The 41,335-nt window shown below is 48.9% G+C and carries 39 protein-coding genes, 1 riboswitch and 1 other annotated feature (1 of these 41 only partly in view); of the genes, 31 read left to right on the top strand and 8 right to left on the bottom strand.

Annotation, left to right across the window (positions count from 1 at the left end):
* Positions 1–900: 900 nt before the first annotated feature.
* Positions 901–1,917, bottom strand: a complete 1,017-nt coding sequence (locus G358_RS0117000) for an aminoglycoside phosphotransferase family protein (RefSeq protein ID WP_019638447.1) — start codon at positions 1,915–1,917, stop codon at positions 901–903.
* Positions 1,914–2,987, bottom strand: coding sequence for a ribosome small subunit-dependent GTPase A (gene rsgA, locus G358_RS0116995; RefSeq protein ID WP_019638446.1), 1,074 nt, complete (start codon positions 2,985–2,987; stop codon positions 1,914–1,916). The genes G358_RS0117000 and rsgA overlap by 4 nt, the downstream gene beginning before the upstream one ends.
* 871 nt (positions 2,988–3,858) lie before the next feature.
* Between rsgA and G358_RS30330 the strand changes: the two genes are divergently transcribed.
* Positions 3,859–4,593 carry a general stress protein gene (locus tag G358_RS30330; protein ID WP_019638445.1) on the top strand — a complete coding sequence of 245 codons (735 nt, stop codon included), beginning with the start codon at positions 3,859–3,861 and terminating at the stop codon, positions 4,591–4,593.
* A 121-nt stretch (positions 4,594–4,714) separates the two neighbouring features.
* Here G358_RS30330 and G358_RS0116985 read toward each other — a convergent pair whose 3' ends face one another.
* Complete coding sequence (locus G358_RS0116985) at positions 4,715–4,927, bottom strand: YwbE family protein (protein ID WP_019638444.1); 213 nt, start codon at positions 4,925–4,927, stop codon at positions 4,715–4,717.
* A 314-nt stretch (positions 4,928–5,241) separates the two neighbouring features.
* Positions 5,242–5,547 (top strand) — a binding site (T-box leader).
* A gap of 44 nt (positions 5,548–5,591) precedes the next feature.
* On the opposite strand from G358_RS0116985, the gene pheS reads away from it, so the two are divergent.
* From pheS to G358_RS0116970, 3 genes are all read left to right on the top strand, one after another.
* Positions 5,592–6,626: a phenylalanine--tRNA ligase subunit alpha gene (gene pheS, locus G358_RS0116980; protein ID WP_019638443.1), complete on the top strand. Its 1,035-nt coding sequence runs from the start codon at positions 5,592–5,594 to the stop codon at positions 6,624–6,626.
* Positions 6,627–6,653: 27 nt separating this feature from the next.
* Complete coding sequence (pheT, locus tag G358_RS0116975) at positions 6,654–9,107, top strand: phenylalanine--tRNA ligase subunit beta (protein WP_019638442.1); 2,454 nt, start codon at positions 6,654–6,656, stop codon at positions 9,105–9,107.
* A 110-nt stretch (positions 9,108–9,217) separates the two neighbouring features.
* Entirely contained in the window at positions 9,218–10,768 is a 1,551-nt protein-coding gene (locus tag G358_RS0116970; RefSeq protein ID WP_019638441.1) for a cell division protein ZapA, read from the top strand.
* A gap of 91 nt (positions 10,769–10,859) precedes the next feature.
* On the opposite strand, the gene G358_RS0116965 is transcribed toward G358_RS0116970, so the two are convergent.
* Positions 10,860–11,234, bottom strand: coding sequence for a cupredoxin domain-containing protein (locus G358_RS0116965; protein WP_019638440.1), 375 nt, complete (start codon positions 11,232–11,234; stop codon positions 10,860–10,862).
* Positions 11,235–11,453: 219 nt separating this feature from the next.
* On the bottom strand, positions 11,454–11,816 hold the full coding sequence (locus G358_RS0116960) for a phage holin family protein (RefSeq protein WP_019638439.1): 363 nt from the start codon (positions 11,814–11,816) through the stop codon (positions 11,454–11,456).
* 195 nt (positions 11,817–12,011) lie between these two features.
* On the opposite strand from G358_RS0116960, the gene G358_RS0116955 reads away from it, so the two are divergent.
* The 4 genes from G358_RS0116955 to G358_RS0116935 all read left to right on the top strand — a co-directional run bounded on the left by G358_RS0116955 (position 12,012) and on the right by G358_RS0116935 (position 16,905).
* The gene (locus G358_RS0116955; RefSeq protein WP_019638438.1) at positions 12,012–14,375 is read left to right on the top strand and encodes an endonuclease MutS2; all 2,364 of its coding nucleotides are present in this window, start codon (positions 12,012–12,014) and stop codon (positions 14,373–14,375) included.
* Between the two features lie 159 nt (positions 14,376–14,534).
* Complete coding sequence (locus tag G358_RS0116950) at positions 14,535–14,906, top strand: DUF350 domain-containing protein (RefSeq protein ID WP_051107698.1); 372 nt, start codon at positions 14,535–14,537, stop codon at positions 14,904–14,906.
* A gap of 131 nt (positions 14,907–15,037) precedes the next feature.
* Entirely contained in the window at positions 15,038–15,580 is a 543-nt protein-coding gene (locus tag G358_RS0116940) for a hypothetical protein (protein ID WP_019638435.1), read from the top strand.
* A gap of 137 nt (positions 15,581–15,717) precedes the next feature.
* Positions 15,718–16,905 carry an MFS transporter gene (locus tag G358_RS0116935; protein WP_019638434.1) on the top strand — a complete coding sequence of 396 codons (1,188 nt, stop codon included), beginning with the start codon at positions 15,718–15,720 and terminating at the stop codon, positions 16,903–16,905.
* A gap of 51 nt (positions 16,906–16,956) precedes the next feature.
* On the opposite strand, the gene G358_RS0116930 is transcribed toward G358_RS0116935, so the two are convergent.
* A complete protein-coding gene (locus G358_RS0116930; protein ID WP_019638433.1) occupies positions 16,957–18,201 on the bottom strand; it encodes an NAD(P)/FAD-dependent oxidoreductase in 1,245 nt (414 codons plus the stop codon).
* A gap of 165 nt (positions 18,202–18,366) precedes the next feature.
* Between G358_RS0116930 and G358_RS0116925 the strand changes: the two genes are divergently transcribed.
* The 10 genes from G358_RS0116925 (at position 18,367) to G358_RS0116880 (ending at position 26,150) form a co-directional block, all read left to right on the top strand.
* Positions 18,367–18,600 carry a hypothetical protein gene (locus G358_RS0116925; RefSeq protein WP_019638432.1) on the top strand — a complete coding sequence of 78 codons (234 nt, stop codon included), beginning with the start codon at positions 18,367–18,369 and terminating at the stop codon, positions 18,598–18,600.
* A gap of 28 nt (positions 18,601–18,628) precedes the next feature.
* A complete protein-coding gene (locus tag G358_RS0116920) occupies positions 18,629–19,012 on the top strand; it encodes a spore coat protein (protein ID WP_019638431.1) in 384 nt (127 codons plus the stop codon).
* A 198-nt stretch (positions 19,013–19,210) separates the two neighbouring features.
* On the top strand, positions 19,211–19,711 hold the full coding sequence (locus G358_RS0116915; RefSeq protein ID WP_019638430.1) for an Lrp/AsnC family transcriptional regulator: 501 nt from the start codon (positions 19,211–19,213) through the stop codon (positions 19,709–19,711).
* Between the two features lie 13 nt (positions 19,712–19,724).
* A complete protein-coding gene (locus G358_RS0116910; protein WP_019638429.1) occupies positions 19,725–20,936 on the top strand; it encodes an aminotransferase class I/II-fold pyridoxal phosphate-dependent enzyme in 1,212 nt (403 codons plus the stop codon).
* A 128-nt stretch (positions 20,937–21,064) separates the two neighbouring features.
* Positions 21,065–21,328 carry an aspartyl-phosphate phosphatase Spo0E family protein gene (locus G358_RS0116905; protein ID WP_019638428.1) on the top strand — a complete coding sequence of 88 codons (264 nt, stop codon included), beginning with the start codon at positions 21,065–21,067 and terminating at the stop codon, positions 21,326–21,328.
* A 287-nt stretch (positions 21,329–21,615) separates the two neighbouring features.
* Positions 21,616–22,185 (top strand): cob(I)yrinic acid a,c-diamide adenosyltransferase, encoded by a 570-nt coding sequence (locus tag G358_RS0116900; RefSeq protein WP_019638427.1) that lies wholly within the window; start codon positions 21,616–21,618, stop codon positions 22,183–22,185.
* Positions 22,182–23,117 (top strand): RluA family pseudouridine synthase, encoded by a 936-nt coding sequence (locus G358_RS0116895; RefSeq protein WP_019638426.1) that lies wholly within the window; start codon positions 22,182–22,184, stop codon positions 23,115–23,117. The genes G358_RS0116900 and G358_RS0116895 overlap by 4 nt, the downstream gene beginning before the upstream one ends.
* A gap of 92 nt (positions 23,118–23,209) precedes the next feature.
* Positions 23,210–23,572 carry an arsenate reductase family protein gene (locus G358_RS0116890; protein WP_019638425.1) on the top strand — a complete coding sequence of 121 codons (363 nt, stop codon included), beginning with the start codon at positions 23,210–23,212 and terminating at the stop codon, positions 23,570–23,572.
* A 34-nt stretch (positions 23,573–23,606) separates the two neighbouring features.
* Complete coding sequence (locus G358_RS0116885) at positions 23,607–24,470, top strand: 5'-3' exonuclease (protein WP_033404168.1); 864 nt, start codon at positions 23,607–23,609, stop codon at positions 24,468–24,470.
* A gap of 528 nt (positions 24,471–24,998) precedes the next feature.
* Positions 24,999–26,150 carry a phosphodiester glycosidase family protein gene (locus G358_RS0116880; RefSeq protein ID WP_033404150.1) on the top strand — a complete coding sequence of 384 codons (1,152 nt, stop codon included), beginning with the start codon at positions 24,999–25,001 and terminating at the stop codon, positions 26,148–26,150.
* Positions 26,151–26,184: 34 nt separating this feature from the next.
* Here G358_RS0116880 and G358_RS0116875 read toward each other — a convergent pair whose 3' ends face one another.
* Complete coding sequence (locus G358_RS0116875) at positions 26,185–26,487, bottom strand: DUF3055 domain-containing protein (RefSeq protein WP_019638422.1); 303 nt, start codon at positions 26,485–26,487, stop codon at positions 26,185–26,187.
* A 244-nt stretch (positions 26,488–26,731) separates the two neighbouring features.
* On the opposite strand from G358_RS0116875, the gene G358_RS0116870 reads away from it, so the two are divergent.
* Complete coding sequence (locus G358_RS0116870) at positions 26,732–27,736, top strand: HRDC domain-containing protein (protein ID WP_019638421.1); 1,005 nt, start codon at positions 26,732–26,734, stop codon at positions 27,734–27,736.
* Between the two features lie 101 nt (positions 27,737–27,837).
* Here the strand turns inward: G358_RS0116870 and corA are convergent, their stop codons facing one another.
* On the bottom strand, positions 27,838–28,779 hold the full coding sequence (gene corA / locus G358_RS0116865; RefSeq protein ID WP_019638420.1) for a magnesium/cobalt transporter CorA: 942 nt from the start codon (positions 28,777–28,779) through the stop codon (positions 27,838–27,840).
* Positions 28,780–29,239: 460 nt separating this feature from the next.
* Positions 29,240–29,367: riboswitch (SAM riboswitch) on the top strand.
* A gap of 129 nt (positions 29,368–29,496) precedes the next feature.
* Between corA and metA the strand changes: the two genes are divergently transcribed.
* The 12 genes from metA to G358_RS0116805 all read left to right on the top strand — a co-directional run.
* A complete protein-coding gene (gene metA, locus G358_RS0116860) occupies positions 29,497–30,432 on the top strand; it encodes a homoserine O-acetyltransferase MetA (protein WP_026342314.1) in 936 nt (311 codons plus the stop codon).
* Positions 30,433–30,450: 18 nt separating this feature from the next.
* Positions 30,451–31,629, top strand: coding sequence for an aminotransferase class I/II-fold pyridoxal phosphate-dependent enzyme (locus G358_RS0116855; protein WP_019638418.1), 1,179 nt, complete (start codon positions 30,451–30,453; stop codon positions 31,627–31,629).
* A gap of 2 nt (positions 31,630–31,631) precedes the next feature.
* Positions 31,632–32,822 carry a trans-sulfuration enzyme family protein gene (locus G358_RS0116850; RefSeq protein ID WP_019638417.1) on the top strand — a complete coding sequence of 397 codons (1,191 nt, stop codon included), beginning with the start codon at positions 31,632–31,634 and terminating at the stop codon, positions 32,820–32,822.
* Positions 32,823–33,009: 187 nt separating this feature from the next.
* Positions 33,010–34,146, top strand: coding sequence for a cyclic dehypoxanthinyl futalosine synthase (mqnC, locus tag G358_RS0116845; RefSeq protein ID WP_019638416.1), 1,137 nt, complete (start codon positions 33,010–33,012; stop codon positions 34,144–34,146).
* Between the two features lie 246 nt (positions 34,147–34,392).
* A complete protein-coding gene (locus G358_RS30325) occupies positions 34,393–35,301 on the top strand; it encodes a putative sporulation protein YtxC (RefSeq protein WP_019638415.1) in 909 nt (302 codons plus the stop codon).
* Positions 35,302–35,463: 162 nt separating this feature from the next.
* Complete coding sequence (locus G358_RS0116835) at positions 35,464–35,700, top strand: hypothetical protein (RefSeq protein WP_019638414.1); 237 nt, start codon at positions 35,464–35,466, stop codon at positions 35,698–35,700.
* Positions 35,701–35,857: 157 nt separating this feature from the next.
* Entirely contained in the window at positions 35,858–37,795 is a 1,938-nt protein-coding gene (gene thrS, locus G358_RS0116830; protein ID WP_019638413.1) for a threonine--tRNA ligase, read from the top strand.
* 118 nt (positions 37,796–37,913) lie between these two features.
* On the top strand, positions 37,914–38,639 hold the full coding sequence (locus G358_RS32410; RefSeq protein ID WP_019638412.1) for a 3D domain-containing protein: 726 nt from the start codon (positions 37,914–37,916) through the stop codon (positions 38,637–38,639).
* A gap of 106 nt (positions 38,640–38,745) precedes the next feature.
* Entirely contained in the window at positions 38,746–38,901 is a 156-nt protein-coding gene (locus G358_RS33500; protein ID WP_019638411.1) for a hypothetical protein, read from the top strand.
* 242 nt (positions 38,902–39,143) lie between these two features.
* Positions 39,144–40,091, top strand: a complete 948-nt coding sequence (gene liaF / locus G358_RS0116815) for a cell wall-active antibiotics response protein LiaF (RefSeq protein WP_019638410.1) — start codon at positions 39,144–39,146, stop codon at positions 40,089–40,091.
* A gap of 2 nt (positions 40,092–40,093) precedes the next feature.
* Complete coding sequence (locus tag G358_RS0116810; RefSeq protein ID WP_019638409.1) at positions 40,094–41,143, top strand: sensor histidine kinase; 1,050 nt, start codon at positions 40,094–40,096, stop codon at positions 41,141–41,143.
* Positions 41,133–41,335, top strand: partial view of a response regulator gene (locus G358_RS0116805; RefSeq protein ID WP_019638408.1) — the start only. Its footprint extends 457 nt past the window's final position; only the first 203 of its 660 coding nucleotides appear in the window; it begins with the start codon at positions 41,133–41,135; the stop codon falls past the right edge of the window. The genes G358_RS0116810 and G358_RS0116805 overlap by 11 nt, the downstream gene beginning before the upstream one ends.

Here is a 41,335-nt window from a genome sequence, read left to right as displayed (position 1 = left end):
GAGGCCCGGGAGCAAACGAAGGTTCGGGAGAGAATATGCGTGATTCGTTTGCACTAGGTTTGCCAAGAACTGAACGTGCGTTTCTAGCTTGCAAAAGCTCTCCTTGACGAAGGCATAACATGTGGTACCCAACCCACGGATAGCAGCGTGCCGACCGTCGCTCGCATTTTTGCTCTCGCGCCACGTGCTCAGGCAGAAAAAATAGAGGGTTTGACAAAAACGTTCATAGCAACGAATCTCAGACACTCTATTTGCGGTTTATCCTCTGATTGGAGCAGTAAAGACTGAAATAACGTTACCCAGCTTCGTTACATTTTGGGAAGGGCTATTTTTACACAAATAGCGATCATCAGCTTCGTTATAAAATTTCGTTCATCTCCTGAGTCACATTGTTCACGTTCTGAGTCACATTTTCGATCTAAGCCCTGGGAAAGGAATGGTCTTGGATGGCAAGCAAGAGCTAAAGTTTAGCTCACACAAAGTGGATGTGCAAATACCACCTTGACCGCCATGGAAATACATATTCTTTGTCTGCGCCTAACCATTTCTTAGCGTTAAATCTTTCTTCGAGCCATTCTAGTGCAGCCATGAGCTGTCATCTACATCAGAGTGAGCACTAAGGAGCAAGCATTGCAGGGGTACAGTCTTGAAGCTTCTAGTAGAATAAGTTAAGGCAAAATGCGGTAGGCATCCAGGAAGTGTTCAGCAACGAAAACGTACATCGGAGCTTCGAGTGTGACGTTGTAAACGTATGTCAATTCCACTGTCGATTCACCGACTGGAGTGCCTGCGGCGTCTACGACATCACGGGCAAGCTGCCAACGACGATCGAATAGGAGTGATGCAAGAAACTCCGAAAACCCACTACATTCAAGGGTTTTCGGAGTTCTTTTTTTAGAGTCAACCCAGCGCAGGGCTGGTCTTCATTTCATAGATTTTTTGAAGCGTATGGACATGCTTCGTCTTCTCGTCATCCACCTCTGTGTGGAGGTACCATTCCACTAGCCTGTACCCGAATACGAGAAGGATCAGCTCGTAGACGCAATGATCGGCGATAGGGGATACATCCGCATACTCCGAAAAGCCTTTGTAATATGCGGGGACACATCGCTGGTAGTATTCGACCATGTGATCGATATCCGCTTCATCCGCAATCAGGCTTGCGAGATCCTCGCCCAGGTAGCCCCATCCGGATGTATCCCAGTCGATGAGCACGATTTTCCCGTCGGCATAGATCAGGTTGGTCACCCAGAAGTCCCGGTGGCATAGCACGAGGGGCAATTTTTCGATGCGGGCGAGTATCTCGTCTGCGTGCTCATCGATGTCGATGAGCATTTGCCGCACGTGCTGCGGGAATTCGCAGTCCTCCGAGCGTATATAATCATAGACGACCGGCCAAGACCGGTAATGCAGATACGTATTCTTCATGAGATCCGCATGGCTCAGGTTGGTCAGGCTCTGCAGCACAGCGGACTTCTCTGCATACAGCTTGCCTTGATAGCGTCCTAATTCCAGTGCGGCCTGTTCATACATGTCACCGGTCAAGTGTAAACCGGATACGCCATCGATATATTCCAGCCACAGCTGAAATTCATTTTCTTCAGCGTTGATCTCGGCGTGATAACATGTAGGCCAACGGAAGGCGTCCGAAAACGTCGCTCCGAGGTCAGACGCATAGAGGTCATATTCCCGGCGCCATGAACCCGGGTCCCCGTAACGCTCCCATTGCTTCTGGATTTTCAGCACGATACGGTATGGCAATTGTTCGCCACCTGCAATTTCGGCAATGCCCGTTACCAGGTACACATTCCCCACCGTTCCGCCCTGTAATGACATAGTTTGGAAGTCGGCCGAGATGATATCCTTATTGAACAGTCGGCTCAAGGCATAGTTCAGTGTCTCGATTTTTATATTCATTTCTTCCCTCCTCCGTTTTTCTTCGTTTGCTTGCTCCACATGGCGATCGATTTGTTTCGAGCCCTCTTGTCGATGAGGTAGCTCGTCTTATCCTGGACATACTTGTTCTCATGCTGCTGGACAACATATTGCTCCCACCGTTCACGCGACAGCGACCCATCGGCAAGTGCGGCGAGAACGGCACAGCCCGGCTCGGCCTGATGGCGGCAATCCGTAAATCGGCATTGCGTGAACCATTCCTCCACATCCGTGAAGCTTGCGCGTATGCCTTCGTCGGCATCAAAAAGCCCAAGCTCACGCATACCCGGCGTATCGATCACCATCGCACCGGAGGGGAGCATAAACAGCTGACGGTGCGTTGTCGTATGCCGCCCCCGGCTATCAACCTCCCGGATCTCCTGAACCTTCATTACTTCCTGCTCGATCAACGCATTCAGCAAAGACGATTTACCGACGCCGGACATGCCGAGAAAGACGACTGTTTTACCAGGCATTAAGTAGGGATTGAGTTCGTTCAGCCCCAGGCCTGTATGACTGCAGATCGCATGAACCGGCACATCAGGGATGCTTTGTGTTATCTCTCCTAGCGCATGATTATAGTCTTCAACGAGGTCCGCCTTGGTCAGAATGACGACCGGCTGGCCGCCGCTCTGCCTGGCTTGTGTCATGTACCGCATGATGCGGGCAACGTTGAAATCCCAATTCAGAGACGAAAGGATAAACACATAATCAAAATTGGTTGCAACGACCTGTTCCAGCACGGTTTTGGCGTAGCCTGCGGCATGCCCTGAGTAATCCGCACGTGAGAACTTGGAGCGGCGGGGCAGTACCGTAACGATGAGAGAGTCTCCGCTCTCGTTGTAGTGCAGCAAGACAAAATCACCGACGCACGGAAATTCTACGCGCGTTTCCGCGCTGTGATAGAACGTGCCTTTGAGCACCGCCGTTACTTCGCCGCGCTCGGTTATGACTGTGAAGCGTTCGCGCCGAAGCTCCGTCACCCTGCCGGGCAATAATCCATCGGGAACTGCTTCTATTTCTGTGTAGCCATAGGTTTTCAAATCCATCATGTTTTTTTGTTAGCTCCTTTTAATGTTGTTTTTGGACGCAAAAATGCCACGGACAAGCAGCCTCTAAAGAAGCTGCTGTCGCGCGGCATCAGAACGCAAAAAAGATACGACCTTCATCGTATCCTGCAAACAGCAATATTCACGAAAGGTTACTTTGGATGGCATAGCAAATAATATGGGCGTTTCCCCGCCTTTTTCGCATATGCCTGCTATTCAGTTTTAAGATCGAACCACCGTATAAGTAGCAGCCATCAAAACACATCTCCCTTCGTGTAAGGAACTTGCTTATCACTAAGCTGTTTCTAAAATATCCTATTTTGGGAAAAAGATCAATACCTGACAGCGCTGATCTTGTCCTTGAAGTAAGAAGAATTTGTCACAATCCAACTTGAAGAAGTTTTCACTTGCCCTGGAGATCAAACAAGAGAGGAAAAAATCCCCTTTATAGGACAAGCCTGCTCACTTATATATGGTCGGCGGGATTTTTTTGATTTAAATGTGGTTGTGCAACTAATTGAGTATGTTAATGAAAAGACCATCGAAGCTTAACGACAAGTAGTTATCTTTTCATCCTTTTTTTATCCTTAAACAATGTAGAAAATTAACTTTTGAAGAACTCTCTTCGTAAATTGAAAGTGGGGTGAAAAATGGCTGCCTCAAAAATGGGCAGAAATCACTTAGTAATTTGTGAACTAGAGTTCCTTCGAATAAAATCCTAGTTTGTTATACACGTCTTCCCCTATTGTTTATTTCTTTTCACAGAGCTACAGAGCCACAGAAACGCTCTTCTTCCGTTTAAATATTTCCGTAATGGTTAATTAACCAGTGTAGTGTCGTTTGATAAGACATTCCTGAGGAGGTATTAGCCATAATGAAGAAAATTGTCGGCGTATTTGCTTCGGAACAGGATGCGTCAAATGCAATAGAAGATTTAAAACGGTACGGATATTCTATGAATGATATTTCGATAGTTGGCAGGAACACAGATGACGTAGCTTCCATTGAAGCAGATACGGGAACGAAAGCACCGGAGGGGATTGCATCTGGGGCAGCAACAGGAGGCTTGGTCGGCGGGATTACGGGGCTGCTGGCCGGACTGGGTGCACTTGCGATTCCCGGTATAGGCCCAATTGTTGCTGCAGGACCGATTGCGGCTGCGCTAACAGGAGCGGTAGTAGGTGCTGGAGCCGGGGGATTAGTTGGCGGATTGATTGGTCTAGGAATCCCTGAAAATGAGGCTGAAGAGTATGGAAGTTTTGTGGAACAAGGCAGAATATTGGTACTGGTAGATGGGAACGAATCGCAGCAAAATGAAATCTATCGCGTATTTCAAAATAACCGGGCGCTGAACTCTCATCAATTCGGATTAACGGATGCAAATCGCGCTAATGCAGCGGTTCATAGAGAAACAGGAACTAACTCCAGGATAGAGAAGAGGGAGACGGCGGGAACATTTTATCAAGAAATACCCCCACCTAGCGATAAAGAGAAGTTTAACTCTAGTCAAATGGGAAATGAATCATCAGGGAATGAACAAGATGAGCATACGGATATAAACAATTATCGAAGACAGCGGGATGCGCGGACGAATCGCCGATCCTGGTAGCCGCAGCTGATCCTGGTAACTATACTAGTCTATTAATTATGCTAGTAACCGTAGAAGAGAACGGGCAGACATGAAGCTGCTCGTTCTTTATTTACAGGAAAAGAAACCGGATTAGCCGCAGTTATGATCCGCTTCTAGTGTCCGGCACAATCCCCTTGACCCGGCCGACTTGCCCGTCCAGCAGCCGAACTTTAATTCCATGCGGATGGCTTGGCGAATTGGTAAGGATGTCTTTGACGATGCCACGGGTCAATCGTCCGGAGGCCTGATCTTTTTTGAGAACAATATCAACGGTTATGCCTGGCGTAATATTACTGCGTAAAGTACCGCTCATAAATTCCAGCTCCTTATTTTTGTTAATTTATTGTACTGATTCAAATTCCATAGCTTTTTAATGCAGTAATAATAATTTATCATATTGTTACGTCAATAATAAAGAAACTAAGAAACTAATGAACTAAGAGGTTAATGGGCTAATAAGCTAAGAAAATAATAAGCTAAGAGGCTAAGAGCGTTTACCGTGCTGGCGGCGTAGTATGATCCAAACAGCCTGCTCCTTGCCATCGCCGGCGACTTTGCCTATAATAACAGGTAAGCCATCGCTGATTGGCTTTGAATATGATTTTTAGGGAAACAGTAAATCTAAATGTAAATGCGATGATGGAGAAGAGTAAGCAGAAGCCTCCTTACAGGGAAGAGCCGCCACAGACTGAGAGCGTCTCTATGGAAACAGACTGCCGAATTTCGCTCCGGAGCAGTTCCTTGAACCCGCGTGCCACGCTGTTTTTACATGCGATAAGTAGAGGATACCGGCTACGATCCGTTATATCGTTCGAGTGAGAGTTCATTGGCAGGCTAGCCTTATGTTTGCAACTGCACGTTCCTGCACAGTTGTATTGCAGTTCCTGTTATAGGCTCTAACAAGGGTGGTACCACGGTCTTTTCGTCCCTTTTCGGGAGAAAGGCCTTTTTTTTATTCAACCTAAGGAGGATTATCCATGAAAGAACGTTTGGAAGCACTCAAGCACGAAGCTGTAGCTCAATTGAATGCAGTAGCCGATGCAGCTCAATTAAACGACCTTCGGGTTAAATATTTGGGCAAGAAGGGCGCATTAACTGAAATTTTGCGGGGCATGGGCGCATTGAGCGCAGAGGAGCGTCCGGTTATAGGTCAGGTAGCCAATGAGGTCCGTGGGGCGATTGAAGCTTTAATTGAAGAGAAGCAGCTGCATTTTCAGCGGCAGGAGACGGAAAAGCGTCTCGCTGCGGAAAAAGTAGATGTCACCTTGCCAGGGCGTCCATTGAAGCAGGGCAGCGTACATCCGCTCAACCAGGTTATTCAGGACATTGAGGATATTTTCATCGGGATGGGCTACCGTATTGCCGAGGGGCCGGAGGTTGAGACCGATTACTATAACTTTGAAGCACTTAATTTGCCTAAAAACCACCCCGCCCGCGATATGCAGGACTCCTTCTATCTGACGGAAGATTTGCTTATGCGTACGCAAACCTCTCCGGTACAGGTTAGAACGATGGAAGCGATGAAAGGCGAGGTGCCTGTCAAAGTCATTTGTCCGGGCCGTGTTTACCGCCGAGATGACGACGACGCTACGCATTCGTTCCAATTTCACCAAATTGAAGGGCTTGTCATTGGCAAAAATATCCGTATGAGCGACCTCAAGGGCACTCTGCTGCAATTTACACGGGAGATGTTCGGACCGAACACGCAAATCCGCCTGCGGCCAAGCTTCTTTCCATTTACTGAACCTAGTGTCGAGGTGGACGTGACCTGCGTAAAATGCGCCGGGAGCGGCTGCCGGGTATGCAAAAATACCGGATGGCTGGAAATACTCGGAAGCGGTATGGTTCATCCCCGCGTTCTGGAGATGAGCGGCTACGATCCAGAGCAATATAGCGGTTTTGCTTTCGGGATGGGCGTAGAGCGAATTGCGATGCTGAAGTACGGCGTAGATGACATTCGCCATTTCTTTAATAATGATTTGCGTTTCTTGGGGCAGTTTGCCCGAATTTAATTCTGTGAAGAAGGAAGGGAATTTGGCATGAAGGTTTCAACCGAGTGGTTGTCGGAATATGTATCACTGGATCAAGTGAATATCGAGGAGTTAGCGGAGCAAATTACCCGTTCGGGCATCGAGATCGATGCCATCGAGGAGCGGAATAAGGGTGTAACTAAAGTAGTTGCCGGTTATGTAAAGAGCAAGGAAAAGCATCCTGATGCGGATAAGCTGAACGTATGCATCGTCGATGCCGGGCTGGAGGAAGAACTGCAAATTGTATGCGGCGCAAAAAATGTGGATGCCGGCCAAACTGTGCCTGTCGCACTCGTTGGAGCGAAGCTTCCTGGTGGGCTGGACATTAAGAAGGCCAAGCTGCGCGGCGTGCTCTCCCAAGGGATGATCTGTTCGGCCAAAGAGCTGGGCCTCAATGACAAGCTGCTTCCGAAGGAGCAGCAGGAAGGCATCCTCGTGCTGCCGGCAGGGACAGAAATCGGCACGCCGATCACGCAGCTGCTTGGATTGGATGACAAGGTGCTTGATTTCGATCTTACGCCAAACAGATCTGACTGCTTGAGCATGCTGGGAGCGGCTTATGAAGTAGCCGCTATTTTGGATAGAGAGATCAAGCTGCCAGAGCCGGATAAAAGGCTGATCGAGGCTGCGCAGCCTGCCAGTGAACGCATTGCTGTCAAAATAGAAGCCGACGATTTGTGCAGCCGTTATTCGGTCAGATATATTTCGGACGTCACGATCGGCGCTTCGCCGCAATGGATGCAAAACCGCTTGATGGCCGCGGGCATTCGTCCGATCAACAACATTGTAGATATAACGAACTATGTCATGCTGGAATATGGACAACCGCTGCATGCTTTTGATGCGGATACGATTAAGGGTGGCGTCATCGGAGTACGTGAAGCCAGAGCAGGCGAGAAGCTGGTCACACTGGACGGTCAAGATAGAGAGCTCGAGCCGGGCGCCTTGCTGATCGTAGACGGAGAGGATCAGCCGGTTGGCCTTGCTGGAGTTATGGGCGGGCTGAACTCGGAGGTGACTGGGAAGACCGTCAATATCGTTCTCGAATCGGCTAAATTTGACGGCGGTTCAGTACGCAAAACATCGCGTCACTTAGGACTGCGCTCCGAGGCATCCTTGCGCTTTGAGAAGGAGGTTGACCCTGCTGCGGTTATCCCAGCACTGAATCGGGCGGCTGAGCTAATGACGCTGTATGCGGGAGGCAAAGTGCTTCAAGGTGTTGTTGAAGCTGTGGTTTCTAAGGCGGAGGACAAAGTCATCGCCCTCTCATTGACGAAATTAAACGCTTATTTGGGGACGGAGATTTCTGCGCAGGAGACGAAAGCGATTATGGCCCGTTTGCATTTTGAGTGTGGCGATTTGGCTGACCATGCGCTTGAAGTTCGCGTGCCAACCCGGCGGGGGGATATTACGCGGGATGTCGATCTGATTGAAGAGGTGGCCAGGCTGTATGGCTATGACAATATCCCGACCACAGCCATCGAAGGACCGACTACGGCCGGCGGATATACGAAGCCGCAAGCACTTCGCCGTGCTTTAAGAGGGCTGCTGGTGCATGGGGGCTGGCAGGAAGTGATGGGGTACTCCTTTATCCATGAAGGCTATGGTCCGTTGTTTCCTGAGCTTGGCATAGCCGGTGCACGCGAAGTAAAGCTGGCCATGCCGATGAGCGAGGACCGCAGCGTGCTGCGAATGAGCTTAATTCCGGGACTGATGAACATTGCTGCTTATAACCGCAATCGGAAACACGATAACCTAGCCCTGTTTGAACTGGGCAGCGTATTTCAGACCGAAGAGGAGCAGTTGACAAAACAGCCAAATGAAATAACTGTGCTCGGTTTGCTGCTTGCTGGAGATCGTGAAGAGAAACGCTGGAATGCTAACCCTGTAAAGGTTGATTTCTTCGATTTGAAGGGGGCGCTGGAGAGCATATTTGCTTCTCTTGGAATCAGCGGGCTTGTTAGCTATGAAGCGGATGCACCGCAAGGCTTCCATCCTGGGCGGTCAGCTTCAGTATATTTAAACACGCCTTCGGGCAAACAGCTGCTTGGTTCGCTTGGACAGCTGCATCCTGAGCTGCAGCGCGAACATGATCTTGAGGATACTTACGTTGCCGAGCTGCATCTTGAGCCAATATACGAATACGCCGGGGATACCGCTGTCTATCGCGAGCTTCCTCGTTATCCTGCCATGGAGCGGGATATCGCCATCGTTGTGGGTGCGGACGTCGAGGCGGGGGCGCTGCTGGCCGTAATTCGGAATACAGCGGGCGAACTGTTGGAAGAACTTGATGTGTTTGATGTGTATACGGGCAGCAAGCTGGGCGAGGACAAGAAAAGCGTAGCCTTGTCTCTCGTATACCGCCATAAGGAACGTACATTGACCGATGGGGAGATCGCTGCGGTGCATGACCAAGTTGTGTCTGCACTGGAGCAAACTTTTGCAGCCGAATTAAGAAAATAGCAGGAATTACACAAAGTCACATCGAATCAAGATAGTATCGATTCGATGTGATTTTCGTCCAAGCAAGGGCATCTTAGATGAAACGTAAGGACCGAAGGAGGCACAACATTTTGACAATCCCTGATCGTATCAGTGTAAATGTTGAAATATACGGTACTTCTTATAAAATCGTCGGCAGCAATGTTGAATATATGAAAGAGGTTGCCCGCCGTGTGGATGACCATATGCGGGTCATTTCCAAAATGTACTCCCATCTGGATACTCCGCGTTTGGCGGTGCTGGCTGCAGTTCGTATGGCTGAGGAGGCGATGAAGGCCGAGGAGCTTCAGGCTGATTTGCATAGGCTGGAGCAGGTGAAGGCGGAGCTTGTCCAAGAAATATCCGTCATGCAGGCTCTGCAAGCTAAGCAGGAGAATGCGCACCAATCGCTGCAGGAGGAGCATCATCAACTGAAGAGCGACAAGAAGACAGTAGCCGAACAGTTATCCAAAGCGGAAGCTGCGCTTAAGAGTCAGGAAGCGGATATTGCCAAGCTTACTGGACGCACGAAGGAACTGGAAGTCCAATTACATGAGCAGCGGGGCAGCTCTTCACAGCTTCAAGCCAAATTGCGGGCAGCAGAGCAGGAGGCAAGGCGGGAGAAAGAGGAACGCGAGAAACTCGCCGAACAGCTTAAAGGTGCGACGCAGCGGGAAAACAACGCCAAAGCTGCTGAGCAGCGAATGAAGGACAACCAAAGCAAGCTTGAACGGCAGCTTCAACTATTGAAGCAATCCCTTCAGGCTGCTGAAGCCGAGAAGCAGCGGCAGCAGGAATTGCTTGCGGAAGCAAAGGAAAGTGAGGCTAAGCTTCGTTCAGAGGCTGCCGAAGCGGCCCAGAACGAGAAGACATGGCAAAAGCTGGCGGAAAGACGCAATGAAGAGATTAACCGTCTTGAAATTGGGCTGTTGGAAGCTTCCGAGTTGGGAGAGCAATTGAAAACCGAACTGAAAACGGTGAAGAGGGAAGCGGAAGCGGCTTATGAAAGCCTTAAAGAAGAGAAGGCTAAGGCAAGCGCATTAACGAACGATGCGGAACGCTTGAGAAGCGAGTTGGAACAGATCCGTCTGGAGCATGAGCATGCACTGCAATCGTCCGGCGCCACGGTCCGGGAAAACTCTCGCCTGCAAGAGGAAGTGCAGCGTCTTGGCAGCAGGCTAGCCGAGTTGGAGCAGGAAGCACTAGGCTATGCCGCTATGGCGGAAGACCAGGAGCAAATTCGCATTGAGGCCGAACGCAGGGAAGAGGAATGGAGACAGCAGCTGGCTTCCGCGGAACAGGAGCTTGTCTCTTGGCGTGAGACAGAGGCTGATTTACAGCGGCAATTGCAGGAATGGCAGCAGCAATGTGCGGCTGGCGGAGAGCAGGTTATGGATCTGTCCTCGCAATACCGTGAAATCGAGGAGGAGAAATCCCGTCTAGCTAGCCAATTAAAGGAACTGTCGGAAAGCTATGAGGTCGTATCGCATGAATACAGGCTGCTGCAAACTGCCCGCGAGATGGAGCGCGAGGAAATGCAGAGGTCGAAGGAGGAGTATGACCGTCTGAAGGACGATTATACGAAGCTGCAGACCGAATACAACGAATGGATAGAACTGATTGAACAGGATAACAGGCAATAGCCGATAATAGTGAAAGAGCCCTCGGGTGACCGAAGGCTCTTTCACTATGGTTAGTATTTTTTATAGCGACTACTGTTCTCCAACATGGTTACTATTCTTCAACTATAAGCTTGGAGATCATCGTAGAGTGTCCGGCTCCGCACATAATGGAGCAGGCGATTTCAAATTCACCGGTTTCTTTCGGTACAACTACCTTGGATTGGGATTTACCTTTAAGGTCTACCTTCAAGCCGGGAATGATAATGCCGTGATTGCCCTCTACGTTCTTAAACGTAATCTTTACAGGGACACCCTTCTTCACCCGGTATTCTTCCTGATCGAATTTAAAGTTGGTGGCTTCGATGACGATTTCCGATTCTGCTGTCAAATTATTGTCCGCGGCGCCGCCATTGGAACTGCTGCTGCCGCAAGCAGCCAGAACAACCATTAACACAGAGCTGAGCAAAAAAGCAATAGACTTTTTCATGATAACCCCCCTTAATACTAAGATTTTTGTGACAGTTTTGTTTCTATCATAGCTTAAATGAGTTGGGGATGACTGCCAAGGTTATGAAATTTTCATGAACTCTAAATGAACAAGCTGTACAGTTGTACGTCGACTAATTTGGGCGCAAGAAGAAGGGGCCAAGCCGAGCAGTTATTATCTGCCAGGATCAGCCCCTTGCCTCTTTTAAACGACCGAATGTTAACGGTCCGACTTGTTTTTGGCTGCTTCGAACGGTGAGCCGATAGGGATAAACAGGTCGATAATCCCGATGACCAGTGCGGCCAGCAGTGCTCCGAGAATCGATACGGATACTCCGGAAATGACGAACTGGGCTAGCCAGATGACTAAAGCGCTGGCGAGAAAGCCAACGATACCGCGTCCGAAAGGGGTAACCCTTTTCCCGAATATCCCCTCGATGGCCCAGCCGAGAAGTGCAATGACTAGAGCGAGCAGAAGGGCGCTGCCGAATCCGCCTACGCTGAATTGCGGGACGAGCCAGCCTACGACAAGCAGCACCAGGGCGGACACGATAAATCGAACGACATGTCCCAGGAAATTCATGGCACAAGGCCTCCTTTATAAAGTGAACGTTTCGTATACGTGTATATCATGTTCCATAAATTGATTTCTTATGTGTGCAACTTTGTAAAATGGCGTAAAATGTATGATTTCGCTATAATAGAGGGGATGTAAAGGCAGTGTGCTGGATCATGCGTTACATTTCAGATATAGTCCCGAGGGGAGTTGTGATCGTTTTTGGATGAGAAAATTTTGAAAACGATGGAATATAATAAAATTGTAGATATGCTTGCGAAATATGCCCAGACATCGCTGGGAAAAATGACCGTTGAACGCCTTGTGCCAGTGTCCGAACTGGAAGACGTCAAGAGACTATTGCAGGGGACGGATGAAGCATACAAGGTGGATCGCCTAAAAGGAGCCCCTTCTTTTAGCGGGATCATGGATATGATGCCGGCGGTGAAGCGCGCGCGGATCGGCGGGACGCTGAATCCGCACGAACTGCTTGGCATCGCCACAACGCTGGAAGGCTCGCGGCGGATTAAACGGTATATGGCCTCCATTCATGAAGAGGAGCCCGTGCCGCTGCTGTTTGCGCTAAGCGACATGCTTAGCGAGCAGAAGGCGCTGGAGGATCAAATTAAACGCTGTATCGACGAGAGCGCTGAAGTGCTTGACTCCGCCAGTGCCGAGCTTGCCCAGATTCGGCGGGAACTGCGCGGTGGAGAGGTGCGGATTCGCGAGAAGTTGGAGGCAATGATTCGTTCTGCCAGCGTCGCCAAGATGCTGCAGGATCAATTGGTGACGATCCGGGGCGACCGGTTTGTCATTCCGGTTAAAGCGGAATACCGCGCCCACTTTGGCGGCATCGTACATGATCAGTCGGGTTCAGGGGCGACCTTGTTTATAGAACCTGAGTCCATTGTAGCTATGAATAACAAGCTGCGTGAGACGAGACTTAAGGAAGAGCGGGAAATTGAAGTGATTTTGCAGAAGCTGACCGCGCATGTTGGAGAGCAGGCCGAGCTGCTAGGCTATGACAGTGATGTGTTGGCTCAGCTTGATTTCATCTTCGCCAAGGCAAGACTCGCCCGTGAGATGAAAGCTTCCTTGCCGCGGATGAACGACCGCGGATTTTTGAAGCTGAAGAAGGGGCGGCACCCGCTCATCCCGGCAGAACAGGTCGTTCCGCTCGATGTCGAGCTGGGCAATCAGTATACGTCGATCATTGTAACGGGACCCAATACCGGCGGGAAGACGGTAACCTTGAAAACGATCGGCCTGCTCAGTCTGATGGCGATGTCCGGCTTGTTCGTTCCAGCTGAGGATGGAAGCCAGCTTTGCGTATTCGACGCCATCTATGCGGATATAGGCGATGAACAGAGCATCGAGCAAAGTCTTAGTACATTTTCCAGTCACATGACGAACATTATTTCTATATTACGGAAAATGACCGCGAAAAGTCTGGTGCTTCTGGACGAGGTTGGAGCAGGGACGGATCCGGCAGAAGGCTCCGCTTTAGCCATCGCTATTTTGGAGCATATTCATTCACTAGGCTGCCGCATGGTTGCGAGCACGCATTACAGTGAATTAAAAGCTTATGCCTATGAACGCAAAGGTGTCATCAATGCCAGCATGGAATTTGACGTCAACACACTAAGCCCCACTTATCGTTTGCTCGTGGGCGTGCCTGGCCGAAGCAACGCGTTTGCTATCGCCGAACGGCTTGGGTTGTCGGCGCAAATTCTTGATTTTGCCCGGGGTGAAGTGAAGGAAGAAGATTTGCGCGTAGAGCATATGATCGCTTCCTTGGAAGAGAATCGGCTTGGCGCGGAGCAGGAGCGGGAGACCGCAGAGCGGCTGCGGAAAGAGCTGGAGGAGCTGCGGAAACGGCATGAGACCGAACTGGACAAACTGACTAATGAGCGGGACAAACGCATTCAGAAGGCGGAGGATGAAGCGATTGCCATCATTGCCAAAGCGCGCAGCGAAGCGGAGCGGATTATTGAAGATCTCCGCAAGCTGGCGCTGGAAGAAGGGGCATCTGTTAAAGAGCACAAGCTGATTGCTGCCCGGAAAGAGCTGGAGGAAGCGGAGCCGAAGCGAAAGAAGACTGGCCCGGCCCGGCAGGCCGCCAAAGCCCCGCGTAAAATCCAGCCTGGTGATGAGGTGATGGTGTACAGCTTGAACCAGAAAGGACATGTGGTTGAGCTTGCGGGCAGCAAGGATGCTCTCGTGCAGCTTGGTATTATGAAGATGAAGGTCAGTCTCGATGACCTGGAATTAATCAGTGCTCCGCCGGCCGCCAAGACAGCGCAGCGTATCGTTGCTAATGTCAAACGGACGCGAGACGAGAATGTGCGTACGGAACTCGATCTTCGCGGGGCGAATTTGGAAGAGGCGCTCATTGAGGTAGATCGCTTTATCGATGAGGCTTATCTTGGAAATTTAGGCCAAATCTATATTATTCACGGCAAAGGTACCGGAATTTTGCGGACGGGGATTTCCGACTATCTCCGTAAGCATAAGCATATAAAGAGCTACCGGCTGGGCAATTACGGGGAAGGCGGGACAGGAGTAACCGTAGCCGAGCTGAAATAAGCGATAGATACGTGAGAGATAAGCGAGAAATACGTGAGAAATAAGCGTGAGATATACGTAATATAAGTGTGATGTAAAGGGAAGCGGGAGATAAGCGGGAGGTGCGACAGCGAATTGACAGGAAATATTGATCCGTTGCTGGAGCAGCCGTTTGGGCTGATGATTGGTTATTTTTCGATTGCGGTGCTGGAATTGATCGTGTTTCTGTCCTGCTTCGAACTGGTGGCCAAATACCGGTGCTGGCAGGAAATCAAGCGTGGAAACTTGGCGGCATCGGTTGCTACAGGCGGTAAAATATTCGGTATTAGTAATGTGATTCGATATGCTGCAGTTCATTCCCCGATTTATGAATTTATGATTTGGTCTGTGGTCGGGGCTGTGTTGCTGTTCGCTGCTTACATTTTGTTCGAATTCCTGACCCCGGTTTTTCGAATCGATCATGAAATTGCGGAAGGCAATTTGGCGGTTGGAGTTATAGCCATGTCTGTTTGCGTATCCGTCTCTTACTTAATAGGTGCTTGCATTGGTTAGGGGGGTGCTTCGTGAGAAATTTTATTAAGAACCTGACGACCGTAATATTTGTAGCCGCCGTGCTTTTCTTAATCGGGGGGATTGTTTTTTTATGGAAATCTTAATTGAATTTAAGGAAGAGAGGGCTGCGCATGGAGACTACAATCTGTCCCTGGTGCCAAACGGAAATAGTCTGGGACGAGGAGCTCGGGGCTGAGGAAGAATGCCCCTATTGCCATAACGAGTTAAAAGGCTACAGAACCTTGAACGTTCAGCTTGGAAGCGAAGAGGATCTGGAGGAGGAAGCTGAACTTAAGGACAGAGTGGACGATTTCGACTATTGGGATGAGAGCGATAGCCCTCATCTTGGCGGGGTTCGCCGTGTGGAAGGCTTTACCGCCAGCGGCGGGGATTTGCTTGCCTATGAGTCCGGTGTCGAAAGGATACTGGATGGACAAGACGAGGTGCCGGAATGCCCGCATTGCCGTGAGTATATGCTTCACGTAGGACAGCAGACAATCACCGAAGGCTCATTCGAGCCGGTTGTGCCAAATGGGATGACATCGCCATTGCTCACATCCACGATGAAGCTGAACGTCTATGTATGTTCCGCCTGCTTTAGTGTAAGCCGTTTTTTGGCGGAAGAAGACCGCAATTCATTAATTCGGACGGTGAGCGATAAATCCGGCAAATAATCAAATAGCGGCCCGTTTATGGGCCAGCTCGCAAAATAATGTTTGAGAGCAAAAGCATGAAAGCATGAATTTATCATGCTTTTTTCTTTTTTTGGGCATCCTTACTGGGGTAATCATGAACCATTGGAGGAGCATGCATGAAGAGCTCTCTTGATCGGCAATGCATATTGCTGCTAACTGTCAATAGTTTGTTTGTACTGGCGGGGGCGTTATCCGGCACTTTTTTAAATGTGTATTTATGGAAGGTGAAACAGGATTTCGCGATGATCGGCTGGTTTGCGTTCAGCCAGCAGCTGGCTATTGGGCTGACGTTCTGGATGATGGGCAAATGGGTTAAAGAACGCGATAAAATGATGATCCTCCGGCTGGGGATATTTATTTCCGGACTGTTCTATCTGCTGGTACTATGGTGCGGAACCCGTATGATCAGTTACATATGGCCGCTTGGCCTCGTGTCGGGAATTGGGACGGGTATCTTCTGGCTTTCTTTTAACGTTATATATTTCGAAGTGACAGACAGAACAAACCGTGATTTGTTTAACGGTTGGGTAGGGGTTATGGGATCAGTTATCGGAACTTGCGGTCCATGGCTGTCCGGGTGGCTGATCTCGGTTTTGCCCGGGGACCGGGGGTACCGAGTCATATTTACAATTTCGTTAATCGTGTACGGTGCAGGAGTCTTACTTAGTTTTTACTTGAAAAAGCGTGAAAAGGGTGGCGCCTACAATTGGAGCGAGCCTAGACGGCGACTAAGACAGGGCAGTCCCTGGAGGCTGGCAGTTCCCGCATCGATTGCCTATGGGCTGAGAGAAGGGGTGTTCTTGTTCCTGGTAAATTTGCTGGTATATATAAGCACCTCTTCCGAATGGAGAGTCGGGCAATACATGCTCATTACCTCTTTAGTATCACTGATCAGCTACTGGGCTGCGGGGAAATGGTTTGCTATCCGGCACCGTTATTGGGAAATGCTGATAGGGGCTTTTATGATTACGCTTGCCGTCATCCCTCTTCTCTGGAAGGTCAGCTATTTAACATTGCTCATTTTCGGAGTGGCTACCTCATTATTTATGCCGCTATATATTATCCCGATGATTTCGTCGGTTTTTGATTTAATAGGCCAGCATTCAGATGACGCCGAGTACAGGGTGGAACTGATCGTACTGCGTGAAGTAAGCATGATGGTTGGCCGTTTGGCGGGTATTGTCATTTTTATATTTTGTTATACCAGCTCCCCAAAAATGGCGACGATTTTATGGCTTATGGCTGGATTGGGAGCGGCCCCGCTGCTCAGTTGGGCGGCCATCCGCAAGCTGCTTACGGTTTGAAGGCCTGAAATACAGGCAGACGGGTCAGCGAGCTGCACATAGCTTACAGCATTACTCCATGTTGCTCCGGTGGACTGCCGGAGTAGGCTTTGAAGTTCGGGTGAGAGAGAACCAATCCATATCGCGGCGCTGCTTTCCAGTCAGCACATCCGTAATCATTTCAGCGGCAATCATACTGTATACTGCTCCGTTTCCACCGAGCCCCTTTAGAAAGTAGCAGTGAGGATAATCCGGATGAGGCCCGATATATGGCAGTCCGTCGCGGCTTTCTCCAAACACGGCCCCATAGGCATATGCCGCCTGCAAATGCTTCTTCTCCGGAAACAGCTGATGCAATTTCTCTAACAGTACCTGTCCCTGGTGCAGGTGGCGGGCTTCATCCAGCCTGTCATTCTCTAACGGTTCATCGAGCCCTCCGATCATTATGCGTTGATCGGGTGTCGTTCGCATGTACAAATAAGGCCTCGCTGTTTCCCAAATAAGGCACCGTTCGAACCAATCGTCAAAATGATCCGCTGGCTCGGTTACCATCACAAAACTCGATGTCAGATGCGCCCCTTTCTCCTTATGGAATTGCTGCGTCTCATATCCGGCCGAGAAAATAACATGCTTTGCCCGGATCGTATAATCGCCTGCCCGGCATAGGACACCATCTTTCAGAAATTTAAATCCGGAGGCTTCCGTCTGCTCAAAAATGGAAACACCATTGGCGGCGGCAGCTTGAATTAAACCATGAACGAAGGCGAAGGGGTTGCCTTCCCCGTCGCAATAGCTGTAAATGGCTCCGGACTTTTGAAATGGAAAGCGCTCAGCAATCATATTTCTGTCCCACCATTCCACTGGGAAATGATGCCTGCATAATGTTGTAAATTCCTCACGGAGCATGCTTAAATCAGCTTCAGAGCTAGCTAAGTACAAGCTGTTTCTCGGAGTGATCCGGGCTTCTTGTTGTAAGTTTTGGCTAATTCGAATTAGTTTGCCGACAGCACCCTGACACATTTTGTAAAATCGAACGGCGGGTTTCTCCCCGAAAGTGTTGATCATGGACGTTAGCGTTTTATCATTCGAAAATTGTATAAGCCCTGTATTGGCTAATGTACTTCCGCTTGCTATTGTTCGTTTATCAATAAGTACGGTGTCCATGTGGGAATCAGCGAGAAGATGAGCGCATAATGCACCTCCGATCCCTCCGCCGATGATCAAGCAATCACACGACAGATGCTGACGAAGCGAGGGATATGCAGAAATAGGATGATTAGTATGAGACCAAGCCAAATTGCCGCTATGCAGCTTCATAATTGGGGAATGCTCCTTTATCCTGTTAAAATGAAAAGCCTAATAAATTACCAAAATACAGCATTATTATGTCCAAAGTTGGGATAACTCAATATTTTTACATATCCTTAGTTATCCCGGACATAATATACCTGAATATATCCAACTATCAGGAGGTAACCGTACATGAATGTTTCACAAATGCAGCCGCTGACAGCAAAGGAATTAGAGTATATTTCCGATTCGATTTCTAATGAGGAAATGCTGCTCAAATTAACCTCGGCCGTATCCGTAATTTCTCAAAATGCACAAAATCAAAGCGTGATTATGAACCAAATCCGTACCCATGAAAATCATATTAATCAATTGACACAAGCGCTAACACAGCATCAGCCGCTCGCCCCTACACAAGCTCATTAAATCCAAGTAAACAGGAGGAACAACAGCAATGCCAAATTCGCAATTTCAGAACACGAACCTGCTGCCGGAAGAAGATCTAATGAATGTAATTCTTGCCGATCTGAAACGAACGGTCCGTGAATATACGACAGCAACGACCGAATCAGCCTGCCCTTCGGTCCGGCAAATGTTCACGCAATTGACTGACAGTACCCTTCAGCTTCAAGGGCAGTTGTACCAGCTGATGAGCAGCCAGAACATGTATACAGCCCCTTCGAAGGCGCTGAAAACCGAGGTCGACAAGAAGCTGCAGGAGGCCCAGCAAACGCAACAGAAGGTCCAACAATTTACGCAGCAGCGTACAGCGCAGTTTAACGGCAACGTTCAGGCCTCTCAGGCGAATGTTCAGCCTCATATAGGACCGTCCCAATAATAATTAACCAGACTTTTGTATAGTTTAAGCACGAGTTATGAGCCGACCGTTTGTTTTAGGAACCCTTCTCCGATTCCGAAACGAACGGTTTTTCTATGCAGAAACCTTAAATTCATGTAATATTAATAATAAATTTAGATTCCGATCAGCAGGCGATTTGCGGCCTGTCTTCATCGGAACAGCGCTGGAGGATGAAGCATGAAACCAATAAGCGAATTGAAGCTGAAAGTGCTGGAGCTATTGAAAGAAGACGCCCGGAGAAGCCCTGCTCTTCTGGCCACATTACTTGGTGTGATTGAAGATGAAGTAACGACGGCGATCGCAGAGCTGGAAGAGGATAATGTCATCGTGAAGTATGCGACGGTAGTGAACTCCGGTAAACTTGATGATGAGAAAGTAACCGCTTTGATCGAGGTGCAAATTACACCGGAGCGCGGTCGCGGATTTGAAGCGATCGCAGAGCGCGTATACTTGTTCCCGCAGGTCAAGTCGGTGTATTTGATGTCAGGCGCTTATGATTTGCTCGTAGAAGTCGAAGGACGCAACTTGAAAGAGGTAGCCAGCTTTGTATCCGACAAGCTGTCGACGCTGGATTCCGTTCTCTCAACGAAGACGCATTTTATACTTAAGAAATATAAACAGGACGGCATCATCTTCGAAGATCCGGAAGAGGATCGCCGTCTCATGATTTCTCCGTAAAGGAAGTAATGTTATGACAGTACAATCAAAGCACGAGTCGGAATTGTCCGGCAAATCGATGTTATCTTACTTATCACCCCGGGTGAGAGAGATTCAGCCTTCGGGGATCAGGAAGTTTTTCGATCTTGCCAGCGGCAGCAAAGATATTATTACATTAGGCGTAGGGGAACCAGACTTTATTACACCATGGCATGTACGGGAGGCCTGTGTCTATTCGTTGGAAAGAGGCTATACCAGCTACACCTCCAATGCAGGAACGCCTGAACTCCGGGAGGCAATCGCCGAATATTTGCACAATGGCTTTGAGCTGACCTATGATCCCAATGACGAAATTCTTGTTACCGTTGGCGGCAGCGAAGCGATTGATTTGGCGCTGCGCGCGCTTATTGAGCCGGGGGACGAAATACTCGTGCCAGCTCCTTGTTATATTTCTTATTCACCGATTTCATTTATTGGCGGAGGCATCCCCATAGAAATCGGGACTTATGCCGAAGACAATTTCAAACTGAAGGCAGAGCATTTACAGGCGGGAATCACCCCCAAATCCAAAGTGCTTATACTAAACTACCCGAGCAATCCGACGGGCGGGATCATGACGTACGAGGACTGGCTTCCGATTGCTAAAATCGTTGAGGAGCATGATCTGATCGTAATTTCGGATGAGATTTATGCGGAGCTTACTTACGGCGCAAAGCATGTCAGTTTTGCTTCGCTGCCAGGCATGAAGGACCGTACAATTCTGGTGAACGGATTTTCCAAAGCATTTGCTATGACAGGCTGGCGCATGGGCTATGCCTGCGGTCATCCGGAGCTCATTTATGCAATGCTCAAAATTCATCAGTATACTGTCATGTGTGCGCCGATTATGGGCCAGGTGGCTGCGCTGGAAGCGCTGAAGAACGGGCTGGAAGAGAAGGATCAGATGGTCGAGTCTTACAATCAGCGAAGAAGGCTGATCGTACAGGGGCTTCGGGATATCGGCTTGTCCTGTCATGAGCCGCAGGGAGCATTCTACGCCTTTCCGGGCATAGCATCAACGGGGCTTAGCTCGGATGAGTTTGCGCAGCGCCTGCTTATGGAGGCGAAAGTGGCCGCTGTACCCGGAACAGCATTTGGTGCAGGCGGCGAAGGCTTCTTGCGCTGTTCCTATGCGACATCGGTAAATCAAATCAACGAAGCGCTTGATCGGATGGGGCAGTTCGTCCATAAATTAAAGCAGGGCTGAATGAGAGACGCCAAAATAACAAATGGGGGTATTTAACATTTCTTTCATTTATTAATTGATAAATGTCCTACAAACATGTTATAATTTGGTTTTGGAAGAGGTTTGAGTTTCTCAGGGAGGGATATCTTTTGTTTTGTGGTGAATACAACATGCCGTACGAGACGAGCGGTCATATTGCTGAAGGCAGTGAAACGAATCAATGGATGGACGGAGGAAGCCGGACGACATCACCACAGGCAGTGACATTGGAGGATGAAATCCAACTGCTGCGCACTAAAATGGAAGAGATTTTTCTGGAGGAAAAGTGTTTTACCTCGGACATTGTCATCGAGATCAGCAGCCTGCTTGATTTAAAGATTAATGAATTTATGAAGAGTCAGAGAGCGAAATAAATAGGCTCGTCTATCTATATCATTTACAAGAAAGAGGGATCCTTCACGGGTCCCCTTTTTTCATCTGCAAAAAACCGGCATGCCAAGCAGGAAATGAATGATCTGTAAACTTATGATAGACAGCTAAACAGACAGCCATATCTCCAATCGCCGATCGATGCGATGCACAATATCATTATAGGAAAATAATGAGCACCTGCGTTTTATGGTATATTGGATTTAAGAATAGGTGAATGAAGATGACATGGTGGAATATGTAGGTTCCACATTATTCAGGAGGGATCAGGGTGAAATTATACACGCGAACCGGTGACGCAGGTCAAACCTCGGTAATCGGCGGTAGAGTAGATAAAGATGATGTAAGAATTGAAGCTTATGGGACGATTGATGAATTGAACAGCTTCGTTGGTCAGGCTATTGGCCTGATCGAATCAGAGCAGTTCGCCGATCTTAAGGACGAATTGCTGCAAATCCAGCAAGAGCTGTTTGATTGCGGTTCCGATCTGGCTTACGTCAAAATAGAGGAGCGTCGTTTTAAAGTGGGGGCTGAACTGACATCACAGTTGGAGAAATGGATTGACCGCCATCAAAGTGGTAATCCCCCGCTCGAAAAATTTATACTGCCCGGTGGAACCCCGCTGGCTGCAGTGCTGCACGTATGCAGAACCGTGTGCCGCCGCGCGGAGCGCAGAGCGGTAACCTTGGGCAGGCATCAGGAGGTTAATTCCGAAGTGCTGATTTATCTGAACCGTCTCTCGGACTATTTTTTTGCTGTGGCTCGAGCAGCTAATGCACGAATAGGTTTGAAAGATATCGAATACGTGCGCAGCGCGAAGGTGTTTGGCAGAAAGTCATGACGTTATATTACGATCCGATTGTATATAAAGTAACAGAGGAAGAAGACGGCTGGCAGCTTAAAAAGCTTCTTCAGCGGAGGCTGGGAGTGTCCCGAAAGCTGATGTCGCGGCTGAAACTTACGGAGAAAGGCATAACCCTTAACGGGGAGAGAGTGTACATCAGTGTGCCCGTAAAAAGCGGAGATATTGCAGCAATTGCCTTGGAGAAGGAAATCTCCGAGGATATACTTCCGCAGCCGATCCCGTTTGAACGGATTTATGAGGACAACGCGTTATTAATCATCAATAAATTCCCCGGCATGATTGTTCATCCGACACATGGCCACTATACGGGCACTTTAGCTAACGGCGTCGTACATTATTGGCAGGAAAAAGGCGAGATGTTTCGTTTTCGCCCGGTTCATCGCCTGGATCAGGAGACGAGCGGTGTGCTTGCCGTAGCCAAAAATGCTTATGTGCACCAGCATATTTCCGAGCAGTTGATCGCAGGAAAGGTGGATAAGAAGTATGTGGCGTTCGTTCACGGGGTACCGGATCCGACGAAGGGAACAATCGACGGGCCGATCGATCGTGATCCTGAGGAGCCTCATCGCCGAATCGTTACCCCGTCCGGTTACCCGGCACTCACCTATTACTCCACCCTTGAAGCCATTGGCCCTGCCTCCAAGGTAGAATTGATTTTGGGGACGGGAAGGACGCACCAGATCCGGGTCCATATGACATCGATCGGCCACCCGTTAATTGGCGACAAGATGTACCGGAAGGCGGATAGCGAACAGGAAGACGACGGGGATCGTTGGATTCAGCGTCAGGCTCTGCATGCTTCCGAACTGGCATTCCGCCATCCGCTGACAGGGAAGCATATGACCTTTCATGCTCCGTTTCCGGCGGATATGGAGCGGCTTGAACGCGCTTTGAGAGCTATGAAGTGAGCTGCCAACAAAGCAGCGGGTACACAATGGAATTATACAAGTTGATGATTTGACATAGGAAAGCACATAGGACACATAGGAGGTTCACACAGATGAGCAAGCTTATCGTTTATCAATACCCGAAATGCAGCACCTGCCGTAGTGCGGTAAAGTGGCTGAAGGCGCAAGGTCATGAGTTGGAGCTTCACGACATTAAAGAGTCCCCGCCGGATGTTAAGGAACTGTCCGCTTGGATTGACCGAAGCGGATTTGAATTGAAGAAGTTCGTCAATACGTCTGGAGAGATATATAGGCAGCAAGGATTGAAGGACAAGCTGCCGGGTATGTCCCGTGAGGAGCAGATCGCTCTGCTCTCATCCGAGGGGATGCTGATCAAGCGTCCATTGGTCAGCGATGGCAAGCAGGTTACAGTTGGGTTTAAAACAGAGGAATACGAACGGGTCTGGGGCAAATAGCATGATTACGCAAAATCGGAACGGAGAAGTGGACATGACAAATAATAAGGTATTAGTTGTGGATGGAATGGCTCTTCTTTTCAGAGCGTATTTTGCCCAGTCATACAGTTTTAGACGATTAGATGATGGTACGCCGACAAATGCGATTTATGGTTTCTTACAATACCTTTTTGATGCAGTTAACAATTTCCAGCCGACTCATGTCATTTGTTGCTGGGACATGGGGAGCAAAACTTTTAGAACGGATCTTTATGAAAATTACAAAGCCAACCGGCCCGAGGCGCCAGAGGAATTGGTTCCCCAGTTCACTTTGGTAAAAGAAATCGTTGCTGCCCTTCAAATCCCTAACATTGGCCTGGAAGGCTATGAAGCTGATGATTGTATTGGAACGGTTGCACAACAGCTCAGTCATACAGGACAACATGTGTTCATTCTCACGGGAGATCAGGATATGCTGCAGCTTGTATCGGACCGGATTCATGTGGTCATTATGAAAAAAGGCAGATCAAATTATGCGGTCTATGATGTGGATTTCCTGAAGGAGGATAAGGGGATCCATCCATTCCAAGTCGTTGAAATGAAAGGACTAACTGGCGATACGAGTGATAACTATCCGGGAGTCAAAGGAATCGGTGAAAAAACAGCGTTAAAGCTGCTCGCGGAATATGAATCGATTGATGGAATACTGAATAACCTCGATATTTTGCCAAAGGGTGTTAAGCTTAAGATCGAATCAGACTTGGATATGCTTCATTTATCGAGAACGCTCGCCCGAATTAACATTGAAGTGCCGATTGAATGTAATTTAGAAGACTGTTTATGGAGCGTACCTATGGATACGGCAGCCACTGTATTTGAAAAGTATCGGTTAACATCACTATTGAAAATGATTAGTTGACGATTTCATGTTTTTGAAAATACAAACTTATGATCAACGACCTTGTATCGTTATATGCGGATACAGGGTCGTTTTTATTGGAAGTATCAACATCCGTCTTAACAAACTGATTTGCAAGGACTGCCCAGGGAGGTTGCAGAAGGCCGTTCGCGAAACGTATTTGCCGGAATAGCAGCAGCGCGTCAGTTGAAAAATGACCGAATTGGCCGAGTCAGCGAGGTTCTCTTTTGTTCATGGAATGGGAATTACGTTTTGGGTCTGCGATTGAGCTGCTGCTTTGGTATTCTAATGACATTTGTTTTTTTGGCAGAAACTTGTTCGGTTAAATTGACACAAACAGTCAAATGGACTAAAGTATCAATGTAATTTAGCCCGATTTTGATATTTTCCGGGGAGTAAATGTGGAGTGGCCCTCGGATCTTAGTCCTCTTCAGGCAGTGCGCAATGCGATATAATGTTGTAACAATGAAGGCATGATTTTAAATTATGGGTACGGGTACATAATTTTGATGGGAGTGGCAGCAGAGAGTGAACAAGAAACGAATATGGATGAGATGGGTTTCGATTGGGATTGCCGGAGTTCTATTGGGTGGTTTGTTTGTAAACGGACAAACCGCTGTGAATGCGCAGGAGGGTGCCCGGACCAGCAACGCCCAAGTTAGCGCCCAACCAACAGCGAAGCCTGGCATTAAACAAGAAACGAAAAAAGTAAAGGTAGGCAACAAAAGCTTTACCGTTCAAACTGTAAGGATTCCGAAGGGCACGCCCGTTACGGTAGGGCTCGCGAAAAACCAGGTGGGCAGCACAGAGGCGTTTGCTTCCATCGTCAAAAACTACCGGGCCGAAGCGGCGATTAACGGCGCTTTCTTTGAAGCTTACGGCGGGCCGCCTGATCCATATGGCATGCTTATTGCCAACGGGGAGCTGATCCATAAAGGAGGTTACGGTACGACGATCGGTTTTAAAAAAGATGGAACGGCAATCATGGATTCTTTACGCGCTACTCTTACAGGAACGGTCGTATCTCCTGAAGGGAAATCTATGGGCTGGTATGCCACCTTCCTGAACCGGGTACCCGTGGAAGGAAGCAGCACCAGCATACTGTTTAATCCGGCCCGCGGCAGCAAGGTAGGGTTCACCGGGGGAATTGCCGTGACCGTTGATGATGGTAAAGTCGTTAAGAATGAAGTAAACGCCAATGCCGCCATTCCGGATAATGGATTCGTGCTTGTTTTTACCGGAACCCAGAAAAGCACTGCAGAACGATTTGCGATCGGCAGTGAAGTGAATTTGCAGCTTACTTATAAAGACGCTCAGGATCAGCCGCTGCCTGAATGGGAAGACATAGTTACCGGAGTAGGTGCCGGCCCTCGTCTTGTCAAGGACAGCAAGGTTGCGCTCAATGCGGCGGAGGAAGGCTTCAATGACAGCAAAATATTAACGGCATCGGCAGCCCGAAGCGGCCTAGCCATCATGCAGGATGGCTCGATTATGCTCGCGACAGTACCTGGCGCGACGATGAAGCAGTGGGCTGACATTATGAAAGCGCTGGGAGCGAAGCAGGCGATGAACCTGGATGGCGGGGCTTCCTCGGCCATGTATAGCGGGGGAAAAATAGTGACGCCGGCTGGCCGGCTGCTTAGCAATACGTTAGTTTTCGGCTCCAGCCTGAACAAATGAAAATTACCCCCGCCCGGCATTGATCAATTATCAATCAATCGGTAAAATAAGGATCGCCAACGACTTGGTAGAGAAAGGTTTTCAGCTCATCGGCTTCTTCCTCTTCAAGCTTGTAGATATGAGCGAGATAACCTTCTTCCTCCAGGTCGTCCGTACCGAGAATGGCGGTTTTGCCGCTTTGCAAATCGGTCACCAGCTTTTTTCCATAAAACCGGTTTGTCGCAGTGACAGCCAGATCAAAACGCTTCAGCGATGCGCCGATAAAGGTGACGAACCTAGTGGAGGTACTCTCTGTCGTGTCGGATAGAAAATCCAACTCCTTGTGTGGATCAGTCATTTACTTAGCCCCCTTGATTCTTGTTACTATTACTTCTAGCTATTATAGCTGATAAATTAGAGCAATGGGAAAAAACATCGGATCTGAAATATTGACAGTGTCCTAAAAAATGGTATCATTGGTTGTAACAGTATATGAATGGGGGAAGCACCTCTTCTGTAATTTTACAGGAGGGGTGCTTTTTTGCGTACAAAGTGATGGATAACCGTTCGATACTGAATTTGAGTAGGGAGGCGAATTGTTAATGCGTATTATATTTCTAAACAGCTTGGAGAAGAAGGAAGCAGGCGCAGTCGTCAGCAGTGCCCAAATTTGGATGGGTGAGGAAGAAAGTCAATGGCGGATGGGATGGAACGAAGTTACGGCTGACGGGGAGCAGGAGTACATATGGTATGAGGGCTCATCGTGGTCCGAGATGCTGCATGTTTACCGGCACCGTATAGTTATCAAGCTGGGGGAAGGCTTTAAGCCTGCGATTGATGGGGTCTGGGAAGATAAAGAACCGCTTCGCGGCAAGGCGATGATCGCCCAGAAGCTGATCTGCTACAGTGAGTCGAATACGAACGAGCCTCTCTATGTTGAATTGTGCAATTGGCGAAGGAAGAAGGCGTCGACTGAACGGAAGGCACCGTATTTGATTGCGAGCAATCGGCTTCTCCGTTTGATCAGCGTATTTGTGCCACAGCAGCTTGAAGAACTTCTAGAGCTGCCGGGGGTGGGCCAGAATAAAGCAGCTGAATTTGGTGATGAGCTTCTTGCTATGACGAAGAACTATAGCCGTACCCACTCATTTCCGCTTGATTGGGTAGAGCAGGCGGTGGATGAGGATACGCTTCGCTCTTGGCTGTATAAGCAGAAAGAAGCTAAATTCCGCGTAGAGATGGAGAAATACGGCGTGCGGCGGAAATTGCTGGAGGGCATTGCTGAAGGCCTTAATGTGGAACAGATTCGTGAACAGGTAAAAATGGAGCGCCGGGAGGTGATTGAGCTGGTGGAAGAATTGGAGAAGGACGGATATAACACGGAACAATTGGTAAAAGGAGAGCTCCAAAGCATGCCGGCGGAGGAGCAGGCTGCGGTATTGCAGGCTTACAAGGAGCTGGGGGACGGCTTCCTGAAACCGGTGCTGCAGCAGGTTTATGGACAAGAGGCAGCGGACGGAGGAGACAGGGAGATGCTGTATGAGCGTCTTCGGCTTATTCGCATCCGCTTTCGCCGGGCAGGTCATGATGTCAGAGATGCCGGATAGGATGAAGAAAGCTGCCTAGGCATGAATCCGGCTGGACAGCATAAAATAACAAGGACGAAAGAATTCTCCAAAATGCAGGAGCCCTTTCGTCCTTTATCGTTTCAAATCCAGTCCCGTTTACGAAACAGATAATACATCCCCGCACCAAGCACGACCATAATGCCTATGACTACGTAATATGAGTATTTCCAGTGCAGCTCAGGCATGTTATCGAAGTTCATTCCATATATGCCGGTTATTAGCGTCAATGGAATGAAAATCGTCGTGATCGCTGTAAACACACGCATGATCTCATTCGCACGGTTAGCGATGGAGGATTGATAAGCTTCGCGCAAGTTACCCATCAGCTCGCGGAAAGTCTCAAAGTTCTCGGATATTTTTACGGCGTTTTCGTAAATGTCGCTGAAATACTTTTGAAGCTGATCATCAATGAGGCGCAGATCTTTTTTATTTAAAATATTTATAACTTCCTTCTGAGGACCGAGCATTTTTTTGAGCCACAATATTTCACTTCGCAGACCGATGATTTCGATCAAATGAGAGCGCTTCGTATGCATCAGAATATCCTCTTCCAGCTTCTCAATCTTGACTTCGATCCGGTCGCTAACGGTGAAGTAATTGTCGACCACGAGGTCGATAAGCAAGTAAAGGAACCGGTCAGGCTCACTGACTTCCTGCTCCCAGAGAATCGGTTTAACGGCACGCAGCTCGTTAATTTTTTGCTTCGTTACCGTAATAATGTAATGACGGCCTAGAAAAATATTCAATGAACGCAGAAAAATTTCTTCATCATCAAATCGAATGCTGTTTACAACTATAAAGTAATGGTTATCATATGTTTCAATTTTCGGCCGCTGCTCTTCTTCTGTCAGGCAGTCCTCGACGGCCAGATCATGCAGGGAAAACAGCGGCTGCAGGAGGGCGAGATCCTCGCTGTCAGCATCAATCCAGTAAAAGCCTTCCTCCGGGGCGGTAGTCGTTATTTCCACATTCTCATTGTCCACCGCAGTAAATACACCATCTTTGACATGGCGAATTTTCATGATGATCACTCCTTTTCCCCTGTCCCAACGGATAGGTATGCTCATATTGAGCATAGGAAAACAAGGATCAGCAGCCGGTAACGCCTGTACAGGCGATCTTCATTGAAACACCGGGAAACGAAAACGAAAGAGCCCCAATCTGTCCGTGAGCGCTCTGCTGATCGATTTCCTATGCCATTGTTGTTGTGGGGCAGTACTCTGCGGACTCGGGTCGCCTTCCATAATCGGTTTCACCTCTTTACCTTAGGTCGTTAACACTTGTCTAGTATACCGCTCAGCTATGACATGATCAAGTCATATTCACATCATATCCGGCTTCGCAGGGCTGATTTTAGTGTATGGCGGACGTTCAGAGAAGGTGATGGTTTTTCGGCCGGGGTTCTTGACGGAACTTTATTTATACATTAAAGTGTTCTCAAGGAATGAAACAATTCTGAATTCCAAAAAATTAAATAGCGAAATCTTATCAAGAGCAGGTGGAGGGACTAGCCCGATGATACCCGGCAACCGGCGAATAAATCGTACGGTGCTAATTCTTGCAGAATCCGCAGACGCGAGCAGCGTCAAGCGGTGACTGAGAGATGAGAGAGGCGCATTGACGATAGCGATGAAGACCTTTCTCTCATGAGAAAGGTCTTTCTATATACGGATGCGTCCGCTTTCTACTATAGGATGACTGCGCAAATCATGTTTTTCAAAGAAGGAGTTGAATTAAAAATGCCGATTAAAGTACCTGATCATTTGCCGGCCAAAGAAATATTGGAGAATGAAAACATATTTGTAATGGACGAATCACGGGCCTATCGCCAGGATATACGTCCGTTGCGGATTGCTATCCTGAATCTGATGCCGACAAAAGAGACGACGGAATCACAGATTTTGCGCCTGCTTGGAAATACGCCGCTGCAGGTAGAAATCGTGCTGCTTCACCCCCGCTCCCATATCTCGAAAAATACGTCCGCCGAGCATCTTGAAATGTTCTACAAAACATTCGATGAAATTAAGACACGCCGTTTTGACGGCCTGATCATTACGGGCGCTCCCGTAGAACAACTGGAATTTGAAGAGGTAAATTATTGGGAAGAGCTGAAGGACATTTTTGAATGGAGCAAAACGCACGTCACCTCAACAATGCACATTTGCTGGGCTTCCCAGGCCGGCTTATACTATCATTACGGTGTCAAAAAGATCCCTCTTCCGGAAAAATGCTTTGGCGTGTTCCCGCATAAGGTTAATATTCCAAACGTGAAACTGCTGCGCGGATTCGATCAGGTGTTTCAGGTTCCGCATTCCCGTCATACAGACGTGGAACGAAGTGACATCGAGAAGGTACCGGAGCTTGATATATTGGCTGAGTCTGAAGAGGCCGGCATTTATCTCGTCGCTACAAGGGATGGCAAGCAAATTTTCGTGACCGGGCATTCGGAATATGACCCCTGTTCCTTGAAATGGGAATATGACCGGGATGTAGCCAAGGGGCTGGATGTCGCTCTTCCTGTTAATTATTACCCCAATGATGACCCTTCTTGCCCTCCGATTTCGACGTGGAGAGCTCATGCAAACTTATTATTCTCCAATTGGCTGAACTACTATGTGTACCAGGAGACACCTTATGATATAGATCAGCAGAGAGAACTCATTTATCATATTTAGTTGTGGAGGGATTGTTACATGTCAGAGAAGCAATACCGTATTGAAAGTGTGCTCGCACAAATCGGTTCTGTCGAGGAACCGGTCACCGGAGCGGTAAACTACCCTATATATCAGGCAACAGCTTTCCGGCATCCACGGCTTGGCCAAAGTACAGGATTCGACTATTCAAGGACGAAAAGCCCGACGCGCGCCGTACTGGAAGAAGCGGCGGCCGCTCTGGAATCCGGAGATGCGGGCTTCGCCTGCAGCTCGGGCATGGCAGCGCTGCAAACGGTGTTCACTTTGTTTGCCAGCGGCGATCATCTGATTGTGTCACTTGATTTGTACGGAGGCACCTATCGTTTATTGGAGCGAGTGCTATCGAAATATGGAATTACCGCATCCTATGTAGATACCAATGATTTGGATGCACTTGAAAGTGCCCGCAAGCCGAACACGAAGGCCGTGTTCATTGAATCGCCTACTAACCCGCTGATGATGATCACCGATATTAAGCTAGTTAGCCAATGGGCTAGCAAGCATCAACTGCTCACGATTGTCGACAACACGCTGTTAACTCCTTTTTTCCAGCGTCCAATAGAGCTGGGAGCAGATATCGTCGTTCATAGTGCTACGAAGTATTTGGGAGGGCACAACGATGTACTGGCCGGACTTATCGTCTCGAAGGGGAAAGAGCTGTCAGAGGAGCTAGCTTTTCTCCATAATTCGATCGGGGCAGTGCTGGGCCCGACGGATTCATACCAGCTGATGCGGGGCATGAAGACGCTCGCTTTGCGCATGGAGCGCCATCAGAGCAATGCTTTGGCCATTGCCAGGTATTTGGAGGAGCATCCGTCAGTGACGGAAGTTTTCTATCCGGGGCTGCCAGACCATCCCGGCTATAGCATTCAAAATGCCCAGTCCAGTGGAAATACAGGTATTTTCTCTTTCAGGGTAGCAGATGCCCGATATGTGGACCCGGTACTTCGCCATTTGAAATTAATCGCCTTTGCCGAAAGCCTTGGCGGAGTGGAGTCTTTAATGACTTATCCGGCCGTACAGACTCATGCGGATATTCCAGCGGAAATTCGGGACGCCGTAGGTGTCGATGACCGATTGCTCCGTTTCTCGGTCGGAATTGAGCATGTGGACGATCTGATCCAGGATCTCGATCAGGCGCTGGAAGCTGCAAGGGTTGAAGTTGAAGGGAGACAGTAAGCATGAGTGATCAAGGCAGTTCAAATGGACGGCCTGGGGCCGGAAAAGAGGACAAAAGGTTTGATACGAAGCTGATCCATTTCGGAGGCGAAGTGGACAGTGCGACTGGGGCTTCCAGTGTGCCGATTTATCAGGCATCGACCTTTCACCACCATGATATATATGAGCCTCCGCAATATGATTATAGCCGTTCTGGCAACCCGACAAGGCAGGCGCTGGAAGACTACATTGCCGTTCTTGAAGGCGGTCATCGCGGATTTGCATTCTCGAGCGGTATGGCGGCGATCTCGACAACATTTATGCTGTTCTCGGCCGGCGATCATATTATTGTTACGGAGGATGTATACGGCGGTACATATCGTCTGCTTACCGGCATATTGAATCGAATGGGAATCGAAGCGACCTTTGTCGATATGACGTCGATAGATGAAATCAAGGCCGCCTTAAGACCGAATACGAAGGCGGTATACATTGAAACGCCTTCCAACCCTACCCTGAAAATAACAGATATCGCCGAAGTGGCGGGCTGGGCAAGGGAGCAAGAACTGCTCAGCATTCTCGACAATACGTTTATGACGCCTTACTATCAACGGCCGATTGAGCAAGGCGTTGATATTGTATTGCATAGCGCGACCAAGTTTCTCGGCGGCCATAGCGACGTATTGGCAGGACTGGCCGTTACGGCAACGGAGTCACTAGGCCGCAGGCTGAAATATATGCAGAACGGGCTTGGCACGGTCCTAGGGGCTCAGGATTCATGGCTGCTGATGCGCGGAATGAAGACGCTGGGCGCGCGGATGGCTTACAGCGAGAGTAGCGCGAACAAGCTAGCTCATTGGCTAAGCGAGCGCAGTGATATCTACAGCGTGTTCTATCCAGGGCTTGCAAGCCATCCGGGCCGGGAGGTTCATGAGAAGCAGTCTTCGGGATATGGGGCAGTCGTCTCCTTCGACGTGGGTTCCGGAGAACGGGCCAAGCGGGTGCTGAATGCGGTGAAATTGCCGCTGGTAGCTGTTAGCTTAGGGGCCGTAGAGAGCATCCTCTCCTATCCGGCGATGATGTCTCACGCCTCGATGCCGAGGGAAGTCCGCCATGAACGGGGCATTACCGACGGGCTGCTGCGCTTCTCCGTGGGATTGGAGGATATCGACGATCTGATCGCCGATTTGCAGCAGGCGCTGGAGCAGGAATAATCATTCCAATTTGGATATTTACAGCATTCGATCTCTGATCGGGTGCTGTTTTTCCGTCCATATTATGTTACGATATAGCCGTAATTGTTAAATTTCTGCATATTTAATTTATAAAGTCCATTGGACCGGAATTGTCAGCAGCACAAACTTTACACGCACCATTTTATTGGGGAAAGGGAGGCAGCTTATGACTGCAATCGACGATATACTGGACAAAGCGCTCAAGGGAGAGCGGCTCAACCTGGAGGATACGATCGCTTTGTTCGAATCTGAGGAAATAGAGAAAATGGGACACACGGCAAACATTTTGATGGAGCGAAAGCATCCGGAGCCAATTACGACTTTCGTCATTGGCCGCAATGTGAATTATACGAACATTTGTGATGTATACTGCCGTTTTTGCGCTTTTTATCGCAGACCGGGCTCGGAAGAAGGCTATGTGCTCCCGGATGAAGTTATTTTCCAGAAAATACAGGAAACCATCGATGTTGGCGGAACTGAAATTTTGATGCAGGGCGGTACGAATCCGAATTTGCCGTTCAGCTACTATACGAGCCTGCTGAAGGAAATTAAACAGAGATTTCCGGGCATTACGATGCATTCTTTTTCACCGGCGGAAATTATGAAGATGAAAGAAGTATCGGACGGGCTCACGCTTGAAGAAGTAGTGCGCCAAATTCACGAAGCTGGACTGGATTCCCTGCCAGGCGGGGGCGCTGAAATTTTAGATGACCGGACACGCCGCAAAATCAGCCGGCTTAAAGGCTCTTGGAGAGACTGGATGGATGTCATGCAGACGGCTCACCGCATCGGTATGAATACGACGGCAACAATGGTGATCGGTTTTGGAGAATCGATGGAAGAGCGGGCGCTGCACCTTATGCGCGTGCGGGATGCTCAAGATGAATGCCTGCAAAACGGATACGAATCCGAAGGTTTCCTGGCCTTCATTCCCTGGACCTTCCAGCCGGACAATACGAATTTAAAGCGCGAGCGCCAGACGCCGGAAGCTTATTTGAAAACAGTGGCGATCAGCCGTATTGTGCTCGATAACATTAAGAATATCCAGTCGTCCTGGGTGACGATGGGCCCGGAAGTGGGCAAGCTATCGCTGAAGTATGGCTGCAATGATTTTGGCAGCACGATGATTGAAGAGAATGTAGTTTCCTCGGCCGGGGCAACGTACAAAGTGAATATCGAATCGATCTTGTCGATCATTCGCGAAGCTGGAAAAATTCCGGCTCAACGGAATACGAAATATGAAATTTTGCGTGTATTTGATCAAGGCAGTTCGGTAGAAAGAGACTTCGTCATGCAGAACTGATTCACTGCAAGAATCAAGGGTGAAGGTTGCAAGAATCCGAAGAAGGAGGTGCGGAGTGTAGGCAGAACCTACATGAGCACCGGACTTCAAGGAAGATTGCAAAATTCGCTGCCGGGCTACTGCTTCGTGATCAAAAGGTAAACTGCCAAAACAATGGAATAACTGCTTATGTTTCCATGAGCCGCCCCGTATATCTGCAACCTCCTGACCATATACTTTGAGAAGGAAGCGGAAAGGGGCGAGTTCATGGATTTTTTTACGATAAGCGCTAAGGTTGAATCCTCCGTGTCAGCTAACCAGTTCGCCGATTACATGAAGCGGCTGGCCCCAGGCTTACATAAAGCAAATATAAAAGCTGAATTTGTGTATATGCCAAGGCGTAAAAGAATGGAATGGAATATGAGCGCTAAAACCGCAAAGGGCCTTCATATAAACCATTATAATCAATTGATGGATGAATTAGCCCAGATTGTGGCAGAGTATGTCGTAGACGTGAAGGAACCGGGAATCGTCGGGAAAATTTTGCTGAAGGATTATGAGCTGGCCGATGGAGAGATGCAGGCCATAAAGTCGATTTGCTGCAGGTTTTTGGGCGCAGAAGAAGAATATGCCGAAGCTAGAAAAGCTCGGGTATCCCTCGTGGGATCGGCCTTGAGATCCGTATTTGGAAGTTTGGACGCACTTGATCTCGATGGGTTTATTTCGTTCCGGCTGCAGGAATATGAGACAAGGCTGCGGGAAACGGTCGATTTTGCGGTGGAGGAGTATTTGCTCGATAAGCAATACGAGGATTTCATCGGACTGCTGCAATATTTTGTATATTTTCAGGAGCCGTTAACTCCGTTTATCCACGTTATGCATAGGCAGGGTGGTGAATTTGTCCTGTTGAACGAGGGCTTCAAACAAATTGATTCTCCCGCTTCGGGCGATGTCGTCATGCGAATGGCGGATCAGGAAATGCAAATCGAGGACGTTATCGTCAGTACGCTGATTTCCTTGTCCCCGGAACGGATATTACTCCACACCCGGGATCCGGAGGCTCTGGCGATTACAACGATCCGGCGCATATTTGGGGAACGGGTGCAGCTATGTTTGCGCTGTTCGCATTGCAAGGAGTTCCACCAGAGAATAAGACAACGCGATCAGGTTACGTAAAGGCTGGAGCATACGTAGAAATTTAGGAATAGTTAGGGTTTAATGTAGATGCCGCAGGCTGTGGCTCAGTCTAGGCTGAATGAAATGTGCGTAAACGAAGCTATATAGAATTGTACAGCCAAGAAATCGCGTAAACCGAGTCCACCAAGTTTGAGAGGTTTCTTGACGGTTCTGCAGGATCGCATTATAATTACACATATTCAAGTGAAAAGCGTTGACAAAGACATGAACCAGAAATTTGAACGGTACAGAGAGAGGGATCGCTGGCTGGAAGTCCCTTCGGTTTCTGTTTTGGTTTACCCCTTTGTAGCTGTATTCCCGAACCTTGGTGGCGTCTATGCAGGAGCATATCAGGAATTAAGGAATGCCGGTTCATTGCCGTTACCGAATGCCGAATAAGGATTGTTCCGTAGGCTGTGCAAGATGCTGCACGATGCTGTGGGCAGTCGAATGAGGGTGGAACCACGGGTATATAACGCTCGTCCCTTTCCGGGACGGGCTTTTTTTTGTTGCCCGCTCCCGGCAATGAATTACGAAATTAAGGGAGGAACAAAAAGTGGCAGTATCAATTTCTTTACCGGACGGTTCGGTTCGGGAGTATGCTGACGGAAGTACATTGGAGGATGTAGCTGCTTCGATTAGCAGCGGTCTGCGCAAAAACGCGTTGGCTGGTAAAATCAACGGGGCAGCCGTAGATTTGAGAACAGAGCTATCGGACGGCGCAGCGGTGGAAATCATTACGCCGGATTCCAAGGAAGGCCTTGAAATCATGCGGCACAGCACGGCCCATCTCCTCGCGCAAGCAATTAAGCGGCTGTTTGGCAACAAAGAGGTCAAGCTGGGGATCGGTCCGGTCATCGAGGAAGGCTTCTATTACGACATGGACCTAGAACATCCGATTAACCCGGAAGATCTGCAGAAGATCGAGAAGGAAATGGAACGCATTATCGGGGAAAACTTGCCGATTACCCGTCGGGAAGTAAGCCGCGAAGAAGCGGTCGCTATTTTTACGGAGCTGGGCGATCCTTATAAATTGGAGCTGATCCGTGATTTGCCGGAGGACAGCGTTCTGTCCATTTACGATCAGGGCGAGTTTTTCGACCTTTGCCGCGGCCCGCATGTCCCATCGACAGGCAAAATCAAATCGTTCAAGCTGCTGAGCGTGGCGGGAGCCTACTGGCGCGGCAACAGCGACAATAAAATGCTGCAGCGCGTATACGGCACGGCCTTCTTCAAAAAGGCGGACCTCGATGAGCATTTGCACTTGCTCGAGGAAGCCAAGAAGCGCGACCACCGCAAGCTCGGCAAAGAGCTGGAAGTTTTCACTTTCTCGAATCTCGTCGGCCAAGGCCTGCCAATCTGGCTTCCAAAGGGCGCTACCTTGCGCCGCACGCTGGAAAGGTACATCGTCGATATCGAGGAGCGTCTAGGATACCAGCACGTGTATACGCCGGTGCTCGGCAATGTGGAGCTCTATAAAACATCCGGCCACTGGGAGCATTACCAAGAGGACATGTTCCCGCAAATGGTCATGGACAACGAGGAGCTCGTGCTCCGGCCGATGAACTGTCCGCATCATATGATGGTGTACAAGAGCCAGATGCACAGCTACCGGGACTTGCCTGTCCGGATCGCGGAGCTCGGTATGCAGCACCGTTATGAAATGTCGGGCGCGCTGACTGGCCTGCACCGCGTGCGGGCGATGACGCTGAACGATGCTCACATTTTCTGCCGTCTGGATCAGATCAAAGACGAGTTCAAACGCGTGCTCGCCTTGATCAGACAAGTATATAAGGATTTTGGCATCAACGATTACCGGTTCCGCTTGTCCTATCGTGACCCAGAGGATACTGAGAAGTATTTCAAGGATGATAATATGTGGAACACGGCTCAGCGCATGCTGCGTGAAGTCGTCGAGGAGGAAGGGCTGCCGTTCTTCGAGGCGGAAGGCGAAGCCGCGTTCTACGGACCGAAGCTGGACGTACAGATCAAGACTGCACTCGGCAAGGAAGAGACGCTGTCTACTGTGCAAATCGATTTCCTGCTTCCGGAGCGCTTTGAGCTGGAGTATGTCGGAGAAGATGGCGGCAAGCATCGCCCGGTCGTACTGCACAGAGGCATTCTCGGTACGATGGAGCGCTTCACTGCATTCCTGCTGGAGAATTTTGCTGGAAACTTGCCGCTGTGGCTTGCACCTGTTCAAGCCAAAGTCATTCCGGTATCCGGTAATTACGAGGCTTATGCACGAGAAGTACAGGATAAGCTGCTAGCCGGGGGAATCCGGGCAGAGGGCGATCTGCGCAATGAAAAGCTCGGATATAAAATCCGTGAAGCCCAGCTGGAAAAAATCCCATACATGTTCGTTGTCGGTGAAAACGAGCAAAGGGAAGGCACCGTCTCCGTGCGCAAACGGGGCGAAGGCGATCTTGGCGTAAAACCGCTGGACGAAGTACTTTCTTTGCTGCAAAGCGATATACAGAATCACAAGATTTAATTAAAATAACAGTGAAAAGACAGAGTAAATGGATAGCCGTTCGCCTTAAGGCTACAAGGTGAAGGTATAAACATTGGCGCATGTGGACACCCTTTTGAATAAGGGGGGAGATTGTCACATGCGCCAATCTATTTTTTCAGAGCGAATTGGTATGTGTTGCGTGCTTACCATTGCGATCATTTTGTTGATAGGCAAAGATAATACGATTTTTGCCAAGACTGCCCGCCATCAGGAGTATTTACCGATCGCAGCTGCAAATAAGTTCAAATTAACGACAGAGCTGATCCGGCAAGGAGCAATTTCCCAGCCGGTATATATTTCAGAGTCGCTTGGCAAACAGGCCTACCAAGGCAGCCATGACAAGCAGGGCAAGCTAGACAAGCCTGCAGCAGCCGAGGCCGCAGAAAAAACGGCCAAAGCGCAGGTTCAAACGGTGAAGGTCGTAGCGACCGGCTATACCGCCGGGTATGAATCTACTGGAAAACGGCCGAGCCATCCAGGTTACGGCATTACTTACTCCGGTGTTAAAGTGCGAAGGGATAAGGATACGGTATCTACGATAGCTGCTGACTTAAAGGTGTTCCCGCTCGGAACGATATTGTATATTCCCGGGTACGGATATGGGGTTGTAGCCGATAAGGGCTCAGCAATTAAAGGGAACAAGATTGACCTGTACTTCACTACAACGAAACAGGTATTTAAAGAATGGGGCAAGAAGGAAGTTGAAGTTCAGGTTATACGTAAAGGAACAGGCAAGCTAACAGAGGATATGTTCCGCGAATTGGGCAAGGCGCTGGAGGTTCATAAGGAGATTCCTGATAATATTTGGGAAGCGGCGATTTGATTTGTGTGCTCTGTATAATATGACTCCCAGGGTTGCATAATACGAATGCATCCATGCAGTCACTGCATTTTAATGTATGTGACACGCAAAAGGGAGGTGAAACAAAATGGCAAATCAAAAAAAGGCTGCTTCACCTGGCTATAAAACGCCAAATGAAAAATACAATGAAGAATTCGCAGAAGAAAGCATGGCAACGGTTGCTGAAAAAGCAAAAGCTTCCCGTAATGCCGCTTCGAATGCCAACCCTCAAAGCAGTAAATAATTTTGAAGAGCGTCCCGTTAAGGGCGCTCTTTCGTATTATCAGGTTAGCCATAATCCTCTTGGTTGGCCTTTTTTTGTGGTCAAATTACAGAAAGTATAATATTTACAAATGTAAATAAATGGGCCTTCCTCCGTCTCGGGACGGAGATCGTATTCCATCTCACGCCGCTGTCCCTTCCCGTTGGGATGTTGTACACTGGAAGCAGATTAGAGTTCGTGCTGCATAGATGGAGGGAATGAAGATGAATAACAGTTTGCTCGGAAGAATTATTGGCGGATTTACGCTCATATCAATCGGTGGCGTGTTTTTGCTGAATCAATTAGGCTATACGAACATCAGCATCGGTTACTTGTTTTCGACATACTGGCCTGTTTTTATGATTGTGGGAGGTCTTTTATCTCTAGGGAGCGGAGAGCGAGGCGGCTCCAACTTTATTTGGAGCTTAATTTTAATCGGGATTGGCTTGTACTTTCTTGGCAGAAATTTAGGATATGTGGACATAGACGCTGGGCATTTTTTCAAATTGTTTATCCCGGTCATGCTCATCATTGGGGGCCTGTCTGTATTGTTTAAGCCGCGGGGAAGCCGCCGGAACAAGGAGGAAATATTGCCTCCCACGCCTCCTCCTCCTGTCGGTCCATACGATGCATCCATGAATCCCGACTTTCATCCAGAAATGGAATCGCCGCTGGATCAAATTTTTGGGACCTCGAGCAAGCAGGGCTATACGGACAATGAGGAGAAAACCAAGCACGATAAGCAAAAATTCGACAGCTACAACAAGTATGGCACAAACCCGAACAAGGCTGCAGTAATCAATAAATCCGGATTTATAGGTGACGTTCATTTGGGGCAGGATTACTTCCAGCTGCGTCCTATGAATATATCTCATTTCATCGGAGATACAATTATCGATTTAACGAAAGCGCAGATCCCTTACGGTGAAACGAAAATTAATGTGTCGGCATTTATTGGCGATGTGAAGGTATTCATACCGGAAGATATGGACCTTGGCATTACAGCCACTTCGAGCGCTCTGATCGGCGACTTGAAGGTACTCTCGGAGAAGCGCGGGGGCTTTATGAGCAATATCACTGCACAATCCCCTCATTACGGCGAGGCTGGCAAACAAATTAAACTGGTCGTCAGCGTGCTTGTCGGCGACGTAAAAGTGAACATGGTGGGTTGATTATGATCGTACAGCGTATATTAAAAAATACAAAGTGGGAGCTTCTGCTGTACTTCCTGCTGACAGGAAGCCTGACGGCAGCAGCTCTTTACATTGGCTCGATTTTTGGGGCTATTCTGCTCATCGATCCCCGGGTATGGATTTATACTATCGCGGGGATTCTTGTATTTCCGCTAATTATCGGCTATATTGCCGGGCAGCGTATCCAGCGTCGTCTGGATTCCCTGCATTTAAATATGCTCCAGGTTGCGAAGGGCAACCTATCCGTACGCATGCCTGAGACAGTGGACCAGACATTTTCAGGCGTATACCAGGAATTTAACAGCATGACGGAAGCTGTCGAGAAGAAGATGAAGCTGCTCCAGCAATTCGGCGAACAGGAGGTTATCGAAAAGGAGCAGGCAGCGGAGATGGCTGTACTGGAGGAAAGAAGAAGGCTTGCCCGGGACTTGCATGACACGGTAAGCCAGCAGTTGTTCGCCATTCATATGGCGGCCTCTTCTTTGCCCAAAGTACTGGTGAAGGACGAAGCTCACGCGCAGGTCGTGCTAGACCAGTTGATCCAAATGTCCAACATGGCTCAAAAGCAGATGCGTGCGCTTATTGCTCAGCTGCGGCCGATGGAATTGGTTGGCAAAACGTTAGAGGAGGCGCTGGGACAGTGGTTTCCGGATTATTGCCGGCAAAATGGCCTGAAAGGCATGCAGGATATGGATATGCAGGGCGATTTGTCTGAGGCGAAGGAGCATCAATTGTTTCTTATTATACAGGAGGCAATGGCCAACATAGTCAAGCATTCCGGAGCGAAGCTGGTCAGCCTGTCGCTTAGGGAAGGAAGGCGTCAGGTTGTGCTGAGCATTAGCGATGATGGCCAGGGATTCAGCAATACGTCGCAAAAGCAAGGGTCATATGGTTTGACAACGATGAAAGAACGTGCGGAAAAGCTTGGCGGAAATGTTGAAATTATTAGCAAGCCTGGCGCGGGAACGACGATTCGCGTACATATTCCAAAGTTTGAGGACGAGGAGCGGGAGGAACGGGATGAGCGATAAAATCAGGGTAATGATTGTAGACGATCATGATATGGTACGGATGGGCCTGAAAACTTATTTAATGCTTGACCCGGGTTTCGAGGTCGTAGCGGAGGCCAGCGATGGCGACCAGGTCGTGAGGCTGCTTGATCAGGGAATAGAGGGCGGGCTGCCGCATATTATTTTGATGGATTTAATGATGCCCGCAATGAA

Source organism: Paenibacillus fonticola DSM 21315 (assembly GCF_000381905.1).
Lineage (GTDB): Bacteria > Bacillota > Bacilli > Paenibacillales > Paenibacillaceae > Fontibacillus > Fontibacillus fonticola.
This window is presented reverse-complemented; position numbering and strand designations above follow the sequence as displayed.

Bases quoted from the DNA above. Each gene is read 5' to 3' on its own strand.
- G358_RS0117000 (WP_019638447.1), bottom strand. From the start codon at position 1,917: ATGAATATAAAAATCGAGACACTGAACTATGCCTTGAGCCGACTGTTC.
- rsgA (WP_019638446.1), bottom strand. From the start codon at position 2,987: ATGATGGATTTGAAAACCTATGGCTACACAGAAATAGAAGCAGTTCCC.
- G358_RS30330 (WP_019638445.1), top strand. From the start codon at position 3,859: ATGAAGAAAATTGTCGGCGTATTTGCTTCGGAACAGGATGCGTCAAAT.
- G358_RS0116985 (WP_019638444.1), bottom strand. From the start codon at position 4,927: ATGAGCGGTACTTTACGCAGTAATATTACGCCAGGCATAACCGTTGAT.
- pheS (WP_019638443.1), top strand. From the start codon at position 5,592: ATGAAAGAACGTTTGGAAGCACTCAAGCACGAAGCTGTAGCTCAATTG.
- pheT (WP_019638442.1), top strand. From the start codon at position 6,654: ATGAAGGTTTCAACCGAGTGGTTGTCGGAATATGTATCACTGGATCAA.
- G358_RS0116965 (WP_019638440.1), bottom strand. From the start codon at position 11,234: ATGAAAAAGTCTATTGCTTTTTTGCTCAGCTCTGTGTTAATGGTTGTT.
- G358_RS0116960 (WP_019638439.1), bottom strand. From the start codon at position 11,816: ATGAATTTCCTGGGACATGTCGTTCGATTTATCGTGTCCGCCCTGGTG.
- G358_RS0116950 (WP_051107698.1), top strand. From the start codon at position 14,535: ATGATTGGTTATTTTTCGATTGCGGTGCTGGAATTGATCGTGTTTCTG.
- G358_RS0116940 (WP_019638435.1), top strand. From the start codon at position 15,038: ATGGAGACTACAATCTGTCCCTGGTGCCAAACGGAAATAGTCTGGGAC.
- G358_RS0116935 (WP_019638434.1), top strand. From the start codon at position 15,718: ATGAAGAGCTCTCTTGATCGGCAATGCATATTGCTGCTAACTGTCAAT.
- G358_RS0116930 (WP_019638433.1), bottom strand. From the start codon at position 18,201: ATGAAGCTGCATAGCGGCAATTTGGCTTGGTCTCATACTAATCATCCT.
- G358_RS0116925 (WP_019638432.1), top strand. From the start codon at position 18,367: ATGAATGTTTCACAAATGCAGCCGCTGACAGCAAAGGAATTAGAGTAT.
- G358_RS0116920 (WP_019638431.1), top strand. From the start codon at position 18,629: ATGCCAAATTCGCAATTTCAGAACACGAACCTGCTGCCGGAAGAAGAT.
- G358_RS0116915 (WP_019638430.1), top strand. From the start codon at position 19,211: ATGAAACCAATAAGCGAATTGAAGCTGAAAGTGCTGGAGCTATTGAAA.
- G358_RS0116910 (WP_019638429.1), top strand. From the start codon at position 19,725: ATGACAGTACAATCAAAGCACGAGTCGGAATTGTCCGGCAAATCGATG.
- G358_RS0116895 (WP_019638426.1), top strand. From the start codon at position 22,182: ATGACGTTATATTACGATCCGATTGTATATAAAGTAACAGAGGAAGAA.
- G358_RS0116890 (WP_019638425.1), top strand. From the start codon at position 23,210: ATGAGCAAGCTTATCGTTTATCAATACCCGAAATGCAGCACCTGCCGT.
- G358_RS0116885 (WP_033404168.1), top strand. From the start codon at position 23,607: ATGACAAATAATAAGGTATTAGTTGTGGATGGAATGGCTCTTCTTTTC.
- G358_RS0116875 (WP_019638422.1), bottom strand. From the start codon at position 26,487: ATGACTGATCCACACAAGGAGTTGGATTTTCTATCCGACACGACAGAG.
- G358_RS0116870 (WP_019638421.1), top strand. From the start codon at position 26,732: ATGCGTATTATATTTCTAAACAGCTTGGAGAAGAAGGAAGCAGGCGCA.
- corA (WP_019638420.1), bottom strand. From the start codon at position 28,779: ATGAAAATTCGCCATGTCAAAGATGGTGTATTTACTGCGGTGGACAAT.
- metA (WP_026342314.1), top strand. From the start codon at position 29,497: ATGCCGATTAAAGTACCTGATCATTTGCCGGCCAAAGAAATATTGGAG.
- G358_RS0116855 (WP_019638418.1), top strand. From the start codon at position 30,451: ATGTCAGAGAAGCAATACCGTATTGAAAGTGTGCTCGCACAAATCGGT.
- G358_RS0116850 (WP_019638417.1), top strand. From the start codon at position 31,632: ATGAGTGATCAAGGCAGTTCAAATGGACGGCCTGGGGCCGGAAAAGAG.
- mqnC (WP_019638416.1), top strand. From the start codon at position 33,010: ATGACTGCAATCGACGATATACTGGACAAAGCGCTCAAGGGAGAGCGG.
- G358_RS30325 (WP_019638415.1), top strand. From the start codon at position 34,393: ATGGATTTTTTTACGATAAGCGCTAAGGTTGAATCCTCCGTGTCAGCT.
- G358_RS32410 (WP_019638412.1), top strand. From the start codon at position 37,914: ATGCGCCAATCTATTTTTTCAGAGCGAATTGGTATGTGTTGCGTGCTT.
- G358_RS33500 (WP_019638411.1), top strand. From the start codon at position 38,746: ATGGCAAATCAAAAAAAGGCTGCTTCACCTGGCTATAAAACGCCAAAT.
- liaF (WP_019638410.1), top strand. From the start codon at position 39,144: ATGAATAACAGTTTGCTCGGAAGAATTATTGGCGGATTTACGCTCATA.
- G358_RS0116810 (WP_019638409.1), top strand. From the start codon at position 40,094: ATGATCGTACAGCGTATATTAAAAAATACAAAGTGGGAGCTTCTGCTG.